Raw genomic sequence first — 54,887 nt, 5'->3', positions numbered from 1 at the left:
TTAGGCTCAGCTTGGTATTCCAATTGACCAAATGAGTCTTCTACGTGATCAACAAAATACGCTTTGACATAGTAACCACCGTTGGCAAAGACAGAGTATCCCTGAACCAGTTTTAGAGGGGAAAGACTGCCTGCTCCTAGAGCCACTGTTTCTGAGTCAGGAAGTTTATCGAGATCAAACCCAAAACGAGTAAGATAATGACGAGTATCTTCCAAACCTACCTCACGCAGTACGCGTACGGCCATAACGTTTTTAGATTGGGCTAAACCAATTTTCATCCGTGTAGGTCCGCCATAGGTCGGTGGTGAGTTTTGTGGACGCCACGCTGTTCCCTGGCTTTGATCCCACTTATTAATTGGTGCATCGTTGATCAGAGTCGCTAATGTCATACCTTTATCCAGAGCAGCAGAATAGATAAATGGCTTAATACCCGAACCGACCTGACGAATCGACTGTGTTGCACGGTTAAATTTACTGTGTACAAAGTTAAAGCCACCAACCAGAGCTTTAACAGCGCCATTTTCAGGATCCATTGCAACAAAAGCTGTATTAGCACTTGGTACTTGGCTTAAATGCCAAACGGGAGACTCGTCTTCCGAACTGATATTTCGAACCCAAATTTGCTCACCTGCTTTTAGAATATCCGCAGGTTTTTTGGGAGCATAACCTTGTCTTTTATCCGTAATGTATGGACGAGCCCATTTCATTTCATCCCATGAAATAGATTGTTGGCCAAATCGTTTCACGAAAACTTGCGCAGAGTCTTCGTTCACGTGAGTGACAACAGCGGGAATAAATTGCCCATAGCTTGGTTGGTCTGCCAGTTTTTCATCAATATCATCGTTGGAGAGGGTAGGCTCACCCTCTTTCCACAATGTTCTTACTGCGCCTCTGTAGCCGTGACGTTCATCGTAATTGATTAGGTTATCTATGGCTGCTTTATTGGCTGACGCTTGCATCGTTGAATCAACCGTCATATAAACTTGCATGCCTGATGTGTAAGCATCTTCACCATAACGATCCACCATCCATGCACGAGCTATTTCTGCAATATAGGGAGCATCAAGACCGATTTCAGCCCCATGATAACTCGCGACTATCGCCTCTGATTTCGCTTCTTCATATTCCTGTTTAGTTATGTAGTGCTCGTCTAGCATACGCGCTAAAACGACGTTTCGACGTTTGGTTGCACGTTGAAGGGAATAGATTGGGTTCATCGTTGATGGAGCTTTAGGCAGACCCGCAATCACCGCCATTTCACTCAAAGTAAGATCATTAACACTTTTTCCGAAGTAGACCTTAGCAGCTGCTCCAACACCGTAAGAACGATAACCCAGATAAATTTTATTTAGGTAAAGCTCTAAAATCTCGTCTTTTGTTAGTAATTGCTCAATATGAACGGCAATGAAAATCTCTTTAATCTTACGCATGATTTTCTTCTCGTTAGACAAGAAAAAGTTACGCGCAAGCTGCTGAGTAATCGTACTCGCCCCTTGGGTGGCATTACCTGAAATCATGACAGCGATAGCGGCACGCACAATACCAATAGGATCAAAACCGTAGTGTTCGTAAAAGCGAGAATCCTCTGTGGCAATAAATGCTTCCCGCAGTTCTGGTGGGATTTCAGACAGCTTTAGAGGAATTCGTCTTTTTTCTCCAAATTGTGCGATCAGCTTGCCGTCTTTACTGAACACTTGCATTGGTGTTTGCAGTTTAACGTCTTTTAAAGTCGCTACGTCGGGTAGCTCTGGCTTCACGTAATAATAGAAACCAATAATTGTTCCTGATCCTAAAACTATGCAAATCAATGCAAGTAAAAATAATCGCTTTATGAACTTCACCGGATAATCCCTGTTTAGTCGAAATGCTCAGATGCAAATCGGATTACTTTCCGCTACAAAACTAGCTCTGAAATGGTCGCATATTGTACTACCAATAACGCATTTTAACAGAGTCGATTTAAGGGAATAAAAAATGAGTAAACGAATAATAACGGGTATCGATATTCGCTGTGATTCAATTCTTGCTGTCACTGTCGCTAGAAAGTATGACACTTATCAACTGCAAATGATTCAAGATATTCCTACGAACCGAGATATTGTGTCTGAAAACATCCCCTTACATCATCAACTTCTTGTCAATATATTAGCTGAATTAAAGAAAAAACGATTGAGAAAGGGAAGAGAAATCACATTGTGTGTCCCTGAGTCTGCTGTCATTTGCAAAATAGTCGATGTACCCAGTTATATCCGCGGGCGTAAAGAGGAGGGCCCCGCAGTTCTTCGTGCTTTCGCTAAATCGGCGCCTTTACCAATAGAGGAATTAGCCATTGACTATGAGCAAGTAGGTTCACTATTTCAAGTGTTTGCGACACGTAAAGCCGAAGTCCTTAGTCGAAAACAGCTGGTTAAAAATGCTGGTTTAAAACTAGGCCTCATTGAGTCGGAAAAAAACGCCTTTCATCATGCTCACTTATGGGTTGATGTCTGCATGGAAACTCAACAATCATTGCTGATTGATTGGGGGAAGGAAAACGTCAGATTTGGCTTTAGTGATGGCGACCGCTATGTTTATCGGTGCAGTTCATTAGCCGATAGATCCACAACAAACTTGAGCCAGATGGCGGCACTTTTTTACCAAGAGTGTCAGCGCTTTCTCTCACTCAACCCATCGATTAAACCTCAAGCGACGCTTATTTATAGCTCAGTAGAACTACCACAGGAGATCGAATCGTGTGCAAAACAACTACTTGGTATCAAGATCTATCGTCTTGAATCCCTATTTAACCATCATGCCTTGCTTATAGAGCAAAATGTAAATGAGCCCTTTCTCGCACTAGGTTCAGCTTTGAGTGGATTCCATGCGATAGAGGAACATCGTTATGTCGCATAGTATCAATTTCATTAATTGGCGCCAGCATCAGACACTTTTTAGAAAGCGCAGTTTATTTTCAACTCTGGCCATAGTCGCCATATTGAGTTGTAGCATAGAGTTCATCAGTTATGGTTACTGGCAGAATGAACAGGTAAAACAGCAATATTATTATCAGCAATTGTCTTGGCTGCAACGTGAACAAAGTCAACTCGCCGCTGAGTTATCGGAGCAGTATGCGGTGTCCGCTCAATTTCAACAATCACTGGCAATTCATCGTGAGCTCAAGCGACAGCAGCAATTATTACCAGATTTATTAACTACGTTAAGCCACAGTGTCAGCTCGCAACTTGCCTTAAGACGATTTACGCAAACAGGTGAAAGAATTGTTGTGGATGGGGAATTTACCCAACCTGAAATATTTAGGCAGTTTATTGAAGCACTGACTCTGAAATCTCGTGGGAGAGAGATCACCATAGAGAATGTGCAGTCAAACAAGCATTCGCTAAATCAGAAATTTCGTCTTGTTATGAATTCAGAGTAGGAATTTATGATGATTGGTCATTTCTTTTATTCCTATGCAGTTATCCGATGGATATGCAATATCGGGTTGACTCTTTGTTTGTGTGTGACTGTTTTTTGGAGTGTCTGGCAACCGTTATTCGCCAATTTACATAGGCACGAAACGCAGACTAAAAATGAGATTGCTGTGTTGCTTGCCAAAAATTATCAAACTCAAAGGCAGATTGATGTTCTGGTTGATAACAATGCAACTCAGAAATTATCTCTAGATATCGTTGAGACCCATTTTGATATTCCACGGTCTTTTCGTCTTGCTCAAGAGTTAGAAATCATGGCGCGAAAGAGTGAATTATCTCGTCACAATTTTCAGTGGCAAAAAGAAGAGGTTCTTGATTATTACCAAAAGAAACAGTTTGAGATCAGTTTGTCTGGAACGTTTACTCAACTGAACACCTTCTTTTCATTAGCTAAACAGTCTAAGGGATATCTTGCGTTCACCTATTCTCACTGGCAAAGAGAGCGAAACAGTATATCCGTAATCGCCACTGGGTCCTTTTATCAGAGTAGAGAGAACAAGAATGAATAAATGGATTATATCACTAGGCTTTATTTTTATGAGCGGCACCGTCTTGGGGGAAACGGCCCATGCTCTCGATCCGTTTCACATCATTAATCCCGAGATTAAAGGGAATAATAAAAAGTCTGAACAGTTAACGGTTAATGCGGTAAAGCAGTCTGACAGTAATAAAGAAAGAAGAACGTTGATGGTGAGACTAAAGTACGCTGATGCAGAATCCATCGCTGATATGCTGGACTCAAGCGATCGTTTTTTGTCTTCTCAAGGTTCTGTGTCATTTGATAAAAGAACGAATGTACTCGTCCTGTTCGATAGCTCGGATGTGTTACAAAGGGTACGGCAAATTCTGGATGTTATTGATAGTCCTTCTGAGTTAATAGAAATCGAAGCAAGAATCGCGATGGTCAATGAAGGTGCGACCGACGAATTAGGTGTCCAGTGGGGATTAGATTCTCGCCATAATGATGGTTCAATCTCTGGAAACCTTAATGATTCTCTGAGTATTTCGCTGCCGGCAAGTTCTGCAAACGCTTCTTCTATCGCATTTCAGTTAGCGTCTCTTGGTACTGAGACACTCTTAGACTTGGAGCTGTCCGCATTGCAGAGCGAATCAAAAGCGGAAGTTATATCCAGTCCGAGATTACTTACGACAAATCATCAGTCAGCGTTTATTGAGCAAGGAACAGAAATTCCTTATTTACAGTCCAATAGTGATGGCGAACAAACCATCGCGTTTAAAAAAGCGGTATTGAGTCTGAAAGTCACCCCTCAGGTCAATGACAATGGAGTCATGACATTGGATTTAGTGGTGACTCAGGATAGACCCGGTCAAGTTGTCAAAACCGGAACGGGAGAAGCGGTCGCTATTATTACCCAAAGAATAGGAACCCAGGTTCTTGCTCAAAGTGGAGAGACCATAGTGCTTGGGGGAATCTATCAGAATAGTGTCACGCATAACGTGGACAAAGTTCCTGTTCTGGGTGATTTACCTCTGATGGGCGGGTTATTTCGCCGAACATACGATAGTAGCGGGAAAAGTGAATTATTAATTTTCATCACTCCTCGGCTTCTGATTCAATAAGTTAGCTATGTTTTTGTCGCAATTGGAAAAATAAAGTTGCAATAAGGGGCACAGATCTAGATAATTTCGGGTCTTATCACGAAATATCTGTGAGGAATTGGTGCCAAGAGAGCGATTCTGCATAAATTATGCTGCTACTCCCTTTTGGCGATGTCATTGAATTAACGCAAAAAATATACTGCTGAACATGGCTGAAAAACGTAATATTTTCCTTGTTGGCCCAATGGGCGCTGGCAAAAGTACAATTGGTAGATATCTCGCTCAACAACTTCATATGGACTTTGTTGACTCTGATACAGTTATTGAAGAACGTACCGGAGCTGATATCGCTTGGGTATTTGATGTGGAAGGGGAAGAAGGCTTCCGCAAACGCGAAGAATCGGTTATTAACGAATTAACCGAGCAACAGGGTATTGTTCTGGCTACTGGTGGCGGCTCTGTTAAAAGTAAAGAAAACCGCAACCGTTTATCTGCTCGAGGTGTTGTTGTTTATCTTGAAACAACTATCGAAAAGCAGTTAGCTCGTACAAACCGTGACAAAAAACGTCCTTTACTACAGACAGATTGTCCAAGAGACGTGCTTGAGTCTCTCGCTGGTGAGCGCAATCCACTTTATGAAGAAATCGCGGATATCGTCGTTAAAACTGACGATCAAAGTGCAAAAGTGGTCGCGAATCAGATCGTAAAAATGTTAGAAGAACAATAATACCTTTCTTTCTTATCGGAGCATTACCATGGAACGGATTACGGTCAGTCTTGGTGAACGTAGCTACCCTATCTCTATCGGCGCCGGATTATTTAATGATCCGGCTTTGCTTTCTTTTTTAAACCCTAAACGTAAAGTTGTTGTGGTTACTAACAATACGGTTGCTCCGCTGTATGCGGAGAAATTGGGGGCTCTTCTGAAGCAGGTTGGGGTGGATTATTCATTCCTTCAGCTTCCTGATGGCGAAAAGTATAAAAGTCTCGAAACATTCAATACGGTGATGACATACCTGATTGAGAACAATTACAGCCGTGACATGGTCTTAGTTGCTCTTGGTGGTGGTGTTATCGGTGATTTGGTTGGTTTTGCCGCAGCATGCTATCAACGAGGGGTCGACTTTATTCAGGTACCAACAACGTTGCTATCTCAAGTTGATTCTTCAGTAGGTGGTAAAACTGCGGTTAATCACCCAATGGGTAAAAATATGATCGGGGCTTTTTATCAGCCAAAATCGGTCATTATTGATACTGATTGTCTGGCAACTCTTCCCGAACGTGAATTTGCCGCTGGCATGGCCGAAGTTATTAAATACGGCATTATTTACGACTACGATTTCTTCATTTGGTTGGAAGAAAACCTAGAACGCCTTTATGCTCATGATGAAGCCGCATTGACCTATGCGATAGCCAGATGTTGTGAGATTAAAGCCGAAGTAGTTGCTCAGGATGAGAAAGAGTCGGGTATTCGAGCTCTGTTGAATTTGGGGCATACTTTTGGTCACGCTATTGAGGCTGAATTAGGCTATGGTAACTGGCTACATGGTGAAGCGGTTGCTGCTGGAACCGTCATGGCGGCAAAAACGGCTTGCATGCAAGGACTTATCTCTGCAGAGCAGGTTGAACGTATTGTCACTATACTCAAGAATGCTAAACTGCCTATTCATACACCAGAATCTATGTCGTTTCAGGACTTTATGAAGCATATGATGCGAGATAAAAAAGTGTTGGCTGGTGAACTTAGATTAGTTTTACCAACAGACATTGGTAAAGCTGATGTGGTCAAGGGTGTTCCAGAATCAGTACTCGAGGAGGCGATCGAGTCCTGTAGACAATAGTCACAGAGCCACGTTTTCTCGTGGCCTTTAACCGAGTAAGGACGTTATCATGAGCTCAGCAAATTCATTGAGAGTACTCGAATTAGAGTCTCAAGTTGAGGTATTGGAGCGCTTACAGTTACTTTCTAATTTTGGCTCAAGTTTAGTTACAGTAACGGGTGTTGAAGGTGCAGGTAAAACATGGATAGCTCAGCGCTTCCTTGAAGCTTGGGCTGAAGACAAAAATCAGGCGCTGCTGATGTGTTTCCCTAATCAGGATGATGAGCAGCGTCGAGCCACCATTCTCTCCCAACTATCATCTCAGTCATACTTTGATCCTACGCTATCTTTGTCTGATACGATTACAGAGTTTTACGGTTCTGACAGCTGCAATATTGTCATTGTTGTTGATGATGCTCAGTTGTTATCTGAAGCATTAATTTCAGAATTATGGATGTTGGTTCTTGAAAGCCAAAATAGGACGAATTGGTCTATTAATGTTGTTCTCTTTTCGCTACCAAATCTACTTGATCCTCTATTAACTCGCTTGAGTTATGGTCAGGAGCAAAAGCCTGTTGATGTTGAGATTGATTTGCTTTCTGATGATGATGCCGATCGTTTTTTTGAATTTCATGTAATGCGATATGTTGAACCAAATCTGGAGAAACGTGTACGAAACGCGTACAGTAAGGTTAGAAAAACGCCCGGGAATATCATGGCTTTAGGGGAGCAAAAAATGGAAAAACGTGTCGTTATTCGCTCGATTATTGGTTCACCCATCAACATTGCAATTATTATTTTACTCCTACTACTGCTCATTGGCGGTGGTTATTACTGGATGCTTCGCGATGGGATTGATCCTGCGGCAGTTCTTGGAAAAAGAGAACAAACCGCGATTCCTACGTTATCTGATGAAGCACAAGAGAACGATAAAGAAACAGACCCTCTGGATGGCAGTGGAAGCACCCTTGAAGACGGGGTAAATGACGACTCGAATGCATTACCGCCAGACGTCGCAGAGACAAAAGATCAGGTCGGTATAGAAGACAGTAATCAGAAGAGAGTCGTGATAAGCTCAGACGTTGTCGACGCGTTGATTGGTGGGGAGCAACCACCAGCCGTTGAGGATACTCAGGATCAGGCACCAGAAAGCAAGCCGATACACATGGATCAAAGTGCTGAGGCTGATGCGGTTCAAACACCGAGTGCCCCACAAGCTGATGTAAATCATTCGCAACCAACTGCTGAGCAAAAAACAGCACAGGATATTTCATTCTCGTTCGCTCGTGATGAGTTGATGGCAATGTCTGATCGAAGTTACACGTTGCAATTGGGTGCTTTTAATACTTTGCCTGAAGTTGAGAAGTTTATTGAACAATATAAGTTACAAGGTGAAGTGAATGTTTATCCAACCACTCGTAATGAGCAGCAATGGTTGATTGTAACGTACAAAAACTATCCTACTATTCAGTCAGCAAGGGATGCAGTGGCCTCTCTTTCTTCTGAAATTCAGAGACTGGGCCCATGGGCAAAATCGTTACGTCAGGTGCACCGTGAAATTGAACGGGCGAAATAAACTGAGCTTAGGCGGAAAATATGTTACATTCCGCAACCTTGTTGTGTTTGGTGAAGAAGAATTAGAGCGGTAAATGAAAAAGCAGCGTGCCTTTCTTAAATGGGCGGGTGGAAAATATAGCTTAGTTGAAGATATTAAGAGACACCTTCCGGCTGCTGAGGTTCTGGTTGAACCTTTCGTTGGCGCTGGTTCTATTTTTCTCAATACAGATTATGAGCGGTATATCTTGGCGGATATTAACCCTGACCTCATCAATCTGTATAACCTACTTAAGAATGATCCGACTTCTTATATCAAAGAAGCAAAACGTTGGTTTATCGCGGAGAACAACCGCAAAGAAGTCTATCTCGATGTTCGTAAGCAGTTTAACGCAACCGATGATGTGATGTATCGCTCATTGGCGTTTTTGTATATGAATCGTTTTGGATTTAATGGGTTATGCCGTTACAACAAAAAAGGGGGATTCAACGTCCCTTTTGGTTCGTATAAAAAGCCCTATTTCCCAGAGGCTGAGCTGGAGTTTTTCTCTGAAAAAGCACAGAAAGCGAATTTCATCTGCTCTGGATATCTGGATACTTTCGCTCAGGCAAAGCAGGGCGCAGTCATTTATTGTGATCCACCTTATGCTCCTCTCTCAACAACCGCAAACTTCACTTCATATGCTGGCGGTGGATTCTCACTGGATGATCAGGCTGGGCTAGCTAACGTGGCCGAAACAACAGCTTTAGAGCGTGGCGTTCCAGTTCTTATTTCTAATCATGATACCGTTTTAACCCGTCGCCTATATCATGGCGCTAAGTTAAATGTGGTCAAAGTCAAACGAACTATTAGTCGTAATGGTGCCGGTCGCAATAAAGTGGATGAGCTTTTAGCGCTGTTCGCTGCTGCGAATAACGCGAATCTTTGATCCTGACCAAGTTGCTTTGTTGCCATAGTACTAGGAACTCAACGAGTGCTTCTGTAGAATAAACGGCCTACGATCAAATCCTGTGACTTGTGAGAACCGATATGACTGATTTTCTGATCGCCCCTTCAATATTGTCTGCTGATATGGCTCGTCTTGGTGAAGACGTAGATAAAGTGTTGGCCGCTGGAGCGGATGTTGTTCATTTTGATGTAATGGACAATCACTACGTACCTAACCTGACGTTTGGTGCCCCGATATGTAAGGCGCTCAGAGACTACGGAATAACGGCTCCGATTGATGTGCATTTAATGGTAAAGCCTGTCGACAGAATTATTCCTGACTTTGCGAATGCTGGTGCTTCTATGATTACATTTCATGTTGAGGCATCTGAGCATGTGGATCGCACTCTTCAGTTAATTAAAAGCCATGGCTGTAAAGCTGGGGTGGTATTAAATCCAGCAACGCCTTTAAGCTATCTGGATTATATTATGGATAAAGTTGATATGATTCTGCTTATGTCTGTCAATCCAGGATTTGGTGGTCAATCGTTTATCCCTCACACTCTTGATAAACTTAGAGCTGTAAAACAAAGAATTATTGAATCTGGACGTGACATCAGACTCGAAATCGATGGTGGCGTTAAAGTCGATAATATCAGAGAGATCGCCGAGGCTGGCGCTGATATGTTTGTTGCTGGATCCGCTATTTTTGGTCAGCCAGATTATGAAATAGTCATTGCCGAGATGCGTGCCGAGTTAGCTAAGGTGAATAGCAACTAGGCATTAAATACAAAGTCTTTCATTCTTTCGGTAGACTTTTTTACTAAGGGCTTGATAGCATCAAAGGATGTATCAAGCCCTTTTTATTGGGCGATAGAAGTGAGATTAACTGATAATGCCTTTAACAAACTTAAAGCTAATTGCGTTCGATTTAGATGGAACAATCATTGATAGCGTGCCAGATTTGGCTATCGCGGCCGATAAAGCAGCAAAAGAGCTGGGCTTTCCGGGAGTGGAAGAAGAGCAAGCGCGCGATTATGTCGGGAATGGCGCGGATGTTTTGATTGCTCGTGTATTAAGTCAAAGTTTACATATTGATCCTTCACTTTCAGAAGAAGTGCGTAAAAAGGCTCGTGTCTTGTTTGATGACTATTATGAAGAAACGCAACATCAACGCAGTCGCCTTTACGCTGGCGTTAAAGAGACAATTCAGCAATTATTTGAAGCAGGCTACACACTTGCAGTTATCACAAACAAGCCATCTCGTTTTGTCCCAGAGATATTGAAACAGCACGATATTATTCAGTATTTTACGGATATTATCGGCGGTGACCGATTCGAAACTCGTAAGCCAGATCCGATTGCGCTGAACTGGGTACTGTCCAAGCATCAACTGACTGCAGAGCAAATGCTCATGGTTGGGGATTCGAAAAATGACATTCTAGCAGCGCAAAATGCGGGCTGTGAGTCGTTTGGTTTAACCTACGGTTATAACCACGGTGAGCCTATCTCATTATCCAAACCAACCTACACTGCAGACAACTTTGCTGATTTACTTAAAGTTGTACTTAAATAAGTCGAAAAAATCGTAATCGAACTAGTAATATACTCGTGAATGAGTACACTGCTAGTTCTCGATTTTAATCGTGGTAACGACCTTTATTATTTTATATATGTAACAAGGAAATCATACAAATGAGCAAGCCCATCGTATTGAGTGGTGTTCAACCTTCAGGTGAACTAAGTATTGGTAACTACTTGGGTGCTCTACGTCAATGGCATCAAATGCAAGACGATTATGATTGTCAGTACTGTGTAGTCGATCTACATGCGATTACCGTAAGGCAAGATCCAAAAGCGCTGCATGAAGCAACGCTGGATGCACTGGCAATTTGTCTGGCTGTTGGAGTAGATCCGCAGAAAAGTACGTTGTTTATCCAATCTCACGTACCGGAGCATGCTCAGCTTGGTTGGCTTCTTAACTGTTACACACAAATGGGCGAACTGAGCCGGATGACTCAGTTTAAAGATAAATCTCAGCGTTACGCGAACGATGTAAACGTTGGCCTGTTTGATTATCCAGTATTAATGGCGGCAGATATTCTGCTGTATGGAGCGAATCAGGTGCCAGTAGGTAGTGACCAGAAACAGCACCTGGAACTTGCTCGTGATGTTGCGACCCGATTTAACAATATCTACAGCCCAGATGCACCTATTTTTACTATCCCTGAGCCGTATATTCCACAGGTTAATGCGCGTGTAATGAGTCTTCAGGATGCGACTAAGAAAATGTCGAAATCGGACGATAACCGTAAAAACGTTATTACGTTATTGGAAGACCCTAAATCGATTATCAAGAAGATTAATAAAGCGCAGACAGACACTGAAACACCTCCGCGTATTGCTCATGATATTGAGTCAAAAGCAGGGATTTCTAATCTGATGGGACTCTATTCTGCAGCGACTGGTTTATCTTTTGCGGATATTGAAGCTAAATATCAGGGTGTAGAAATGTATGGTCCTTTCAAAAAGGATGTCGGTGAGGCGTTAGTTGCTATGTTAGAACCAATTCAAAGTGAATATCGCCGTATCCGTGAAGATCGTGCCTATTTGGATAGCGTCATGAAAACTGGTGCAGAGAAAGCGTCAGCACGAGCGGCTGAGACTCTTAAGAAAGCTTTCGCTGCCGTGGGTTTTGTCTCTCGAGTTTAATTCATTTCATTAACGTTATAGCATCAAGCCCCAAAAGGTCACTAGTACTTTTGGGGCTTAGTTATTTTATGGTGTTTTTTCTGATTTAACTCAGGCAAAATAGCCGTCCTGCGGTCAACAGCCTGATTTAAGTTATGTTATTAATTATCGATAATTACGATTCATTTACTTACAACCTTTACCAGTATTTCTGTGAATTAAATGCTGATGTGAAGGTTATTCGTAATGATGAGATCGATATCGCGGGAATCTCGGCGTTAAACCCTAGTCATTTGGTGATATCCCCTGGTCCTTGTACGCCAAATGAAGCGGGAATATCGTTAGAAGCCATTCGACACTTTGCGGGTCAACTCCCTATCTTAGGGGTATGTCTTGGTCATCAGTCAATTGCTCAGGCATTTGGAGCCAAAGTCGTGCGTGCCCGTAAAGTTATGCATGGTAAAACATCGCCAATTGTTCATACTAATCAAGGGCTGTTTAAAGGACTGAATAACCCACTCACTGTTACCCGTTATCATTCTCTTATTGTTCAGGCAGACTCTTTGCCGGACTGCTTCGATATTACCGCTTGGACGCAAACTCCTGATGGCAGCATCGACGAAATTATGGGCTTTCAACATAAATCCCTGCCGCTGGATGCAGTTCAGTTTCATCCTGAATCGATCAAGACGGAACAAGGTCATGAGCTACTAGCAAACTTTCTATCTAAATGACTTTTTATTCTTCACTCCATACTCGTTCTGATACGAATTAATCGGTTACCCCATAATTCTCAATTGCGAAGAAAATGAGAAAAATAAATCAATAATTTCCCATTTTTAGTGCATAAATAATCATATTGGTATATTTTTAAGTCTTCTGACTCGAATTGGATACAATTGTTCTGAGTTGGGCTTAATTTAAATATGTTATTTGTAAATTGACTTAATATCTGAACAAGTTTTCATCTATACTCGATAAGAAATAATAAGTTAAATGCAAATATCTCAATGAGAGGGAGAATGTAATGTCAGCGGGTACGTCGGTAGAGCGCAGTTTGTTTGATGAAGTGATGGTTCCATGCTACAGCCCGATGGAGATGATCCCAGTGAAAGGTCAGGGATCGAAACTGTGGGATCAGGATGGGAACGAATATATCGACTTTGCCGGAGGCATCGCTGTTAGCTGTCTTGGTCACTGTCATCCAGTTATGGTTGAGGCGTTAACAGCACAAGCGCATAAAGTTTGGCATTTGAGTAACGTCATGACCAACGAACCGGCATTACGTCTAGCAAAAAAATTAACCGAGCTGAGCTTTGCTGAGAAAGTCTTCTTTGCCAACTCAGGAGCAGAGGCGAACGAAGCGGCACTTAAATTAGCTCGCCGTTGGGCTGCTGATAACTACGGCGCAGAAAAGTCTGAGGTGATTGCCTTTTATCAAGGCTTTCACGGTCGTACATTCTTCACTGTCACCGTTGGTGGTCAGGCAAGTTACTCTGATGGTTTTGGTCCTAAGCCCGGTAACATTACTCATTTACCTTATAATGACGTTGAAGCTCTTAAAGCGCATATTTCTGATAAAACGTGTGCCGTTATGATGGAGCCTTTGCAGGGCGAAGGTGGGATCATTTCTCCAACGGATGAATTTGCAAAGGCTGTCAGAGAGTTATGCGATCAACACAATGCACTGTTGATTTTTGATGAAGTTCAGACTGGTAATGGTCGTACTGGTGATTTTTATGCTTATCAGGGACTGGGTGTTACTCCTGATATTTTGAGCACAGCAAAATCACTTGGTGGTGGGTTCCCTATTGGTGCAATGTTGACTACGGCGAAACTTGCTGAACACTTCAAAGTTGGTGTACATGGCTCTACTTATGGCGGTAACCCATTAGCATGTGCTGTAGCTGAAGCTGTAGTCAATGAAATCAGTCAGACATTGGTTCTGGATGGTGTTAAAGAGCGCGAAGCGATATTTCGTGAAGGACTAACCAATCTGGCTGAGAAGTACGGCATTTTCAGCGAAGTACGCGGCAAAGGATTATTGCTGGGTACTGTGATGAGTGAAAAATATGAAGGTAAAGCACGCGATATCCTCATTGCCGCAGGTAAGCAGGGACTCCTTGTTCTCGTTGCAGGCCCAAATGTGGTTCGCTTTACGCCGTCGTTAGTGATCAGTAAAGAAGATATTCAGGAAGGTTTAAACCGACTGGAGAAAGCTATCGCATCCATTGTTGCGTAAGCTTATTGTAGGTTGAGGTGTATTGCCTCAACCTTTTTAAGGGGGGATCTGTCTATGTTGGTTGTTCGTCCCATTACTATGTCAGACTTTCAGGCGCTACATCAATGTGCTATTGATTCTGGACATGGTTTCACATCATTACCGGTCAATGAAGATCTTTTGACCCGGCGTATTCAACATTCCGAATACAGCTTTGCCAAGCAAGATGTCACCAGCCCCACTGATGAGGGCTACCTTATGGTTGCTTTTGATTCTGAGACGAATAAGATTGTCGGAACAACAGGAATTGAAGCCGCTGTCGGGTGGGATCATCCGTTTTACTCTTACCACATCAGTACTCACGTACATTCATCGCGTAAACTAGGGGTCAATAAGGTCGTCAAGCTGCTGACTCTGGATAACAACTATACGGGGTGCAGTGAATTATGTACGTTGTTTCTTCAACCTGATTATCGGCAAGGACTGAATGGACGGTTTTTGTCTAAATGTCGTCTGCTCATGCTGGCTCAACATCCGCAGCGTTTTTCCTCTACCATCATTGCGGAAATGAGAGGCGTGTCTGATAGCGAAGGTAACTCACCATTCTGGATGTGGTTGCAGAAGCATTTTTTTGATATCGACTTTACGTTAGCAGACTATCTTACAGGGATAGGTAATAAAGGCTTCATTGCGGATTTGATGCCCAAAATGCCAATCTACGTTAATTTACTGAGTGATGAGGCACAGGCTGTTATTGGTGTTGTGCATGAGTATACTCGTCCAGCATTAAGGCTTCTTGAGAAAGAAGGGTTCACCTGTCGAAATTATGTCGACATATTTGATGCAGGTCCCACCGTTGAATGTGATTTGAAAAATATTGAGTCTGTTCGTCATTCCTGTGAATTAAAGGTCTATATTTCAGATAATCACACTGTTAAAAAATCGCCATTGTTCGTAGCAAATACGAAGTTTGAACAATTCAGGGCGGTACTTATCACTTCTGACTACGATCTTGAGGCTGGTTATCTGGTGGTGAATCAGGAAGCGGCTGATCTATTGTTAGTTGAAGATGGAGATAAAGTAAGGGTGTTGGTCCAACTAAGCTGAGGAGGCTCTATGTCACTTTACATAGCGGGGCATTGGCAACAGGGATTGGGAGACTCTTTTCACTCCTATGAACCTTACTCGTCTGTTTCTGTGTGGGATGGAAACGGAGCAAGTCAAGAGCAGGTAGAAGAGGCGATCGCCTCTGCACGAAATGCGTTATCGACTTGGAAAAAAAGACCATTTCAAGATAGAGAAAAGATCGTTTTACGCTTTGCGGAAGAAGTGAAAAATCACGCCGATGAGCTTGCGCAAATTATTTCGAGAGAGACCGGTAAACCATTTTGGGAAACCAAAACAGAAGTAGCGGCAGTGTCAGGCAAAATTGGATTATCGATAGACGCTTATCATCAGAGAACGGGGCACAGCACTCAGTCTAATAATGATGTCGAGATCACTGTTACACATCGTCCTATCGGTGTTCTTGCGGTATTTGGAGCTTATAATTTTCCCTGTCACTTACCCAATGGACATATCGTACCTGCGCTTTTAGCGGGGAATACTGTTGTCTTTAAACCATCTGAACTTACTCCGCTTAGTGGTGAAAAGATGGTCCGGTTATGGGAATCGGTTGGCCTACCAAAAGGAGTTTTAAATCTGGTTCAAGGAGCAAAAAATACGGGAATAGCTCTGGCGAACGCCAAAAACATCGATGGTTTATTATTTACAGGAAGCGCGGACACCGGACAAATCATTCATCGTGCATTCGGAGGTTATCCTGAAAAAATGTTGGCTCTGGAAATGGGAGGCAATAATCCTCTGGTTGTGACCGAAAAGGGCGGTGATTTTTCTTCAGTGGTGTATCAGATCATTCAATCTGCTTATTTGAGTTCCGGACAAAGATGCACTTGCGCAAGACGCTTACTGATTCCAGATAGTGAATATGGTGACCAACTGATAGAGCATCTTTGCCTGGCGATCCAGTCGATCAGAATGGATCAACCTTTTGCTCAACCACAACCGTTTATGGGGCCACTCATATCGGCAGAGGCAGCAAAAGCCTTGGAACGAGCTCAAAAGCACCTCTTGTCCATTGGCGGTAAGGCTCTGGTCCTCGGTAAACTAGGACCATACGGTTTCTTCTCACCAGCGTTAATCGATGTTACCGACATCAATCAGTTACCGGATGAAGAGTATTTTGGTCCTCTGCTTCAGGTTATCCGTTATGATCAATTTCCTCATGCTGTTTCTATAGCAAATGATACTCGATTTGGTTTATCAGCAGGTTTAATCTCGCTTTGTGATCAGGAATGGAATGACTTTCAGGAAACCATTAGGGCTGGAATTGTAAATCGAAATAGACCATTAACCGGGGCGAGTGGAAGTGCTCCATTTGGTGGTCCCGGAGCGTCAGGAAACTATCGTCCTGGAGCTTATTATGCGGCTGATTATTGTGCTTATCCTATGGCGTCTATGGCAAGTAAAACGCCCCAATTACCCGATGTTATGACGCCAGGTTTAGATCATTTTGCGAAGTAATCATGTTATCTGAGGAGCTATTTATGGAAGCGAAACAGTTGTTCGATCTGTTGTGGCAGGATTATGTTATGCGTCTATGTCCCTCCGCATTAAATGTTCATGATTTACTCCAGGAAGATACGCCGCTAATAAATGACCATATTGCACTACGTACATTTAACTTAGCGCCTGTAAGTCTGGATACCTTGGCTAAACCGTTTTTGGATTTAGGTTATCAGGTTGGAGGGAATTACGTATTTGAAGGTAAGAAGCTAAGGGCGCAGCATTTCGAACACAGGGATAACTTGTTACCTAAAGTGTTTATTAGTGAATTATTAGTAGAGCAGTGCAGTTTTGCCACACAACGAATTATTCATTCGTTTATTGCTCAAATTGACCGAGAAAAATTAAACAACCCTGGTTTCCTTGCGCAAGGGCGGATGTGGAATGTCAGTATTGATCAATATTTAGAATTGGCTAAAGAAACCGAATATGGGGCCTGGGTTGCAGCTCATGGTTATGGAGCGAACCACTTTACGGTCAGTGTTAATCAGTTAAAGAGATTTGCGGAAGTCGGTGACGTCAACGCGTTTTTAAAAAGTAAGGGATTTGCTATCAATACGTCTGGTGGCGAAGTAAAAGGTACACCGCAAGAGCAGCTCGAACAGTCATCGACTATGGCGGATAGAGTGGCGGTCTCCTTTTTGGAAGGTGAGTTATATGTTCCAGGGGGATTTTACGAATTTGCCAAGCGATATCCAATGAAGGATGGTCATCTTTATCCTGGATTCATCGCGGCCTCTGCAGATAAAATTTTTGAGAGCACACACCGCTAGATAGCAAAACGCCACCTAAGCGGTGGCGTTTTGATTTTGATAAGCTGTAAATCGAACGATTAGCGTGTTCCGTATACAACGATGGTTTTGCCGTGAGCTGAAATTAAGTTTTGCTCTTCAAGCATTTTCAGAATACGACCAACGGTTTCACGTGAACAGCCAACGATTTGACCGATTTCCTGACGAGTGATTTTAATCTGCATACCGTCTGGGTGAGTCATAGCGTCAGGTTGTTTTGCTAGATTCAATAATGTCTGTGCGATGCGTCCTGTTACGTCAAGGAATGCTAAGTCGCCCACTTTTTGGCTAGTAACCTGAAGACGGCTAGCCATTTGACCGGACAAGCGCATCAGGATATCTGGGTTCACCTGAATTAACTGGCGGAATTTCTTGAATGAAATTTCAGCTACTTCACAAGGGGATTTTGCACGGACCCAAGCAGTACGTTCCTGACCTTCTTCAAACAGGCCAAGTTCGCCAATAAAGTCGCCTTGGTTAAGGTAAGAAAGGATCATTTCTTTACCTTCTTCATCTTTGATTAGGACGGCAACCGAGCCTTTTACTATGTAGTAAAGAGTTTCTGCCTTCTCACCAGCATGAATCAGTGTGCTTTTAGAAGGGTATTTATGAATATGACAGTGTGAAAGAAACCACTCTAATGTTGGATCGGTTTGAGGTTTACCTAGAACCATAATATCTCTCTTCCTCTGCAGGGTATGCTTGCTGCTTTCCGTGTTGTAGCGAGCCAAATATTGAACACTTAGCATAAAAGCTAACAACGGAGCCTGCAAGCTAAGTTCTGTTTCGCTATAAGATAGTATCCTTTTTTGACTTGGATTTCTTGACTTTAATCGTGTGACATCGGCAATTTTTTAAGCAAAAGTGTGCACATCGTCACGCTATAGAAACTAAGTTATCAGGATGGCGTACTAATTAAAATATTTGTCGGTGTTATCAACTTTGTCAAATCAATGACTAACTGATTTTTCCTGTTTCAATAAGTTGTTGCAGAAGAGGTCGAACGATTAGCTCCATCGCGAAGCTCATCTTACCGCCAGGCACAACAATGGTATTGTGTCGCGACATAAACGATCCGTCTATCATGGCGAGTAAGTAGGGAAAGTCGACGTTTTTGATTCCACGAAAACGAATCACAACGAAGCTCTCATCAAGACTAGGAATACCTTTCGCATTCAGTGGGTTTGAGGTATCGACTGTCGGTACGCGTTGAAAGTTGATATGAGTTCGTGAAAACTGCGGTGTAATGTAGTTTAGATAGTCGTCCATTGAACGGACAATGGAATCCATGACCGCTTCTCTGGAATGCCCTCTATCCCGGGTATCGCGCACGTATTTTTGAATCCATTCAAGGTTAACAATCGGGACCATGCCGATTATAAAGTCAACATGCTGGGCCACATTGACATCACCATCAACTACCGCACCATGTAAACCTTCATAAAAGAGTACTTGCGTTTCTTCTGGCAAATCTTGCCAGGGAGTAAACGTTCCAGGCATCTGATTGTAGGGTACTGCTTCATCAAAACTATGTAGATAGCGGCGAACTTTGCCTGTTCCTGAGCGGCCGTACTCTCTAAAAAATTCAGCTAATGAAGTGAAGTCATTGGCCTGAGGACCAAAGTAACTGATGTGGCGTCCTTGTTCACGAGCTTTTCGAATTTCTACGTCCATTTCTGGGCGGGTAAATCGATGGAAGCTGTCGCCTTCAACCCATGCTGGTTTGATTCGCATCATATTGAACATTTTGCGAAACGCTTCGGAAGTTGTGGTTGTGCCTGCTCCCGATGAACCAGTAACCGCGATGATAGGGTGTTTTGCTGACATGACATTCCTTTGTCTGAACGAAGAAACTACCAATTGGACGCTACTATAACACGAATTATATGTGAGTCATTGTTTCGACTCTCATTTTAAGTTAAGTTCGTCGTTATCATCTGCATTGTTGAATATCGATAGACTCGTGTAGCTCTGAATATACAATCACGGCTTTACCTGACTTAAGTTGCTGTTTTACCTGAGCAACTTTGTCCTCTAAAGATATTTCGCTTTCACCGTAATCTGTTCCTTCACGAAGAACAAATTCTCTTACTAAATTGTCCAGTGTTTCCGGATCAATTTGTTCCCAAGGAATGTTCATAAAACAACATCTTCCTAACTAAAATGGACTCATGAAACCGTATGGTCTCTGAGTATATTATCAAAGTATAGCGGTAAGCTACGCTCAAGCCAAAAGTTGAGCCTTCCTTGATACTTTTCGATGAAGCCTACGTGACCGCCATGCTCTGTCAGATAATAAGAGATAGGATTGGGCAATGATTCTTTGAGGATCACATCGTGGTCCATAAATGGGTCATCATTCGCGTGGATAATCAGAGTGGGAATATCGATATTTTTGATACGAGGTCTTGCAGAACATTGCGAATAGTAGTCTTCTGCGTCTTTAAATTGGTGAAGAGGTGCGGTGAGAAGATCATCGAACTGGCGGAGCGTTTTTACTTGAGTGATTTGTTCCCGAGTAATGGGGAGAACTGCCGATATTAGATCTGATTTATTCAGTGCATTCTTTTTAAGTGAGCTCAGAAGATACGTTTGATATATTTTTGAGATCCCTTTATTTACTCGGTTCGAACACGAGGAAAGAGCAAATGGAGCAGAGACAATTGCAGCGCTGTTTAAGAGCGTATGCCCGGCATATTCATAAAGATAATTGGCCAGCATATTTCCGCCCAGCGAAATACCAACAGCGACTTTAGGATTGTTTGGAAAGCGCTTGTGAATATATTCCAAAAATACCCGCGGATCTGATGTCTGTCCGGAATGATAGGCGTGAGCGTAATTATTTGAGCGGCCACTACAACCGCGAAAATGCATCATAGTCGATAGCCAGCCTAGTTGAGAGAATGCATGCATTAAACCATTGGCATAAGGACTATAAAAGCTCCCTTCTAGGCCGTGGAAAAGGACAAAAATAGGCTTATCCGAGGCATATTTACCCGTTGGCGGTTCACTCCAGGCCAAATCAACAAAATCGTCATCAGGTAGAGTCAGTGTTTCCCAAAACGGAGAGAATAATGGCTGACGTCTAAGTAACCTGGGAACGATGGTTTGCAGGTGAGTATTTGAGAGATACGGAGCCGGATGAAAGGCTGGTATAAAGGGTAATGATTGGCTCATTGTTTTTGTTGATTATTTTGGACCGGTTTTGCAAATATATCAGCTAAGTTATCAGCCGTCAGCTGCATGCAGTATCTAGTCGTAAGTAACCCTTTGTCTTCATTGCGTAATCGATAAGTCAGATGGTTTGCACATTCGACTAAATCGGCTTGCTGTTGTTTTTCCAGCTCTAACTCAAATTCCAAAGATTGACGGTATATCGTATCTGGTACATGCGTTTTTAGCTGACGGCGCAGTTGGCGAAAATCATGTAACAGAACATCAGAACGATGTAGACATTCGAGCAATAAGTGCCAGTCATTATCGCCTATAGCGACATTATGCGTATCGAGGTACTTCAATAGCAAGATTAGATTTACGTTGCCATTAAAGCGGTTTTGAAGAGAAAGGCACGCTTCTTTTACTGCCCGAACACTGTAGTATTGCAGGCTGAACTGCCACAAATTTTCTAGTGTTAGTGATAAAGTTACGTGCCGTTCACTCATAGGCTGTTAAACTCCTGCTCCATCTCTTCGAGAGTCTCTTGTTTTTCCATCCAAGTGCCCTCGATGTCTTCTAACTCAGATTTAGCTTGAGCCTGAGTTGATAATACCTGAGTAAGTTTAGTCTTATTTTCTGCTTCATAAAGACAGCTATCTGACAATTCTTGTTCAGCATCACGTAATACTGCGTTTAATTTGTCCATTTGTTGTTCAAGCTTTTCAATATCTTTACGCAGTGGCGCTGTCTGCTTACGAAACTCAGCTTCTTTCCGCTTCTGTTCCTTTTTCGCAGCAGCACTATTCGTGGATGATTTTGCTTCTGGTTGTGCTTCACGTCGTTCGATTTTTTGCTGATCCGTGAGCCATTTGTAGTAGTCTTCCAGATCACCGTCGAATGTATCCGCTTTCTGATTATGTACCAGATAGAGATCATCTGTCGTCGCACGTAACAAGTAGCGATCGTGACTGACGATGACCATTGCCCCTTCAAATGTTTGCAGAGCCATTGTGAGAGCCTGGCGCATGTCGAGGTCTAAATGGTTGGTTGGTTCGTCGAGCAACAAAAGATTTGGTTTTTGCCATACGATGAGAGCAAGAACCAGTCGTGCTTTTTCTCCACCAGAAAAAGGGGCTACTTTCTCAAGTGCCTTATCACCCTGAAACCCAAAACTTCCCAAATAGTCACGCAATTGCTGCTCTGTCTGATCTGGAGCGATTTGCATCATATGTTGCAAAGGCGTTTCCTCTGGATGGAGTGTTTCGAGCTGGTGCTGAGCGAAATAACCAATATTGACACCTTGAGAGTAGGTAAGTGACCCATGAGTTGGTTTAAGCTCGCCAGACAGTAGTTTGATGAGTGTTGATTTCCCTGCCCCGTTACGACCTAATAAACCAATTCGGCTACCCGGAACCAGATTTAGTCTAATTTTCTCAAGGATAGTCGTATCTCCATAACCCGCGCTGACTTCATCCATCATAATGATAGGGTTTGGGAGAGCCGAAGGTTCACGGAATTCAAAGTTAAACGGGTTGTCAAATTGAGCTGGTAATACCTTCTCCATTTTTTCCAGAGCTTTGATTCGGCTTTGAGCCTGACGAGCTTTCGAAGCTTTGTAGCGGAAACGGTCAATATAGCTCTGCATATGAGCCATTTGTTTTTTCTGTTTCTGATACATTGCCTGTTGTAGCATCAACCTTTCAGCACGTTGATTCTCAAACGAAGAGTAGTTACCTGTGTACTCATTAAGTAACTCATTTTCAATGTGTAGGATACGATTTACTATTGGATCGAGAAAGTCACGGTCATGAGAGATGAGAACAAGCGTTCCCGGATAATTCTGTAACCATTTCTCCAGCCACATCACCGCATCTAAATCGAGGTGGTTGGTTGGCTCATCGAGTAAGAGTAGATCTGAACGGCACAGCAACGCCTGAGCCAGGTTGAGGCGCATTCGCCATCCCCCTGAAAAGGAGGTCAGGTTCCATGCCATTTGTTCTTGAGTGAATCCCAGACCATCAAGCAAACTTGCGGCTCTCGCTCTGATGCTATAGCCACCAATCGTTTCTATTTTACCGTGCAGCTCTGCAACTTTGGTTCCCTGATCTTTCTCTTCTGCGCTCTGTAACTGGCGCTCTAGTTCGCGATACTCTCGATCACCATCAATAACATATTCTATCGCTTGCCTTTCCAAGGCTGGGGTTTCCTGAGCCACCCAAGCCATTTCCCAGTTGGCGGGGCGGTTAAAACTGCCCATATCAACGGTTAATTCATCTTTTATTAAGGCAAATAACGTTGATTTACCACAGCCGTTTTTTCCCACTAAACCCACTTTATCGCCGGGATGTATGGTTGCTGAGGCATTGTTTAACAGTGGCTTACCGCCGCGTAATAACTGAATGTCTGAAAAGGTAATCATAAAATCTTACTGTCTGATAAGTGAGTCGAGAGAATATTAGGGGGATTTGGGATAAATGTCGATCATTCACCAATTTACGTTATGATTGCATAGTAGCATAGGTTAAGCCTCGAAAGGAGTCAGCAAAAGATGCAGGAAGCCCCGGTACCGATCCATCCCCGACCCAAAATTTTAGTTATCTATGCGCACCCAGAGCCTCATAATTCGGTTGCAAATCAATTGTTAATTAAGCAAGTTCAATCACTTGATCATGTTCTCGTGCATGATCTTTATGGCACATACCCCGATTTTTTTATTGATGTTGCGGCCGAACAAAAGTTACTGATGGCGCACGATATCATCGTTTTCCAACATCCTCTCTATATGTATTCATGTCCTGCGCTACTAAAAGAATGGCTTGATCGTGTCCTGAGTAAAGGGTTTGCATTTGGTTCCCAAACCGTTCTGCAAGGTAAAATTTGGCGCAGCGTCATCACTGCTGGGGGGAAAGAGGAAGCATTTGGTATTGGTGGTTATAACAAATATCCATTACGCGAAATCTTACAGCCCTTTGAATTAACAGCGGCATTGTGTTGTATGAATTGGGTTGAGCCTTTGGTGTTGTATTGGGCGAGAAACGTTAGTGATACAGAACGCCTTCAGCATGCTCAAATTTATCACAAATGGCTGTGTCATCCCTACGCAGAGCAGGGAGAAAGCTAATGGCCGGATTAACCACTGATTTTTTGCAAAGTGGCGCTATCTTTTTGACTGCAGCCGCTGTTGCTGTACCGATTGCTCAGCGTATGGGGCTAGGTTCAGTTTTAGGTTACTTATTAGCTGGAATCGTTATAGGTCCATGGGGATTGGGTTTAATTAGCGATGTTGACGCTATACTGCATTTTGCTGAGTTTGGTGTCGTCATGCTTTTGTTCTTAATTGGACTGGAGTTGAATATTAAAAAACTCTGGAAAATGAAAGGCCCTATTATTGGATTGGGCGGTGCTCAGGTTGTGGTGACATCAGCATTGTTATCGGTAATCATTTATCTTTTGGGCATGTCTTGGCAGAGCAGCTTAGTTGTCGGGATGGGGCTGGCATTATCGTCAACTGCGATAGCATTGAGGGTGATAGAGGAGCAAGAATTAGAACGCAGTGAAACAGGAAATTCAGGTTTTGCTGTTTTGCTTTTCCAAGATATCGCTGTGATTCCTATGTTGGCTATTTTACCTATGCTAGCGGGTAAATCTGGTGGTAGCTGGGTTGATGCTATCTGGATGTTATGTGGTATTGCAGGCATCTTACTTGGTGGGCGTTATCTTCTGAATCCACTCTTTCGTTATATCGTAATGAGTAAGGTTCGGGAATTGTTTACCGTATCGGCGTTATTGTTAGTGATTGGGATTGCTCTGCTGATGCAATCTCTCGGCTTATCAATGGCTCTTGGTACATTTCTCGCTGGTGTGCTTCTGGCTGAAAGTGAGTTTCGCCACGAGTTAGAAGTGTCCATTGAGCCATTTAAAGGCTTGTTACTTGGTCTGTTCTTTATTGCAGTCGGCATGTCGGTGGATTTGGGGCTGCTTCTTAAACAGCCAATACAGGTTTTATTGGCCGTGATCGCTTTGGTTTGCATTAAAGGTCTGGTTCTTTATTTGCTCGCGCTGTTTTTTGGGATTCGGACAAAAGCACGCAGTACGATGGCTGCGATATTGAGCCAGGGTGGCGAGTTTGCATTTGTATTGTTTACAGCTGCAGAAGGGCACGGATTGATTGAACATCAATCTTCGTCTTTTCTTCTTGTGGTGGTAAGTTTGTCGATGATGACAACACCACTTATCCTGTCATTGCAGCGGAAATGGTACGCATTGGGCCTCAATGCGATGGTGGATGATCTACCTATAGATGTTGAAAACCGTGAGCCTCGGGTAATTATTGCGGGTTTCGGGCGTTTCGGTCAGATCGTGGGACGTTTAATGTACGCAAATAAGATTAAAGTCACCGTCCTTGAAAGCGATGCAAGTCAAATTAAAATTCTGCGAAAATATGGGTATAACGTGTTTTACGGTGATGCTGCAAACTTAGAACTGTTGCGTGTCGCTGGTGCAGAAGATGCTGAGGCGATCATTGTCTGTACGGATTCCCCCGATGAAGTGATGAAAATAGTGAAGCTTTGTAAGGAACACTTTCCTAGACTTAAAGTTCTAGCGCGGGCTAGAAGCCGAGTAGAAGCGTATCAGCTTCTCAACGAAGGCGTCGATAAGTACTCAAGAGAAACGTTTCTTGGTGCGCTCGATTTAGGCAGGCAAACGTTGATTGAGTTAGGAATGCATCCATATGAGGCGAAAAGAGCCGAGTCACACTTTCGTCGGCTTGATAACGCTATGCTAAAAGAACTGCTACCGATGCATAACGAAGGTAAGCAGTTGTCTCTTCGCGCCAGAGAAGTAAGGAAAGAGTTGGAAGAAATATTTGCCAGAGAGATGGATAAAGACAAGCAATCGAATGACTTTTGGGACAGAACAGAGGATAAAAAAACAGGTGAAGACTAAAAAACGATTTATTGCCGGAGCAAAATGTCCTCAATGTGAAAGTGCTGATTCTCTACGTTGGTGGTCGATAAATAATATCGAATATGTAGAATGTGTAGAATGCGATTATCATGAACAGCGTGTTCCTAAGTCTTTAGAGATTTCTGAGCGTCAGTCAGAAGAGATGATCGGTTTTTTTAAGCCAGAGTAATTGAGTTTCTGCTACAGTTCTTCATAATACCGCTTTATTTTTTGCTCGCAGATGTGAGCTACTTTTAAACGTACCCAACGCCTTGGAGCTCGTATGAAAATTGAAAAGAACGTTGTTGTTAGTCTAGCCTATCAACTAAAACTGGATGATGGAGTTGTTGTTGACCAGTCAACAGTTGATGCGCCGTTAGACTACCTACATGGTCACAATAACCTAATCACTGGCCTTGAGTCTGAGCTGGAAGGTAAAGCTGTAGGTGATAAATTTACTGCTGTTATTGCTCCGGAAGATGCGTACGGTGAGCACAACGAAGCACTTGTTCAACGCGTACCTGCAAACGTATTCCAGGGTGTTGATCAGCTAGAAGTTGGCATGCGTTTTATTGCAGATACAGACCAAGGACAAATCCCAGTAGAAATCACTGAAGTTGATGGTGAAGAAGTCGTTGTTGATGGTAACCACATGCTGGCAGGTCAAACACTAACGTTTGATGTTGAAGTTGTTGCGCTTCGTGAAGCAACTGATGATGAGAAAGCACATGGTCACATCCATGGTGCACATGACCATGATCATGATGAAGAAGGCTGCTGCGGCGGTCACGATCACGATCATGAACACGGTGGTGAAGGCTGTTGTGGCGGCGGTCATTGTCACTAAGCATAGCTATTCATTTTTGTGAATAAACAATCAACACCTGCTTGTGAATTCAAGCGGGTGTTTTTATATAAACGTGGGGCAATATGGCGAACCTGAACAATATCTCAATTGCTATTCATGGCGGGGCAGACAGTCGAAGAGATCGTTCTGATAAGGAAATCGCAGTGATTGAAAAAACATTAGCTCAAGCTGTTAAGACTGGATATAGCATACTTAAGCAAGGTGGTAGTTCGACTGAGGCTGTTGTTGCTGCGATTAGTGTCCTTGAAGCAGCAGAACATTTTAATGCGGGTAAGGGGGCGGCACTGACTGCGCAGGAAATGGTTGAGTTAGATGCATCTGTTGTGGATGGTTCTAATGGTCATTTTGCTACCGTAAGCGGTGTTAGGCATATCAAGCATCCGATCCAGCTTGCTCAGATGGCGTTGCAAGCCTACCCCAATGCGATCTTAAACCGAGATGGGGCGGAGTCATTCGCTTTTTCCTCTGGGATTGATTTTACTGAGCAAGATTACTTTTTTACTGACGAAAGTTACGACAATCTCATGATGAAAAAGTCCAACCCCGATGCGGATCCTGCGTACATGGGTGGATCAGTTGGAGCCATTGCGCTTGATCAATTTGGTAATATGGCGGCTGCAACCAGCAGTGGTGGTGAGATAAACCGTTATCCTGGACAGCTACGTTATTCATCATTGGTAGGGAGTGCTATTTTTGCGCAAAATGAGATTGCAGCGATATCTGCATTTGATGTTGACGGGCGATCAATTGGTCCTTCTTTCGCCAGTGATATTGCAGGGAAAATTGCGCGAAAGGAAGATGATCTGGCCCATTCCTGTCGGGTGGCAACATCATCTAAGGCTTCCCAGATCGGTTTGATCGCAATTGATCAACGCGGTACTATCCTTGACGCATATCACGGAGTGGATATGTATAGGGCTAGCATTGATACACATGGTTCGTTGACGATAAAAATGAATCAGGATGATTAAGTATTGTTTAACTTATTGAATATTGTCTTTAGAACAAAAAGTTATTTTTTTATTACATATTTATGCTTAAAAAATGACTGCATGACAAGACATTCGGTGCTAGAATCCATTTTTAACTAGCAATCAGACTCGGAAAGATGGGAAATAACGTAGTTGTTTTAGGCACCCAGTGGGGTGACGAAGGAAAAGGAAAAATTGTTGATCTGCTAACTGAAGACGCAAAATACGTCGTTCGCTATCAAGGTGGACACAATGCAGGTCATACTCTAGTCATCGACGGCGAAAAAACCGTTCTTCATTTGGTTCCATCCGGAATCTTACGTAACAACGTTAAATGCATCATTGGTAACGGCGTTGTACTCTCTCCAGAAGCTTTAATTAACGAAATGGAACCGCTAGAAGCTCGTGGTGTTCCTGTTCGTGACCGCTTATTCATTTCTGAAGCATGTCCTTTGATACTGCCATATCATATTGCTTTAGATCAGGCTCGTGAAGCTGCACGCGGTAAAAAAGCGATTGGTACAACAGGTCGTGGTATCGGTCCTGCATACGAAGATAAAGTTGCTCGTCGTGGTCTTCGCGTTGGTGACTTGTTCGATAAAGCAGCGTTTGCTGAAAAACTAAAAGAAGTCATGGAATTCCATAACTTCCAGTTAGTTAACTTTTATAAAGCTGAGCCAGTTAGCTACGAAGCTGTACTGGAGCAGGCTCTGGGTTATGCTGATCTGCTAACCTCAATGGTTATTGATGTTACTGACGAGCTTGATGCTGCCCGTAAGCGTGGTGATAAAATCATGTTTGAAGGTGCTCAAGGTACTCTTCTTGATATTGACCACGGTACTTACCCTTATGTGACTTCATCAAATACAACGGCTGGCGGTGTGGCTGCTGGTTCTGGTTTTGGTCCTCGTCACATTGGTTACATCTTGGGTATTGTTAAAGCATACTGTACACGAGTCGGTGCGGGTCCATTCCCAACTGAACTAGACGATGAAATCGGTAATCACTTAGGTACCAAAGGTGCTGAGTTTGGTGCAACAACTGGTCGTAAGCGCCGTTGTGGTTGGTTTGATGTTGTTGCATTGCGCCGTGCTATCCAGCTTAACTCAGTAACAGGTTTCTGTTTAACTAAACTAGACGTTCTTGACGGACTAGAAGAAATTAAAATCTGTACTGGTTACCAGATGAAAGACGGCTCGATCGCTGAAGTTTCTCCTTTGGCTGCTGATGCCTATGAAGGTCTAACTCCAATTTACGAAACTATGCCTGGTTGGTCTGAAGTAACATTCGGTGCTAAATCACTCGATGCGCTTCCTCAGGCTGCTCTTGATTATGTTAAACGTATCGAAGAGTTAACAGGCGTTCCTGTAGACATCATTTCTACTGGCCCTGATCGTAACGAAACGATTATCAAAGTTCACCCATTTAGCGTGTAATTTGATTCAAGATTTTTGTGTTAAAGCCGATGATATATTCATCGGCTTTTTTTATGGTTGTCGTTAAATTTTGCTCGGTTGTTTGTTTTTTGTACGATGCGGAATTTGTGCTAAAGTCTCTTAAGACAAAGCCGATAAGGTATCTGAACCCAGAGTGCTGGGAGACGATTTAGTCAACGACTTAAACTGAAATGAGTACAGCCATGATGCTACGAAAAGTAGCAGCTTCGATAATACTGTTTATGAGTGCTTCAGCTTATGCTGCGAATGCAGATGATGTAGGGGCGCCAGTGCCTATCTACTCCGAAGCTGAACTGATTAAATTAATTAATCAGAATAAACATTTAGAACGAGTAAAAGCTGATCAGTGCCAGCTTGTTGAAGATATCGTTGCTCGTGCAACACGTATCGATTTGCCCGCGTATGAGTTTCTTTATGGAGATATGCTAGCGTGGGGTGTGTGTGTTGATCAGGATGTCGAGTTGGGACTTTACTACATGGAAAGTGCCGCTCATCAAGGTTTGCCTGCTGCTCTAGAACGTTTGGGCCGCTACTACTCTCAGGGTATTCTTGTACAGCAAGACAAAGAGCGCGCTATACCGTACCTTCGAGAGGCGTCGGCAATGGGAGATCTGAATGCTCGAATTCAGTTAGCCGAGCTTCTTCTACGTAATTATGGTAGCCCACTGGATTATGAAGATGCTTATCGCTGGTTATACCATTCAGTGACAGCAGATACCCGTCTACACAAACGAATTTCCTTGCTTCGGCAGGGGCTAGCTGAGCGTATGCCAGAGAACATTATTGCCCGAGCAAAAATGCGCGAAACCTTCTGGTAATTTGATTACTCTCTCACTTTCAAAGCTCGAATGTCACTTTTCTGTGAATCTTTTCTGAATAAGCTGCTGATTTTGAAGAAATCGCAGCGATCTATTACTATATTGATTGATATATCTTGATTAGCGTTTACAGTAGACGTTCAAGAACCGTCGTAATATCCATCAGAGACCTTCCTAGGACCTTATATGTCTGACACTATTCAAAACGACCCATTTGCCGATCGTGAAGCAAGCAATTATGAAAATCCGATTCCTAGCCGCGAATTCATCTTGGATTTTCTCGCGAACGCAAATATTCCGATGAACCGCAATGATCTGTTTGAAGCACTCGAATTATCAGGTGAAGATCAGTATGAGGGCTTGAGAAGACGTCTTCGTGCAATGGAGCGTGATGGACAGCTTGTGTTTACCCGGCGCCAGTGTTACGCCCTACCAGATAAGCTAGAAATGGTGAAAGGCTATGTGATTGGACATAAAGATGGTCATGGATGGGTAAGACCTGAAGGCAGTGTTGGTAAAGATAACGATATATTACTACCTCATCATCAGATGAAAACGATCATCCATGGTGACTTCGTTTTGGTACAACCGACTGGAACGGATAAAAGAGGACGCAAAGAAGGTCGCTTGGTGCGAATTTTAGAAGAGCGCACCGGGCAAATCGTAGGACGTTTTTTCTTTGAAGCCGGATACTCTTATGTTGTACCCGATGATTCTCGTATTAGTCACGATATTCTGATTCCGAATGAACATCGTTATGCAGCGCGAATGGGGAATGTCGTTGTCATCGAGATCACTGACAGGGGCGGGCGTGCTCGTGGCATTATGGGGAAAGTTGTCGAAGTTCTGGGTGAAAATATGGCACCTGGAATGGAAACTCAAATCGCCATTCGTACCCATCAAATTCCACATGAATGGCCTGAAGAGGTCGAGCTGCAGATCAAACAGTTTGGCGAAGATGTGCCGGAAGAGGCGAAAAAAGGGCGTATAGACTTACGTGAATTGCCTTTGGTTACTATTGATGGGGAAGACGCGCGCGATTTTGATGACGCTGTGTACTGTGAGGCAAAAAAAGGTGGTGGATGGCGTTTATGGGTGGCCATTGCGGATGTGAGTTATTACGTCAGACCTGATACTGCATTGGATAAAGAAGCGATTAATCGTGGTAACTCGGTTTATTTTCCATCTCAAGTTGTACCAATGCTACCAGAGGTACTTTCGAACGGTCTGTGTTCTTTGAATCCACAGGTTGATCGTCTTTGTATGGTGTGTGAAATGACCATATCTGAAAATGGTAAGTTATCGGGTTATAAGCACTACGAAGCAGTAATGAATTCCCACGCACGTTTAACTTACAACAAAGTTGCTGCCATATTAGATGGTGACGCAGAGTTAATTGAACGCTATCAATCCTTAGTGCCGCATTTACAACAGCTGTATAGCATGTATGGTGTTTTAAAAGACGCTCGAGAGCAGCGCGGAGCGATTGAATTTGAAACCGTGGAAACCAAATTCATTTTCAATGCCCAACGTAAAATCGATCGCATTGAGCCCCTAGAACGAAATGATGCACATAAGATTATTGAAGAATGTATGATTCTGGCAAACATTGCATCAGCCTCTTTAGTTGAAAAAGCAAAAGAAGCAGCGTTGTACAGAATTCATGAAACACCAGGAGAAGAAAGGCTCACTGGATTTCGCGATTTTCTTGGGGAGTTAGGGCTAAACTTAACGGGTGGTTTAGAACCATCGCCAACAGATTACGCTATGCTGATGAAGCAAGTTGGTGAACGTCCGGATAAAGAACTGATTCAAACGATGCTGCTGAGATCAATGAAGCAAGCTGTTTATAATGCCGATAACTGCGGTCACTTTGGCTTGGCTCTGAAGCGTTATGCTCACTTCACTTCACCTATTCGTCGCTATCCAGATTTGTTACTGCACCGTGCGATTAAATATCTAATTGCGAAAAATGAAGGCACGAATACTGACCGTTGGACACCAACTGGCGGCTATCATTATGGCTTTGATGACATGGATTACTACGGTGAGCAGTGTTCAATGACTGAGCGTCGAGCTGACGACGCGACTCGTGAAGTATCTGACTGGCTGAAATGTGAATACATGCAAGATCATGTTGGAGAAGAGCTGGACGGTGTTATTGCCAATGTCACTGGATTTGGATTCTTTGTTCGATTAACGGAACTGCATATTGACGGATTGGTTCATATCTCTACACTAGCGAACGATTATTATCAGTTCGATCCGATTGGTCAGAGATTGATTGGCGAAAGCTTCGGGCATATCTATCGTTTAGGTGATGCTGTAAAAGTGAAAGTCTTGGCGGTTAACCTAGATGAACGACATATCGATTTTGAAATGGTTGAAACGAGCAGAGAGCTTCGAGGTAAAGGAAAAACAGCCAAGAAAAGGGCAGCAGAAGCACGAGCGAAAGTACGTGGCAAAAAAGAAGCTGTGCAGGGGAAACGTGCAGTCCCGGCAATCGAGCCTACGGTAAGGCCTGATAACGACTCTGAAAATGGAAAAGGTCGTACTCGTAAGAAGACCAAAGCGCAAAAGGCACGTAAGAAAAAGGCGAGAACGACTTCCGCCAAAAGCCGTAAGAAAGGTAAAGAATGAGTAACGAATTTATATATGGCATCCATGCAATTAATGCGGTGTTAGAAAAAAGCCCTGATCGCTTAATTGAAGCTTTTGTTCTGAAAGGACGTCAAGACGATAGATTAATGCCGGTATTGAATCAACTGCAACAAATGGGGATTTCAATCCAGCAAATGGGTCGTAAAGCTCTCGATGATAAAGCGCAAGGGGCGAATCATCAGGGGATCATTGCAAAAGTAAAACCGGCTAAGGCCCTTAATGAACATGATTTGGATGACATTCTCGCTACAGCAGATAAGCCACTGATTCTGGTTCTTGATGGTGTGACGGACCCTCATAACTTGGGAGCGTGTCTACGTAATGCGGACGCGGCGGGGGTTGCTGCTGTTATCGTGCCTAAAGATAAGTCGGCTCCCATGACAGCAACGGTCAGTAAAGTGGCTTGTGGAGCGGCTGAAACAGTACCTTTGGTGAGAGTAACTAACTTGGCTAGAACCATGCGTGCGTTGCAAGAAAAAGGTATTTGGTTTGTTGGAACGGCTGGTGAAGCGACACAAGATATATATCAGTCCAAATTGACAGGTCCTATTGCCATCGTTATGGGTGCTGAGGGTGATGGTATGCGCCGTTTAACTCGCGAAACATGTGATGAGCTGATTAAAATCCCAATGGCGGGAAGTGTGTCTAGCTTAAATGTTTCCGTTGCAACCGGCATCTGTTTATTTGAAGCCGTTCGTCAGCGTCTTCAGTCATAACTCCCTTCTCTACACTGCCAGTCGTTTTCGATAAAATTCATCGGGAAAACTGGCAGTTAAATTTATATCGTATAATTTTCACACAGAGCTTGTAACTGAGTTCTAACTCTGTATAATACGCCCCCACTGACTTAAGTCAGTTGTGAACCAATGAGCAACGAGGAGTAGGCACTGTGCCTAGTAATGTATACTCGGCTTATGTTCGCAGTTAATTAAAATTTAGCTCTCTATCTCATTGATAGAACTGGTTAATCACCTATTAGCTGACAACGCGCCCGATTTGGGTGCTACGGTTTCACATAAATCAATCGGCATTCTCTCACGAAAGAAAGTGAGTCAGAGTGGCGATATTGTTTGTGTAATTTAATTAGAATTGGAGCTCTGTCTCATGCAGAACCAACGTATCCGTATCCGCCTTAAAGCTTTCGATTATAAACTAATCGACGCTTCTACAGCGGAAATCGTTGAAACAGCAAAACGTACCGGCGCACAGGTTCGTGGTCCTATCCCACTACCTACCCGTAAAGAACGTTTCACTGTTCTTATCTCTCCTCACGTCAACAAGAAAGCTCGTGACCAGTACGAAATCCGTACTCACAAGCGTCTAATCGACATCGTTGAACCAACAGATAAAACTGTTGATGCACTGATGCGTCTAGATCTAGCTGCTGGCGTAGATGTACAAATCAGCCTAGGTTAAGGGAGATTAGAAGAATGATTGGTCTAGTCGGACGTAAAGTGGGTATGACCCGCGTATTTACTGAAGAAGGCGTCTCAATCCCAGTAACTGTTGTTGAAGTGCAAAACAACCGCGTAACTCAAGTTAAATCTCTTGAGTCTGATGGTTATGCTGCAATCCAGGTTACTGCAGGCGCTAAAAAAGCAAACCGTGTAACTAAGCCTGAAGCTGGTCACTATGCGAAAGCTGGTGTTGAAGCAGGTAACGGTTTGTGGGAATTCCGTTTAGAAAACGGTGAAGAGTTTGAAGTTGGCGCTGAGCTAAATGTTGAACTTTTCAATGAAATCAAGAAAGTAGACGTTACTGGTACATCTAAGGGTAAAGGTTTCCAAGGCGCTGTTAAGCGTTGGAACTTCCGTACTCAAGATATGACTCACGGTAACTCATTGTCTCACCGCGCTCCTGGTTCTATCGGTCAATGTCAGACTCCAGGTCGTGTATTTAAAGGCAAGAAGATGGCAGGTCACATGGGTGCTGAGCGTGTAACGACTCAAAACCTAGAGATCGTACGAGTTGACGCTGATCGTAATCTGCTTCTTATTAAAGGTGCAGTCCCAGGTTCAACTGGTGCTAACGTGATCGTTAAACCAGCTGTTAAAGCATAACGTCTAGGAGTAAGTAATGGAATTGATGGTTAAAGGTGCTGATGCACTAACTGTTTCCGAAACTACTTTCGGACGTGAGTTTAACGAAGCCCTTGTACACCAGGTAGTTGTTGCATTTGCAGCAGGTGCTCGTCAAGGTACTCGTGCTCAAAAAACACGTTCAGAAGTTTCTGGCGGTGGCGCTAAACCATGGCGTCAAAAAGGTACTGGTCGCGCTCGTGCTGGTACAATTCGTAGCCCAATCTGGCGTACAGGTGGTGTTACTTTTGCTGCGAAACCACAAGATCACAGCCAAAAAGTAAACAAAAAAATGTACCGCGGTGCTATGAAAGCAATTCTATCTGAGCTTGTTCGCCAAGAACGCCTAGTTGTTGTAGACAACTTCTCAGTAGAAGCACCAAAAACTAAAGAGCTAGTAGCTAAGCTTAAAGAACTTGAGCTTAACGATGTTCTTATCGTTACTGGCGAAGTAGACGAAAATCTATTCTTAGCTGCGCGTAACCTTTATAAAGTTGATGTTCGTGATGTTGCTGCTATCGATCCAGTTAGCCTAATCGCGTTTGACAAGGTTCTTATGACTGCTGCTGCAGTTAAGCAAGTTGAGGAGATGCTGGCATGATCAGTGAAGAGCGTCTACTAAAAGTTCTACGTGCTCCGCACATCTCTGAAAAAGCAACTATGGCTGCAGAGAAAGCGAACACTATCGTTTTCAAAGTAGCAAAAGATGCGACTAAGAAAGAGATCAAAGCAGCTGTAGAAAAGCTATTTGAAGTTGAAGTTGAATCTGTAAATACTCTTATCACTAAGGGTAAGACTAAGCGTCAAGGTCTACGCCAAGGTCGCCGTAGCGACGTTAAAAAAGCGTACGTTACTTTGAAAGAAGGTCAAGATCTTGACTTCGTTGGCGGCGCGGAATAACAGGAGTAGTTGAAAAATGGCTATTGTTAAATGTAAGCCGACTTCGGCTGGTCGTCGTCACGTAGTTAAAGTTGTTAACGCTGACCTATATAAAGGTAAGCCTTACGCACCACTTCTAGAGAAAAACTCTAAGAATGGTGGTCGTAACAACAACGGTCGTATTACTGTTCGTCACATTGGTGGCGGTCATAAACAACACTACCGTGTGATCGACTTTAAACGTACTAAAGATGGTATCCCAGCGAAAGTTGAGCGTATTGAATACGATCCAAACCGTAGCGCGAATATCGCACTAGTACTATATGCAGATGGTGAACGTCGTTACATCATCGCACCTAAAGGCATTCAAGCTGGCGATTCAATCCAATCAGGTGTTGATGCGCCAATCAAAGCTGGTAACACTCTACCAATGCGCAACATTCCAGTAGGTTCTACTGTACACTGTGTTGAGCTAAAACCAGGTAAAGGTGCTCAGCTTGCTCGTTCTGCTGGTGCATATGCACAAATCGTTGCTCGTGATGGTTCTTATGTAACTATCCGTCTACGTTCTGGCGAAATGCGTAAAGTTCTTTCTGAAGGCCGTGCAACAATCGGTGAAGTTGGTAACCACGAACACATGCTACGTGAACTAGGTAAAGCTGGTGCTAAACGTTGGCGCGGTGTTCGTCCAACTGTACGTGGTGTTGTAATGAACCCTGTTGATCACCCACATGGTGGTGGTGAAGGTCGTACTTCTGGTGGTCGTCACCCAGTATCTCCTTGGGGTATGCCAACTAAAGGCTACAAGACTCGTAAGAACAAACGCACTGACAAGTACATCGTACGTCGTCGTAATAAGTAATCTATTAAAGAGGATAAGCCATGCCACGTTCTCTCAAGAAAGGTCCATTTATTGACCTACACTTGCTGAAGAAGGTAGAGAAAGCGGTGGAAAGCGGAGACAAAAAGCCTATTAAGACTTGGTCCCGTCGTTCAATGATCATTCCATCAATGATTGGATTGACCATCGCTGTCCATAATGGTCGTCAACACGTTCCAGTTTTCGTAACTGACGAGATGATCGGTCACAAGTTGGGCGAATTTGCACCTACTCGAACTTACCGCGGTCACGCTGCGGATAAGAAAGCTAAGAAGAAATAAGGAGTAAAAAATGGAAGCTTTAGCTAAACATAACTTTGCTCGCATTTCTCCTCAGAAAGCTCGCTTAGTTGCAGATTTAATCCGCGGTAAGAATGTTGACCAAGCGCTAGAAATTCTGACTTTCAGCAACAAAAAAGCTGCTGACCTAGTTAAGAAAGTTCTTGAGTCAGCTATCGCTAACGCGGAGCACAACGAAGGTGCAGATATTGACGACCTACGTGTCGCTAAGATCTTCGTAGATGAGGGCCCTGTCATGAAGCGTATTATGCCTCGTGCCAAAGGCCGTGCGGATCGTATCTTGAAGCGTTCAAGCCACATTACTGTGGTTGTCGCAGATCGCTAAGAGACTAGGAGAGTAAGCAATGGGTCAGAAAGTACATCCTAATGGTATTCGTCTAGGCATCGTTAAGCCTTGGAATGCTACATGGTTTGCTAACACCAACGAATTCGCTGACAACCTAGACGGCGACTTCAAGGTACGTCAATTCCTAACTAAGGAATTGGCAAAAGCGTCTCTATCACGCATCGTTATCGAGCGTCCTGCTAAGAGTATTCGTGTGACTATTCACACTGCTCGCCCAGGTGTTGTTATCGGTAAGAAAGGTGAAGACGTTGAGAAGCTACGCGCTGCTGTAGCTAAAATCGCAGGTGTACCAGCGCAAATCAACATCGCTGAAGTACGTAAGCCTGAGCTAGACGGCCAATTAGTGGCTGATAGCATCGCGTCTCAACTAGAGCGTCGTGTTATGTTCCGTCGTGCTATGAAGCGTGCGGTACAGAATGCTATGCGTCTAGGCGCTAAAGGTATCAAAGTAGAAGTAAGTGGCCGTCTAGGCGGTGCTGAAATTGCACGTACTGAGTGGTATCGTGAAGGCCGTGTGCCTCTACACACTCTTCGTGCTGACATTGATTACGCAACTTCTTCGGCTCACACTCAATACGGTGTGATCGGCGTTAAAGTTTGGATCTTCAAGGGCGAAATCCTTGGTGGTATGCCAGCAGCTAACGCAGTTGAGCCAAAGGCTGACAAGCCTAAGAAGCAGCGTAAAGGCCGTAAGTAAGGAGTCGACAGATGCTACAACCTAAACGCACAAAGTTCCGTAAGGTTCATACTGGTCGTAACCGTGGTCTAGCTAAAGGTACTGAAGTATCATTCGGTACTTTCGGTTTAAAAGCTGTTGGCCGTGGTCGTCTAACTGCTCGTCAAATCGAAGCGGCACGTCGTGCGATGACACGTCACGTTAAGCGTCAAGGTAAAATCTGGATCCGTGTGTTCCCAGACAAACCTATCACTGAAAAACCACTTGAAGTTCGTCAAGGTAAGGGTAAAGGTAACGTTGAGTACTGGGTAGCCCAAATCCAACCTGGCAAGGTTATGTACGAAATGGGTGGTGTACCTGAAGAATTGGCACGTGAAGCATTTGCTCTAGCAGCTGCTAAACTGCCATTCAAGACTACTTTCGTAATTAAGCAGGTGATGTGATGAAAGCACAAGATCTACGCGAGAAAAGCGTTGAAGAGCTTAACGCTGAGCTAATGGGTTTACTACGTGAACAGTTCAACTTGCGCATGCAAGCTGCAACTGGTCAACTACAGCAAACTCATACTCTGAAAGCTGTACGCCGTGATATCGCACGTGTGAAAACTGTTTTGACTGAGAAGGCAGGCGCATAATGAGTGACAATATTCGTACTCAACAAGGCCGTGTAGTTAGCGACAAGATGGACAAATCTATCGTTGTTGCGATCGAACGTTTCGTAAAACACCCGATTTACGGAAAATACGTGAAACGCACGACAAAAGTACACGCACATGACGAAAGCAACGAGTGTGGCCTAGGCGATACTGTTGAAATTTCAGAATGTCGTCCACTGTCTAAGACTAAGTCTTGGACTTTGGTGAAAGTCGTAGAAAAAGCAAAAATTTAATTTGAATTTTCTATGATAAAAGCGGCCCCAAAAATATTTTTGGGGCCGTTTGTTTTTTGACTACCTTTTCGTAAAAAAGGGTGGTACAATTCGCGTCCCTTTAAAGAGGCAGCCCGACCCGAGAGGGTCTAGTTTTTAATATTTAGCGGAGCACTAACATGATCCAAATGCAAAGTATGCTGGACGCAGCTGATAACTCAGGCGCCCGCAGCGTAATGTGTATTAAGGTTCTGGGTGGCTCTCACCGTCGTTATGCACACATCGGTGACATCATTAAAGTTACTGTTAAGGAAGCAATTCCTCGCGGTAAAGTTAAAAAAGGTGATGTACTGAAGGCGGTGGTAGTTCGCACCCGTAAAGGCGTACGTCGTCCTGACGGTTCTGTCATTCGCTTCGACCGTAATGCTTGCGTACTGTTAAATAACAATACCGAGCAACCAATCGGTACACGTATCTTTGGTCCAGTGACTCGCGAACTTCGTAATGCAAAATTTATGAAGATCGTATCTCTGGCTCCAGAAGTATTGTAAGGAGCGTTCAAAGATGGCAGCTAAAATCCGTCGTAATGACGAAATCATCGTTCTTGCTGGTAAAGATAAAGGCAAGAAAGGTAAAGTATCTCAGGTTCTGACAACTGGTAAAGTTATCGTTGAAGGTATCAACCTTGTTAAAAAACACCAAAAGCCTGTTCCGGCTCTAGGTCAACAAGGTGGCATCGTTGAAAAAGAAGCAGCAATTGACGCTTCTAATGTTGCAATTTTCAATGCGGCTACTGGTAAAGCAGACCGTGTAGGTTTCCGTTTTGAGGAAGGCAAAAAAGTGCGTTTCTTCAAATCGAATGGCGAAACAATTAAGTAATTTGGAGTTCTACTATGGCGAAACTGCATGATTACTACAAGTCGTCTGTAGTCACTGAATTGACCAAACAATTCGGTTACACAAGCGTCATGCAAGTCCCTAGGATTGATAAAATCACCCTAAACATGGGCGTTGGTGAAGCAATCAACGATAAGAAACTGCTAGAAAATGCAGCATCTGATATGGCAACGATCTCTGGTCAGAAGCCACTTATCACTAAAGCGCGCAAATCTGTTGCAGGTTTCAAAATTCGTGAAGGCTACCCAATTGGTTGTAAAGTAACCTTGCGTGGCGAACGTATGTGGGATTTCTTAGAGCGTTTAATCTCTATTGCACTTCCACGTGTACGTGACTTCCGTGGTGTTAGCGCTAAGTCTTTTGACGGTCGCGGTAACTACAGCATGGGCGTTCGCGAGCAAATCATCTTCCCGGAAATCGACTACGATAAAGTCGATCGTGTTCGCGGTCTTGATATCACTATCACGACTACTGCGAAATCCGATGAGGAAGGCCGTGCTCTGCTGGCTGCCTTTAACTTCCCATTCCGCAAGTAAGGTGAAGGGTTACTGTTATGGCTAAAGTATCAATGAAAGCACGTGAAGCAAAACGTGCAAAGCTACAAGCTCAGTACGCAGAAAAGCGTGCAGCGCTAAAAGCAACAATTAACGATGTAAACGCATCTGAAGAAGAACGTTGGGATGCAGTGCTAAAACTACAAGCACTTCCACGTGATTCAAGTGCATCGCGTCAGCGCAACCGTTGTAACCAGACTGGTCGTCCACACGGTTACCTACGTAAGTTCGGTCTAAGCCGTATTAAAGTTCGTGAAGCTTGCATGAAAGGCGAGATTCCTGGACTTCGTAAGGCTAGCTGGTAATTGCCACTTAATCATTTGGAGTAAAGTTTATGAGCATGCAAGATCCGATTTCGGATATGCTGACCCGTATTCGTAACGGTCAGGCAGCAAACAAAGTTGCTGTTAAAATGCCTTCTTCAAAGCTAAAAGTTGCAATTGCTGCACTTCTAAAAGCTGAAGGTTATATCGAAGATTTCGCTGTTGAAGGCGAATCAAAAGTTGAGCTTGAAGTTACTTTAAAGTATTTCCAAGCAAAACCAGTAATCGAGCAAATCCAACGTGTTTCACGTCCTGGTCTGCGCGTTTATAAGAAAAAAGACGAGCTTCCATCAGTGATGGGTGGTCTCGGTGTTGCTGTTGTTTCTACTTCCAAGGGTCTTATGTCAGACCGTGCAGCTCGCAAAGCGGGTCTTGGTGGTGAAATCCTTTGCTACGTAGCTTAATATAAGGAGTAGATATGTCTCGTGTTGCTAAAGCACCTGTCGCTATTCCAGCTGGCGTAGAGGTGAAATTAAACGGCCAAGAGATCACTGTAAAAGGTCCTAAGGGTGAACTTACTCGCGTATTTAACGACGCTGTAGTAATCGCTCAAGAAGACAACAAATTTACATTTGGTCCTCGCGAAGGCGTTGTTAACGCTTGGGCACAAGCAGGTACTGCTCGCGCTCTAGTTAACAACATGGTTAAAGGTGTTGCAGAAGGCTTTTCTAAAAAGCTTGAGCTTAAAGGTGTTGGTTACCGTGCTGCTATCAAAGGCAACGCTGTAGCTCTAACTTTAGGTTTCTCACATCCTGTTGAGCATGAATTACCAGCAGGCATCAAAGCTGAGTGTCCAACTCAAACTGAAATCGTAATTTCAGGTTGTTCTAAAGAGTTGGTTGGTCAAGTTGCTGCGGATATTCGTTCTTACCGTCAACCTGAGCCTTATAAAGGTAAAGGTGTACGTTACGCAGATGAATATGTGCGTATTAAAGAAGCTAAGAAGAAGTAAGGTAACGCTATGGATAAGAAAGCATCTCGCATCCGTCGTGCTACACGCGCACGTCGTAAGATTGCAGAACTGGGTGCAACTCGCCTAGTCGTGCACCGTACTCCTCGTCACGTGTACGCACAAGTGATTGCAGCTAACGGCTCTGAGGTTATCGCAGCAGCTTCTACTGTAGAAAAAGCGATCCGTGAGCAAGTTAAGAATACTGGTAACGTTGATGCAGCTAAAGCAGTAGGTCAAGCTATTGCTGAGCGCGCTCTTGAAAAAGGCGTATCTGAAGTTGCATTTGATCGTTCTGGTTTCCAATACCACGGTCGAGTAGCGGCGCTAGCAGATTCTGCTCGCGAAGCTGGTCTGAAATTCTAAGGTAGGGTTGGAAGATGGCTAAAGAACAACAACAAGCTAATGATTTGCAAGAAAAGCTGATTGCTGTTAACCGTGTATCTAAGACGGTTAAAGGTGGTCGAATCATGAGCTTCACTGCACTAACAGTAGTTGGTGACGGTAATGGTCGTGTAGGTTTCGGTTACGGCAAAGCTCGTGAAGTACCTGCAGCGATTCAAAAAGCAATGGAAAAAGCGCGTCGTAACATGACTACTATCGCGCTTAACGAAGGCACTCTACACCACGCGGTGAAAGGTCGCCATTCGGGCTCTAAAGTTTACATGCAGCCAGCATCAGAAGGTACAGGTGTTATCGCAGGTGGTGCGATGCGTGCAGTACTTGAAGTTGCAGGTGTACACAACGTACTGTCTAAAGCATACGGTTCTACGAACCCTATCAACATCGTTCGTGCAACGATCGATGCTCTAGGTAGTGTGAAGTCACCAGAAATGGTTGCTGCTAAACGTGGTCTGACTGTTGAATCTATTTCGGAGTAAGAACACTATGGCAACTATTAAAGTAACTCAAACTAAAAGCTCAATTGGTCGCCTACCAAAGCATAAAGCTACTTTGCGTGGACTAGGCCTTCGTAAAATCAACCATACTGTAGAACTTGAAGATACTCCGTGTGTACGCGGCATGATCAACAAAGTTATCTACATGGTTAAAGTTGAGGAGTAATCAGAATGCGTTTGAATACTCTATCACCGGCTGCGGGTTCTAAGCCTTCTAAGAAGCGTTTAGGTCGTGGTATCGGTTCTGGCCTTGGCAAAACAGGTGGCCGCGGTCACAAAGGTCAAAAGTCACGTTCTGGCGGTAAAGTTCGTCCAGGTTTTGAAGGCGGTCAAATGCCTCTAAAACAACGTCTACCTAAGTTCGGTTTCAAATCTCGTAAGAGCTTTGTTTCTGCTGAAGTTCGTCTAAGCGAACTAGCTAAAGTAACAGGTGATGTTGTTGATCTAAACAGCCTTAAAGCTGCTAACGTTATCACTAAGAACATTGAGAACGCTAAAATCGTTCTTTCTGGTGAAATCGCTAAAGCTGTGACTGTTAAAGGTCTTCGCGTGACTAAAGGCGCTAAAGCTGCAATCGAAGCTGCAGGCGGTAAAATCGAGGAATAATCTCGAGGAACGAGGTACAGATGGCTAAGAAACCAGGACAAGATTTTCGTAGTGCTCAGAGCGGCTCAAGTGAACTAAAGTCGCGCTTATTATTCGTAATTGGTGCACTTTTAGTATTCCGAGCGGGCTCTTTTGTGCCGATTCCTGGTATTGACGCGGCTGTACTTGCCGAATTGTTCGAACAGCAAAAAGGGACCATCGTAGAAATGTTTAACATGTTCTCCGGTGGTGCTCTTTCGCGTGCATCTATATTAGCATTGGGCATCATGCCGTATATTTCGGCTTCTATTGTTGTCCAATTGCTAACGGTAGTTCATCCAGCGTTAGCTGAGCTCAAAAAAGAGGGCGAAGCAGGGCGTCGTAAGATTAGCCAATATACGCGTTATGGCACGCTTGTGCTTGCAATATTCCAAGCGTTAGGTATTGCAACTGGTTTACCAAACATGGTCTCTAATCTGGTCGTTATCGATCAAACCATGTTTACAATCATTGCTACCGTGAGTTTAGTAACCGGCACCATGTTTTTGATGTGGTTAGGTGAACAAATCACAGAACGCGGTATCGGTAACGGTATTTCGTTACTGATTTTTACTGGTATTGTTGCAGGATTGCCTAAGGCAATCGGACAAACTATCGAGCAAGCGCGTCAAGGTGAATTGCATGTACTTCTGCTACTATTAATTGCTGTTATCTCTTTAGCTGTAATTTACTTCGTAGTTTTCATGGAACGTGGTCAACGCCGAATCGTCGTTAACTATGCGAAACGTCAACAAGGTCGTAAAGTGTTTGCAGCTCAGAGTACTCACTTGCCATTGAAAATTAATATGGCCGGTGTTATTCCAGCAATTTTTGCATCAAGTATTATTTTGTTCCCAGGCACACTGGCACAGTGGTTTGGTAACGTAGGTGGTGAAGGTTCTGCCTTCAGTTGGCTAACTCAGATCTCTTTAGCTCTAAGTCCTGGTCAACCGCTTTATATGATTCTTTATGCAGTAGCGATTATTTTCTTCTGTTTCTTCTATACTGCGTTGGTATTTAACCCTCGTGAAACAGCAGATAATCTGAAGAAGTCTGGTGCGTTCGTACCCGGTATCCGCCCAGGTGAGCAGACAGCGAGATACATTGATAAAGTGATGACACGTTTAACTCTAGCGGGTGCGTTGTATATTACTTTTATCTGTCTGATTCCACAGTTCATGATGTCCGCATGGAACGTTAGGTTCTATTTTGGTGGAACATCACTACTGATTGTAGTTGTTGTGATCATGGACTTTATGGCACAGGTACAGACTCATCTGATGTCAAATCAGTATGATTCTGTGTTGAAAAAAGCGAATCTGAAAGGCTATGGTCGTTAATAACGACTCAGCAGCTAAGATTCTATTTACGGAGTTTAGCAATGAAAGTTCGTGCTTCCGTTAAAAAAATCTGCCGTAACTGTAAAATTATCAAGCGCAACGGTGTTGTTCGCGTAATTTGCAGTGAGCCAAAGCATAAACAGCGCCAAGGCTAATTAGCAGAAATTTTTACTTGAAAAATAAAGGTCGGTCGAGTATATTCCTCGGCCTACCTTTTGCGTGCAAAAGAAGTAGTCTTCCGCAACGTATCCTCAGCGGGCTTTGTTGCGGATAAATTTCTTATTAGAGTACTAGGAGTGAATAGTGGCCCGTATAGCAGGCATTAACATTCCTGATCAAAAGCATGCTGTAATCGCTTTAACATCGATTTACGGCATCGGTAAAACTCGCTCTCAGGCTATCCTAGCTGAAGTGGGTATTGCTGAAAATGTTAAGATCAGTGAACTAACTGAAGATCAGATCAATCAACTGCGTGATGGTGTAGCTAAGTACACTGTAGAGGGTGATCTACGTCGTGAAGTTTCCATGAACATCAAGCGTCTTATGGACCTTGGCTGTTACCGTGGTCTTCGTCATCGTCGCAGTCTACCACTACGTGGACAGCGTACTAAAACCAACGCTCGCACCCGTAAGGGTCCGCGTAAGCCGATCAAAAAATAATCGGGAAGGTACAGTACAATGGCTAAACAACCAACTCGCGCACGTAAGCGCGTACGTAAGCAAGTCGCTGATGGCGTTGCGCACATTCATGCATCTTTTAACAACACAATCGTAACCATTACTGACCGTCAAGGTAATGCTCTAGCTTGGGCTACTGCAGGCGGTTCTGGTTTCCGCGGTTCTCGTAAGTCTACTCCGTTCGCTGCACAGGTTGCTGCAGAGCGTTGTGCTGAAATGGCTAAAGAATATGGCCTCAAGAACTTGGAAGTTATGGTTAAGGGTCCTGGTCCAGGTCGTGAATCTACTGTTCGCGCACTGAACGCTGCTGGTTTCCGTATCACAAACATCGTTGATGCGACTCCTATCCCTCATAACGGTTGTCGTCCACCGAAGAAACGTCGCGTATAACGTTTCTAGGAAGATTGGAGAAAGATCATGGCAAGATATTTGGGTCCTAAGCTTAAGCTTAGCCGTCGTGAAGGCACTGACTTATTCCTTAAGTCTGGTGTTCGCGCGATCGATACCAAGTGTAAAATTGATAATGCACCAGGTGTACACGGCGCTCGTCGTGGCCGTCTATCAGACTATGGTGTACAGCTTCGTGAGAAGCAAAAAGTTCGTCGTATTTATGGCGTGCTAGAAAAGCAATTCCGTAACTACTACAAAGAGGCTGCTCGCCTTAAAGGCAACACAGGTGAAAACCTACTTCAGCTTCTTGAAGGTCGTCTAGATAACGTTGTTTATCGCATGGGCTTCGGTGCAACTCGCGCAGAAGCACGTCAGCTAGTTAGTCACAAAGCTATCCTAGTTAACGGCCAAGTGGTAAACATTCCTTCTTTCAATGTTGCGGCTAACGACGTTGTTTCAATTCGCGAGAAAGCTAAAAAGCAATCTCGTATTAAAGCGGCTCTAGAAGTCTCTGAACAACGTGAAAAACCAACTTGGATTGAAGTAGATGCAGGTAAGATGGAAGGTACGTTCAAGCGTTTGCCAGAGCGTTCAGATCTGTCAGCTGACATCAACGAACAATTGATCGTCGAGCTTTACTCTAAGTAAGGTTTAAATTAAAGAGAGGACACAATGCAGGGTTCTGTAACAGAATTTCTTAAGCCACGTCTTGTTGATATCGAACAAGTCAGCACGACACACGCAAAAGTAACTCTTGAGCCATTAGAGCGTGGTTTTGGCCACACTCTTGGTAATGCACTTCGCCGAATTCTTCTATCTTCAATGCCTGGTTGTGCAGTCACTGAAGTAGAGATTGAAGGCGTACTACACGAGTACAGCACCAAAGAAGGTGTTCAAGAGGATATCCTTGAGATTCTTCTTAACCTGAAAGGGCTAGCTGTTCGCGTTGCCGAAGGCAAAGATGAAGTGTTCATTACACTAAACAAATCAGGCTCGGGCCCTGTTGTTGCAGGTGACATCACTCATGATGGTGATGTCGAGATCGTAAACCCTGAGCACGTGATTTGTCATCTTACTGATGACAACGCTGAGATCGCTATGCGTATCAAAGTTGAACGTGGTCGTGGTTATGTTCCGGCTTCTGCTCGTATCCATACAGAAGAAGATGAGCGTCCAATTGGTCGTTTACTTGTTGATGCTACTTACAGCCCAGTCGATAAAATCGCCTATGCTGTAGAAGCGGCACGTGTAGAACAACGTACCGACTTAGACAAGCTTGTCATCGACATGGAAACAAATGGAACGATCGAACCTGAGGAAGCTATCCGTCGTGCAGCTACAATTCTAGCTGAGCAATTGGATGCATTCGTAGATCTTCGTGATGTACGAGTTCCTGAGGAGAAAGAAGAGAAGCCAGAATTCGATCCGATCCTATTGCGTCCTGTAGACGATCTTGAACTAACAGTTCGCTCTGCTAACTGTTTGAAAGCAGAAGCGATTCACTACATCGGTGATCTTGTACAGCGTACTGAGGTTGAGCTACTTAAAACGCCTAACCTTGGCAAGAAATCTCTTACTGAGATTAAAGATGTACTTGCATCTCGTGGTTTGTCTCTGGGTATGCGCCTGGAAAACTGGCCACCTGCATCAATCGCTGAAGATTAATCGATACTAGTTAGAAGGATTTGGTCATGCGCCATCGTAAGAGTGGTCGTCAACTCAACCGCAACAGCAGTCATCGCAAAGCGATGTTTAGCAACATGGCTAGCTCTTTAGTACGTCATGAAGTTATTAAGACTACTTTGCCTAAAGCAAAAGAGCTTCGCCGCGTAGTTGAGCCTTTGATTACACTAGCTAAGACTGACAGCGTTGCTAACCGTCGTCTAGCGTTTGCACGTACTCGTGACAACGAAGTAGTTGCAAAACTATTTAACGAATTAGGTCCACGTTTTGCTGCCCGTCAAGGCGGTTACACTCGTATCCTAAAAGCTGGCTTCCGTGCTGGTGATAAAGCTCCAATGGCATACATTGAGCTTGTTGACCGCCCAGAAGTTGAAGCTGCTGCTGAATAAGTAGTTTCGTGATTAAAGAAGCCGAGCCATAGTGCTCGGCTTTTTTATTGTCTATTTGTTACTTAGAGCCTGATTCAGATCGGCAATTATATCGTCTATATGTTCAATACCTATCGATAGACGAATCATTTCAGGTAGGACTCCCGCTTGTTTAAGTTCAGTGTCCTCCAGTTGTCTGTGCGTTGTTGATGCTGGATGGCATGCCAATGTTCGAGTGTCCCCTATATTGACCAGCCTTTTGACCATGTTCAATGCATCATAAAATTTGACACCAGCTTCGTAACCCCCTTTTAGACCAAAAGATAAAATAGCGGATGGTTTACCTTGCATGTACTTCAGAGCAAGGGAATGGTACGGAGAATGCTCTAAACCTGCATAGCTTACCCAACTTACAGCAGGGTGCTCCTCTAAGAAATGTGCAATATCTAATGCATTCTGACAGTGCCTTTCCATCCTTAAAGGAAGTGTTTCAACACCTTGTAAGATAAGAAATGCATTCATAGGTGAAAGTGTTGAGCCTGTATTCCGCATTGGTACTGTGCGAGCACGACCGATAAACGCAGCTTTTCCAAACGCATCTGTGTAGACGACACCATGATAGGACGGCTCAGGGTTATTCATTGCAGGGAAACGCTCTTTGTATTTGGTCCAAGGAAATTTGCCTGAATCGATAATGACCCCACCTAAAGAGTTACCATGTCCACCGATATATTTGGTAATAGAGTGCACAACGATGTCGGCTCCGTGTTCTATCGGTTTACATAAAATTGGACTCGCGACTGTATTGTCGACTATGACTGGCACTCCTTGAGCGTGGGCAAGTTCTGCTATTCTACCGATATCGGAGATATTACCAGCGGGATTACCTATGGATTCAAAGTAGACCGCTTTGGTTTTTTCGTCGATTAGAGCCGCTAATGTTTCTGGCTTATCATCCTTGGCAAACTTAACTTTAATTCCCTGTTTAGGAAGCATATGAGCGAATAAAGTATAAGTACCACCGTAGAGTTGTGGGGTAGATACAATGTTGTCTCCGGCTTCAGCTAGTGTTTGAATCGAATAGTTTATTGCAGCACTACCCGAGCTTGTCACCAATGCGCCAATCCCACCTTCGAGAGCCGCTAATCGTTTTTCCAACACATCGTTAGTTGGGTTCATTAGACGTGTATAAATATTCCCCGGCACTTCTAGGTTAAACAAATCGGCGCCATGCTGAGCACTGTCAAACTCATACGACACGGTTTGGTAGATAGGGACTACAACGGATTTTGTTGTAGGATCGGTCTCGTAACCGAAATGAACGGAAAGTGTCTCGTCTCTCATTGTCACTCTAATCCTTGATGAGAAAAAACTAAGAATGACATGAGTTGGTGGTTGAAACTGAGAGCATCTAAGGGGTTTCTAATGTAGATAATTGCTCTCAGTCAAATAACATTAACTTATTGTTGCCATAGTGAAGTTAATGAAGAAATTAAACCAGATGATGCTCCCTGACCTGTTAAATATTTGAGGATGACTGGAGCAAATTGAGTGACTGTAGAGGAATCCATTCCAAGTTGGTTAAATATGTTACTCACGCCATTCATACTGCTTGAAGCGTTACTTAAGCCTGAAAGAGAGTTGGTCAGACTGCTCATTCCTGGAACCAATGAACTTAACTCAGAAGACTGTTCACTGGATAGGGCACTTTTTGCATACGAAAGCATGGAGCCAGCACCTGCAGTGGCTTGAGCTGAAGAGACATCGAGAGAACTGGTTAACGCACTAACAATTGGAGAACTGCTTTGAGTGCTCACTTTACCTGAGAGGCCAGATGCTAGCGATGATAGCGAGTTAGTATCAAGTTTTGAGGCTGCATTTGTTGCGCTATTGAGATCAAAAGCAGCATAAGCTGACGTTGATGAAATTGCGGCTGCAATGATTATAGTAGCTAGAGTTTTTTTCATTGTTTGCTCCAAAGGAAGATATTCCGTCTGTGCATACAGTAAACACAAAAAAAGCGACGTTAACAACGTCGCTTCGTAATTCTTTCATGTAATTCACAAAGAATTAAACAATATCCAGAAGCTCTACTTCAAAGACTAGTGCTGCGAATGGAGGAATCGCTGCACCTGCGCCGCGCTCACCATAAGCTAGATCTTGAGGAATATACAGTTTCCATTTAGAGCCAACAGGCATAAGTTGAAGAGCTTCAACCCAACCTTTAATCACGCCGGTTACTGGGAACTCAACCGGTTCGCCACGACTTACTGAGCTATCGAATACTGTACCGTCGATCAACTGACCATGGTAATGAACACGAACAGTATTTTCAGATGTTGGTACAGTACCAGTACCTTCACTGATTACTTCATACTGAAGACCTGAATCAAGTACAGTCACTTCGCTACGAAGAGCGTTATCTTTAAGGAATGCATCACCTTCTGCTGACGCTGCTTTAGCTGCTTCTTCACGAACTTGCTGAGCACGAGTATGAATTTCCTGAAGTGCTTTGTTGATTTCATCAACTTCGATTGCTGGCATATCACCTTTAAGTGCAGTTGCGATACCTTCAGCGATTGATGCTACTTCAAGACCTTCCAGTCCACTTCCAGCAAGTTGTTGACCCATTTGTAGGCCGATACCGTAGCTTGCTTTCTGTTCTACTGTTTCAAATTTAACTTCAGACATTGGTCTGTCTCTCTTGTCAATGTATAAAGTGGTCTAGGATAACAGTTAACGAGATATGATTAAACGGTGAATTGAGATTAGCTGCCTTTAATGCTAAACATGTATCGTTGTGCAAGCATTTTGCAAAACAGCTTCAAATTTGTGTCAACGTTTTTGATCTATGATGAATTACTCTATACTCGATAGGCGGTAATTCTTATACTTATCGTAGATAGTTAGGAGTTGGACAGCGATGAATCATCGGCGTAATAAACAGAATAATATAGATAACTACATGACACTTTTTCAGCAGAAGTGGTCTGAAATCGACTTTCGTTCGATGTGTTCTGGCGCTCTTGAGCAAACGCAGACTCTCTGGAGCGATTTCCCTGTTATGCACAAGCGTGTGCTTATGGGATTAGTTCCTTTCGTCATCATTATTTCTTTCATACCACTTCCTTCATCTTCTAATACAGAGCAAACGCCGGCTGATTCTTCCTCTAAAAGGATTCCGCTTACTTTGAGTTCTGATACTTCACAGTCAAATAACGTAACGGCAACAGAAAATCAGGCAATACGGTCTTCGGCGTGGGTAACGTATACGATTCAAGATGGCGATACGTTATCAAAAATTTTCCGTAGTAATGATTTACCCATTTCTGACTTAAACTCTCTGATTCAAGTTGAAGGACCAGATAAACCACTCAGTAACGTTCGCCCTGGCCAGTTGATTCGTTTTAAGCTAGCCAAAACAGGGCAGTTAGATATTCTTCAACTGGAAAAAAGCGATCAATCCGTGATGTTTTTCCGATTATCTGATGGTGGATTTGGTCGTAGTAATTAACGCTTTACTTGCTTTTAGCTCGCCGTTCTTATCATTTTTAGATGCGGAATACTATCTTCAAGATAAGGCTCGCCTATCACTTTAAACCCATGTTGGCTATAAAAACTCTGTAGGTGTTGTTGAGCACTGATCGTGATGTCTTGTTCTGGCCATGTCTTTTCGCATTCACTCACGGACTTAGCTATTAATTGATGGCCCATACCACCTGTTCTATAAGTATTCTTTACGATGACTCTGCCGATGCTTGGGCTGGCATAGCTCACTCCGGGAGGAAGCAGTCGCGCATACGCCATAACTTCACCACTTTTCGTCGTACCAATCAGATGTTTTACGCCCTCGTTGAGATCTTTTCCATCCAGTTCAGAATATGGGCAGTTTTGCTCAACGACAAAAACATTGATGCGCAATTGAATTAATTCGTATAGTTGAGTGGCACTAAGATTTGATAGCTTAGATACTTTCCAATTGACCATCGACATATCCTATTTCTGTGTGAATTGAAGTCAAAAATTATCTATGAATTTTCTATAGACTACAAAGTGTTTCATCTTTATACCTATGAATGACTATATCCAACCCACACCAGTCTTATATTAGTTTTTGACATAAAAAATGAAATTATAGAATTTCATGTAATAAGCTTGCCTCGTCATAATGCTTGTAATAAATGGTTATGAGTTGAGCAAAATGACGGAACGAAAAACAGTCACACCAATACACGGTAAAGCATTGTCACAGAATGTGGAGTCCACTTCACGTCGTGAAGTCACTTTGGCTCAGTGCTCAAAAGCAAAGCTTAAAGCTGGTGAAGTTGCTTTAGTTGGAGCGGGTCCTGGTGATCCAGAGCTTTTAACCATTAAGGCTCTTAGCTATCTCCAGCAAGCTGATGTTGTTCTTTATGACTATTTAGTTTCAGATGAAATCATGGCCCTAGTGCCCAGTGATGTCATTTTGGTATGCGTTGGCAAAAAAGCTGGCCATCACAGTGTACCTCAAGAGAAAACCAATCAACTACTTGTCGATTTCGCACTTCAGGGACATAGAGTCGTCCGTATTAAGGGAGGCGATCCGTTTATTTTTGGTCGTGGTGGTGAAGAATTAGAAGTACTGGTTGACGCTGGTATCGAGTTTCAGGTCATTCCTGGTATTACTGCGGCTGCAGGTGCGACAGCGTATGCTGGCATCCCCTTAACCCATCGAGATTATGCTCAGTCAGCGATATTTGTCACTGGTCATGTTAAAGCTGATAGTGATGACATGGATTGGTCAACGTTAGCCCGTGGCAATCAGACTCTGGTTATTTATATGGGGCTAATGAAGTCGAATTATATTCAGGAACAACTCATTTCTCATGGCCGCTCTTCCGAAACACCCATAGCCATCATTGAACGAGGTACTCAAGTATCTCAAAAGATCTTCAAAGGCCAGCTGAGAGAGCTTGCCACTTTGTCCGTAGACGCAAAATCGCCTTCGTTAATTGTAGTGGGTGAGGTCGTTGCGCTTTCTGAAAAGCTTAATTGGTTCTCAAAGAGTGAGTCGGATAAGGCCCCAGTCGAACAACTGGCATAAAACTACAATTCCAATTGCACAATGCTCGTTACACGAGTCAAAAGGAAGCAAGAAATGGATCAACAACGCTTAACACATTTAAAACAGCTAGAAGCTGAGAGCATTCATATTATCCGTGAAGTTGCAGCTGAATTTGGTAATCCAGTGATGATGTATTCGATTGGGAAAGACTCCTCTGTGATGTTACATCTGGCTCGTAAAGCATTTTATCCAGGAAAAATCCCATTCCCTCTACTGCACGTAGATACGAATTGGAAATTTAAAGAGATGATCAAGTTTCGTGATGAAACAGCCAAAAAGTACGGGTTTGATTTAATTGTTCATAAGAACCCTGAAGGCCTAGCAATGAATATCAATCCCTTTGTGCATGGTTCATCTAAGCATACCGATATTATGAAAACTCAGGGTCTAAAACAGGCTCTAAATAAGTATGGCTTCGATGCTGCATTTGGCGGTGCCCGTCGTGATGAAGAGAAATCTCGTGCAAAAGAGCGTGTCTATTCATTCCGTGATAAGAATCATACATGGGATCCGAAAAATCAGCGTCCAGAGCTTTGGCGTACCTATAATAGCCAAGTCAATAAAGGCGAAAGTATCCGAGTATTCCCGCTATCAAACTGGACTGAATTAGATATTTGGCAATATATCTATCTGGAAAATATTGATTTGGTGCCGCTGTACTTTGCTGAAGAGCGTCCAGTTGTTGAACGCGATGGGATGTTGATCATGGTTGACGATGATCGAATGAAGCTTGAACCAGGTGAAAAAATTGAACATAAGAGTGTGCGTTTCCGTACCTTGGGGTGTTACCCGCTGACCGGTGCGATTGAGTCTAAAGCGAATACGTTAACCGAAATTATCGAAGAGATGCTTGTGGCAACATCGAGTGAGCGTCAGGGCCGTGCGATCGACCATGATCAATCAGGATCGATGGAAATGAAAAAACGTCAGGGTTACTTCTAAGGATCTAAGGAAAGTATTATGAATAATGCAGTTCAAGCTCAATTAGCTGAATTAGGCATTGAGGCATACCTCAATCAACACCAACACAAGTCGCTGCTTAGATTCTTAACATGCGGCTCAGTAGATGACGGAAAAAGTACGTTGATCGGGCGCTTGCTTCACGATTCAAAACAGATTTATGAAGATCAACTTGCTGCTGTTAAGTCAGATAGTCAACGAGTAGGCACGACCGGTGAGCGCCCTGATTTAGCGTTATTGGTTGATGGTCTTCAGGCCGAGCGTGAGCAGGGAATTACCATTGATGTAGCGTACCGTTATTTCTCGACTCAAAAACGTAAGTTCATTATTGCTGATACTCCAGGACACGAGCAGTACACGCGGAATATGGCGACAGGTGCATCGACGTGTGATCTCGCTGTTATTCTTATTGATGCGCGTAAAGGTGTGTTGGATCAGACTCGTCGACATTCATTTATTTCGAACCTGCTGGGTTTGAAGCATTTCGTTGTGGCGGTAAACAAGATGGATCTTGTCGATTATTCGCAAGATGTATTTGAGAAGATTAAACAGGATTATTTGGATTTTGCGGAAAATCTACGTGGTGATATTGATATACGTATTCTGCCAATTTCAGCTTTAGAAGGCGATAACGTTGTTGATAAAAGCGTAAATCTAAGCTGGTTTGATGGGCCATCACTTCTAGACGTTCTGGAAACAGTCGATATTGATGATGTGAAAGGCAAAGGTGATTTCCGTTTTCCGGTTCAATACGTTAACCGACCTAATCTCGATTTTCGCGGTTTCTCCGGAACGATTTCTGATGGTCGCGTTTCTGTCGGTGATAAAATTAAAGCTCTACCTTCTGGTAAAACATCCACAATATCGCGCATCGTAACATTCGATGGCGATTTAGAGTCAGCATTTGCTGGGCAAGCGGTTACCTTGACACTGTCTGATGAGATTGATATCAGCCGAGGCGATTTAATTATTCTTGATAGTGATACGACTTCTGTCAGCAATCATCTTACTGCCGATGTAGTTTGGATGACGGAAAAGGCGTTGGAGCCAGGTCGCGAATACGATATCAAAATTGCAGGTAAGAAGACTGTCGGTAAAGTGGAAGCCATTCAATATCAGTACAACATCAATCACCTTGAGACATTTGAGACAAGCTCATTGCCATTAAATGGTATCGGTCTGTGTGAATGGACTTTTAATGAAGCCATCGCTCTAGATAAGTATCTTGATTGTGCTGATACTGGCGGCTTTATTATTATAGATCGTTTGACGAACGTGACTGTTGGTGCTGGCCTTGTTCGAGAAAGCTTACATGCAGTAGAAAAATCTTTAGGCGATATCTCTGCATTTGAAGTGGAACTTAATGCGCTAATTCGTAAGCACTTTCCTCATTGGGAAGCGAAAGATCTTAGTCAGATCTTAAAATAATTGGCTAGGAATAGGGGGAGCAGATGAAGGCTACTGCTTTTTAGCTGCCCCTTCCCCTTATTTTTCTTTTTGATTGAGTAGTGTGAGAGCGGGGACTCATTATGAGTACAACCAAATGTGACGATAT

The 54,887-nt window shown here is 43.5% G+C and carries 69 protein-coding genes (2 of these 69 cut by a window edge); 58 read left to right on the top strand and 11 right to left on the bottom strand.

The annotated features are described in order from the left end of the window. Nucleotides 1-1,841 carry the 5' portion of a penicillin-binding protein 1A gene (locus EES38_RS18755; protein WP_124938753.1) on the bottom strand. 628 nt of this gene lie to the left of the window's left edge, so the window shows 1,841 of its 2,469 coding nt (coding positions 1-1,841); its start codon is at nt 1,839-1,841; its stop codon lies off the left edge, out of view. A gap of 133 nt (nt 1,842-1,974) precedes the next feature. Between EES38_RS18755 and pilM the strand changes: the two genes are divergently transcribed. The 16 genes from pilM (at nt 1,975) to EES38_RS18675 (ending at nt 17,642) form a co-directional block, all read left to right on the top strand. Then, entirely contained in the window at nt 1,975-2,892 is a 918-nt protein-coding gene (pilM, locus tag EES38_RS18750; RefSeq protein WP_124938752.1) for a type IV pilus biogenesis protein PilM, read from the top strand. Continuing rightward, nucleotides 2,882-3,415: a PilN family protein gene (locus EES38_RS18745; RefSeq protein ID WP_124938751.1), complete on the top strand. Its 534-nt coding sequence runs from the start codon at nt 2,882-2,884 to the stop codon at nt 3,413-3,415. The genes pilM and EES38_RS18745 overlap by 11 nt, the downstream gene beginning before the upstream one ends. Before the next feature lie 6 nt (nt 3,416-3,421). Then, nucleotides 3,422-3,979, top strand: a complete 558-nt coding sequence (locus EES38_RS18740) for a hypothetical protein (RefSeq protein ID WP_124938750.1) — start codon at nt 3,422-3,424, stop codon at nt 3,977-3,979. Next, on the top strand, nt 3,972-5,051 hold the full coding sequence (pilQ, locus tag EES38_RS18735; RefSeq protein WP_124938749.1) for a type IV pilus secretin PilQ: 1,080 nt from the start codon (nt 3,972-3,974) through the stop codon (nt 5,049-5,051). The genes EES38_RS18740 and pilQ overlap by 8 nt, the downstream gene beginning before the upstream one ends. A gap of 187 nt (nt 5,052-5,238) precedes the next feature. Continuing rightward, complete coding sequence (aroK, locus tag EES38_RS18730; protein WP_124938748.1) at nt 5,239-5,757, top strand: shikimate kinase AroK; 519 nt, start codon at nt 5,239-5,241, stop codon at nt 5,755-5,757. A gap of 28 nt (nt 5,758-5,785) precedes the next feature. Then, nucleotides 5,786-6,871 carry a 3-dehydroquinate synthase gene (aroB, locus tag EES38_RS18725; protein WP_124938747.1) on the top strand — a complete coding sequence of 362 codons (1,086 nt, stop codon included), beginning with the start codon at nt 5,786-5,788 and terminating at the stop codon, nt 6,869-6,871. A gap of 49 nt (nt 6,872-6,920) precedes the next feature. Then, on the top strand, nt 6,921-8,426 hold the full coding sequence (locus EES38_RS18720) for an AAA family ATPase (protein WP_124938746.1): 1,506 nt from the start codon (nt 6,921-6,923) through the stop codon (nt 8,424-8,426). A 73-nt stretch (nt 8,427-8,499) separates the two neighbouring features. Next, a complete protein-coding gene (locus EES38_RS18715) occupies nt 8,500-9,333 on the top strand; it encodes a Dam family site-specific DNA-(adenine-N6)-methyltransferase (RefSeq protein ID WP_124938745.1) in 834 nt (277 codons plus the stop codon). 101 nt (nt 9,334-9,434) lie between these two features. After that, a complete protein-coding gene (rpe, locus tag EES38_RS18710) occupies nt 9,435-10,112 on the top strand; it encodes a ribulose-phosphate 3-epimerase (RefSeq protein ID WP_124938744.1) in 678 nt (225 codons plus the stop codon). Between the two features lie 115 nt (nt 10,113-10,227). After that, nucleotides 10,228-10,908: a phosphoglycolate phosphatase gene (locus EES38_RS18705; protein ID WP_124938743.1), complete on the top strand. Its 681-nt coding sequence runs from the start codon at nt 10,228-10,230 to the stop codon at nt 10,906-10,908. 119 nt (nt 10,909-11,027) lie between these two features. Continuing rightward, nucleotides 11,028-12,044, top strand: coding sequence for a tryptophan--tRNA ligase (gene trpS / locus EES38_RS18700; protein WP_124938742.1), 1,017 nt, complete (start codon nt 11,028-11,030; stop codon nt 12,042-12,044). A 134-nt stretch (nt 12,045-12,178) separates the two neighbouring features. Further along, nucleotides 12,179-12,757: an aminodeoxychorismate/anthranilate synthase component II gene (locus EES38_RS18695; protein ID WP_124938741.1), complete on the top strand. Its 579-nt coding sequence runs from the start codon at nt 12,179-12,181 to the stop codon at nt 12,755-12,757. 293 nt (nt 12,758-13,050) lie between these two features. Next, entirely contained in the window at nt 13,051-14,265 is a 1,215-nt protein-coding gene (locus tag EES38_RS18690; protein ID WP_124938740.1) for an aspartate aminotransferase family protein, read from the top strand. Nucleotides 14,266-14,319: 54 nt separating this feature from the next. Beyond that, the gene (gene astA, locus EES38_RS18685) at nt 14,320-15,351 is read left to right on the top strand and encodes an arginine N-succinyltransferase (RefSeq protein ID WP_124938739.1); all 1,032 of its coding nucleotides are present in this window, start codon (nt 14,320-14,322) and stop codon (nt 15,349-15,351) included. 9 nt (nt 15,352-15,360) lie between these two features. Continuing rightward, entirely contained in the window at nt 15,361-16,827 is a 1,467-nt protein-coding gene (gene astD, locus EES38_RS18680) for a succinylglutamate-semialdehyde dehydrogenase (RefSeq protein ID WP_124938738.1), read from the top strand. Between the two features lie 23 nt (nt 16,828-16,850). Continuing rightward, entirely contained in the window at nt 16,851-17,642 is a 792-nt protein-coding gene (locus EES38_RS18675) for a DUF1338 domain-containing protein (RefSeq protein ID WP_124938737.1), read from the top strand. Nucleotides 17,643-17,701: 59 nt separating this feature from the next. Here EES38_RS18675 and crp read toward each other — a convergent pair whose 3' ends face one another. The 6 genes from crp to EES38_RS18645 all read right to left on the bottom strand — a co-directional run bounded on the left by crp (nt 17,702) and on the right by EES38_RS18645 (nt 23,235). Next, nucleotides 17,702-18,334, bottom strand: coding sequence for a cAMP-activated global transcriptional regulator CRP (gene crp, locus EES38_RS18670; protein ID WP_077314098.1), 633 nt, complete (start codon nt 18,332-18,334; stop codon nt 17,702-17,704). A 283-nt stretch (nt 18,335-18,617) separates the two neighbouring features. Beyond that, nucleotides 18,618-19,487, bottom strand: a complete 870-nt coding sequence (locus EES38_RS18665) for a phosphoribulokinase (RefSeq protein WP_124938736.1) — start codon at nt 19,485-19,487, stop codon at nt 18,618-18,620. Nucleotides 19,488-19,593: 106 nt separating this feature from the next. Continuing rightward, a complete protein-coding gene (locus EES38_RS18660) occupies nt 19,594-19,800 on the bottom strand; it encodes a YheU family protein (RefSeq protein WP_124938735.1) in 207 nt (68 codons plus the stop codon). Nucleotides 19,801-19,829: 29 nt separating this feature from the next. Next, nucleotides 19,830-20,816 (bottom strand): hydrolase, encoded by a 987-nt coding sequence (locus EES38_RS18655; RefSeq protein ID WP_439333277.1) that lies wholly within the window; start codon nt 20,814-20,816, stop codon nt 19,830-19,832. A 17-nt stretch (nt 20,817-20,833) separates the two neighbouring features. After that, entirely contained in the window at nt 20,834-21,322 is a 489-nt protein-coding gene (locus EES38_RS18650) for a TIGR02444 family protein (RefSeq protein WP_124938733.1), read from the bottom strand. Next, on the bottom strand, nt 21,319-23,235 hold the full coding sequence (locus EES38_RS18645) for an ABC transporter ATP-binding protein (protein WP_124938732.1): 1,917 nt from the start codon (nt 23,233-23,235) through the stop codon (nt 21,319-21,321). The genes EES38_RS18650 and EES38_RS18645 overlap by 4 nt, the downstream gene beginning before the upstream one ends. A gap of 129 nt (nt 23,236-23,364) precedes the next feature. On the opposite strand from EES38_RS18645, the gene kefG reads away from it, so the two are divergent. From kefG to rplQ, 37 genes are all read left to right on the top strand, one after another. Next, nucleotides 23,365-23,937, top strand: coding sequence for a glutathione-regulated potassium-efflux system ancillary protein KefG (gene kefG / locus EES38_RS18640; protein ID WP_124938731.1), 573 nt, complete (start codon nt 23,365-23,367; stop codon nt 23,935-23,937). Then, on the top strand, nt 23,937-25,763 hold the full coding sequence (gene kefB, locus EES38_RS18635) for a glutathione-regulated potassium-efflux system protein KefB (protein WP_124938730.1): 1,827 nt from the start codon (nt 23,937-23,939) through the stop codon (nt 25,761-25,763). Before kefG ends, kefB begins: the two co-directional genes overlap by 1 nt. Next, nucleotides 25,753-25,953 carry a YheV family putative zinc ribbon protein gene (locus EES38_RS18630; RefSeq protein ID WP_208020485.1) on the top strand — a complete coding sequence of 67 codons (201 nt, stop codon included), beginning with the start codon at nt 25,753-25,755 and terminating at the stop codon, nt 25,951-25,953. Before kefB ends, EES38_RS18630 begins: the two co-directional genes overlap by 11 nt. A 93-nt stretch (nt 25,954-26,046) precedes the next feature. After that, the gene (gene slyD, locus EES38_RS18625) at nt 26,047-26,610 is read left to right on the top strand and encodes a peptidylprolyl isomerase (RefSeq protein ID WP_124938728.1); all 564 of its coding nucleotides are present in this window, start codon (nt 26,047-26,049) and stop codon (nt 26,608-26,610) included. An 83-nt stretch (nt 26,611-26,693) separates the two neighbouring features. After that, entirely contained in the window at nt 26,694-27,602 is a 909-nt protein-coding gene (locus EES38_RS18620; RefSeq protein ID WP_124938727.1) for an isoaspartyl peptidase/L-asparaginase, read from the top strand. 137 nt (nt 27,603-27,739) lie between these two features. After that, entirely contained in the window at nt 27,740-29,038 is a 1,299-nt protein-coding gene (locus tag EES38_RS18615; RefSeq protein WP_124938726.1) for an adenylosuccinate synthase, read from the top strand. Nucleotides 29,039-29,241: 203 nt separating this feature from the next. Then, nucleotides 29,242-29,877, top strand: coding sequence for a flagellar protein MotX (gene motX, locus EES38_RS18610; protein ID WP_124938725.1), 636 nt, complete (start codon nt 29,242-29,244; stop codon nt 29,875-29,877). 186 nt (nt 29,878-30,063) lie between these two features. Beyond that, complete coding sequence (gene rnr, locus EES38_RS18605) at nt 30,064-32,517, top strand: ribonuclease R (protein ID WP_124938724.1); 2,454 nt, start codon at nt 30,064-30,066, stop codon at nt 32,515-32,517. Beyond that, nucleotides 32,514-33,254 carry a 23S rRNA (guanosine(2251)-2'-O)-methyltransferase RlmB gene (gene rlmB / locus EES38_RS18600; protein WP_124938723.1) on the top strand — a complete coding sequence of 247 codons (741 nt, stop codon included), beginning with the start codon at nt 32,514-32,516 and terminating at the stop codon, nt 33,252-33,254. Before rnr ends, rlmB begins: the two co-directional genes overlap by 4 nt. A gap of 388 nt (nt 33,255-33,642) precedes the next feature. Continuing rightward, nucleotides 33,643-33,954, top strand: a complete 312-nt coding sequence (gene rpsJ, locus EES38_RS18595) for a 30S ribosomal protein S10 (RefSeq protein ID WP_004410492.1) — start codon at nt 33,643-33,645, stop codon at nt 33,952-33,954. Between the two features lie 14 nt (nt 33,955-33,968). After that, nucleotides 33,969-34,598, top strand: coding sequence for a 50S ribosomal protein L3 (gene rplC / locus EES38_RS18590; RefSeq protein ID WP_124938722.1), 630 nt, complete (start codon nt 33,969-33,971; stop codon nt 34,596-34,598). Between the two features lie 16 nt (nt 34,599-34,614). Next, complete coding sequence (gene rplD, locus EES38_RS18585; protein ID WP_124938721.1) at nt 34,615-35,217, top strand: 50S ribosomal protein L4; 603 nt, start codon at nt 34,615-34,617, stop codon at nt 35,215-35,217. Then, nucleotides 35,214-35,516, top strand: coding sequence for a 50S ribosomal protein L23 (gene rplW / locus EES38_RS18580; RefSeq protein WP_124938720.1), 303 nt, complete (start codon nt 35,214-35,216; stop codon nt 35,514-35,516). The genes rplD and rplW overlap by 4 nt, the downstream gene beginning before the upstream one ends. A 16-nt stretch (nt 35,517-35,532) precedes the next feature. Continuing rightward, on the top strand, nt 35,533-36,357 hold the full coding sequence (gene rplB, locus EES38_RS18575) for a 50S ribosomal protein L2 (protein WP_124938719.1): 825 nt from the start codon (nt 35,533-35,535) through the stop codon (nt 36,355-36,357). A gap of 20 nt (nt 36,358-36,377) precedes the next feature. After that, nucleotides 36,378-36,656: a 30S ribosomal protein S19 gene (gene rpsS / locus EES38_RS18570; protein ID WP_004398469.1), complete on the top strand. Its 279-nt coding sequence runs from the start codon at nt 36,378-36,380 to the stop codon at nt 36,654-36,656. A 10-nt stretch (nt 36,657-36,666) separates the two neighbouring features. Then, nucleotides 36,667-36,999, top strand: coding sequence for a 50S ribosomal protein L22 (rplV, locus tag EES38_RS18565; protein ID WP_124938718.1), 333 nt, complete (start codon nt 36,667-36,669; stop codon nt 36,997-36,999). A gap of 19 nt (nt 37,000-37,018) precedes the next feature. Continuing rightward, nucleotides 37,019-37,717, top strand: a complete 699-nt coding sequence (rpsC, locus tag EES38_RS18560) for a 30S ribosomal protein S3 (protein WP_124938717.1) — start codon at nt 37,019-37,021, stop codon at nt 37,715-37,717. Nucleotides 37,718-37,728: 11 nt separating this feature from the next. After that, the gene (rplP, locus tag EES38_RS18555; protein WP_124938716.1) at nt 37,729-38,139 is read left to right on the top strand and encodes a 50S ribosomal protein L16; all 411 of its coding nucleotides are present in this window, start codon (nt 37,729-37,731) and stop codon (nt 38,137-38,139) included. Further along, nucleotides 38,139-38,330, top strand: coding sequence for a 50S ribosomal protein L29 (gene rpmC, locus EES38_RS18550; RefSeq protein ID WP_124938715.1), 192 nt, complete (start codon nt 38,139-38,141; stop codon nt 38,328-38,330). Before rplP ends, rpmC begins: the two co-directional genes overlap by 1 nt. Beyond that, nucleotides 38,330-38,584 (top strand): 30S ribosomal protein S17, encoded by a 255-nt coding sequence (rpsQ, locus tag EES38_RS18545; RefSeq protein ID WP_124938714.1) that lies wholly within the window; start codon nt 38,330-38,332, stop codon nt 38,582-38,584. Before rpmC ends, rpsQ begins: the two co-directional genes overlap by 1 nt. Nucleotides 38,585-38,742: 158 nt before the next feature. Further along, nucleotides 38,743-39,114: a 50S ribosomal protein L14 gene (gene rplN / locus EES38_RS18540; RefSeq protein WP_124938713.1), complete on the top strand. Its 372-nt coding sequence runs from the start codon at nt 38,743-38,745 to the stop codon at nt 39,112-39,114. 13 nt (nt 39,115-39,127) lie between these two features. After that, entirely contained in the window at nt 39,128-39,442 is a 315-nt protein-coding gene (gene rplX, locus EES38_RS18535) for a 50S ribosomal protein L24 (RefSeq protein ID WP_124938712.1), read from the top strand. A 14-nt stretch (nt 39,443-39,456) separates the two neighbouring features. Continuing rightward, a complete protein-coding gene (gene rplE, locus EES38_RS18530; protein ID WP_124938711.1) occupies nt 39,457-39,996 on the top strand; it encodes a 50S ribosomal protein L5 in 540 nt (179 codons plus the stop codon). Nucleotides 39,997-40,013: 17 nt separating this feature from the next. Next, on the top strand, nt 40,014-40,319 hold the full coding sequence (rpsN, locus tag EES38_RS18525) for a 30S ribosomal protein S14 (protein ID WP_124938710.1): 306 nt from the start codon (nt 40,014-40,016) through the stop codon (nt 40,317-40,319). Nucleotides 40,320-40,348: 29 nt separating this feature from the next. Continuing rightward, nucleotides 40,349-40,741, top strand: a complete 393-nt coding sequence (gene rpsH / locus EES38_RS18520; RefSeq protein WP_124938709.1) for a 30S ribosomal protein S8 — start codon at nt 40,349-40,351, stop codon at nt 40,739-40,741. 14 nt (nt 40,742-40,755) lie between these two features. Continuing rightward, a complete protein-coding gene (rplF, locus tag EES38_RS18515; RefSeq protein ID WP_124938708.1) occupies nt 40,756-41,289 on the top strand; it encodes a 50S ribosomal protein L6 in 534 nt (177 codons plus the stop codon). 9 nt (nt 41,290-41,298) lie between these two features. Continuing rightward, entirely contained in the window at nt 41,299-41,652 is a 354-nt protein-coding gene (rplR, locus tag EES38_RS18510) for a 50S ribosomal protein L18 (RefSeq protein WP_124938707.1), read from the top strand. A 14-nt stretch (nt 41,653-41,666) separates the two neighbouring features. Beyond that, entirely contained in the window at nt 41,667-42,167 is a 501-nt protein-coding gene (gene rpsE, locus EES38_RS18505) for a 30S ribosomal protein S5 (protein ID WP_124938706.1), read from the top strand. 7 nt (nt 42,168-42,174) lie between these two features. Continuing rightward, nucleotides 42,175-42,351, top strand: a complete 177-nt coding sequence (gene rpmD, locus EES38_RS18500; RefSeq protein WP_124938705.1) for a 50S ribosomal protein L30 — start codon at nt 42,175-42,177, stop codon at nt 42,349-42,351. A 5-nt stretch (nt 42,352-42,356) separates the two neighbouring features. Next, a complete protein-coding gene (gene rplO / locus EES38_RS18495) occupies nt 42,357-42,791 on the top strand; it encodes a 50S ribosomal protein L15 (RefSeq protein ID WP_124938704.1) in 435 nt (144 codons plus the stop codon). Nucleotides 42,792-42,811: 20 nt separating this feature from the next. Continuing rightward, the gene (gene secY / locus EES38_RS18490; protein ID WP_124938703.1) at nt 42,812-44,149 is read left to right on the top strand and encodes a preprotein translocase subunit SecY; all 1,338 of its coding nucleotides are present in this window, start codon (nt 42,812-42,814) and stop codon (nt 44,147-44,149) included. Nucleotides 44,150-44,190: 41 nt separating this feature from the next. Then, complete coding sequence (rpmJ, locus tag EES38_RS18485; RefSeq protein ID WP_039969906.1) at nt 44,191-44,304, top strand: 50S ribosomal protein L36; 114 nt, start codon at nt 44,191-44,193, stop codon at nt 44,302-44,304. A 148-nt stretch (nt 44,305-44,452) separates the two neighbouring features. Continuing rightward, nucleotides 44,453-44,809, top strand: coding sequence for a 30S ribosomal protein S13 (gene rpsM / locus EES38_RS18480; protein ID WP_124938702.1), 357 nt, complete (start codon nt 44,453-44,455; stop codon nt 44,807-44,809). An 18-nt stretch (nt 44,810-44,827) separates the two neighbouring features. Continuing rightward, nucleotides 44,828-45,217 carry a 30S ribosomal protein S11 gene (gene rpsK, locus EES38_RS18475; protein WP_001118870.1) on the top strand — a complete coding sequence of 130 codons (390 nt, stop codon included), beginning with the start codon at nt 44,828-44,830 and terminating at the stop codon, nt 45,215-45,217. A gap of 27 nt (nt 45,218-45,244) precedes the next feature. Then, the gene (rpsD, locus tag EES38_RS18470) at nt 45,245-45,865 is read left to right on the top strand and encodes a 30S ribosomal protein S4 (protein WP_124938701.1); all 621 of its coding nucleotides are present in this window, start codon (nt 45,245-45,247) and stop codon (nt 45,863-45,865) included. Nucleotides 45,866-45,889: 24 nt separating this feature from the next. Further along, nucleotides 45,890-46,882 (top strand): DNA-directed RNA polymerase subunit alpha, encoded by a 993-nt coding sequence (locus EES38_RS18465; protein ID WP_124938700.1) that lies wholly within the window; start codon nt 45,890-45,892, stop codon nt 46,880-46,882. Between the two features lie 26 nt (nt 46,883-46,908). Further along, nucleotides 46,909-47,289 (top strand): 50S ribosomal protein L17, encoded by a 381-nt coding sequence (gene rplQ / locus EES38_RS18460; protein WP_124938699.1) that lies wholly within the window; start codon nt 46,909-46,911, stop codon nt 47,287-47,289. A 51-nt stretch (nt 47,290-47,340) separates the two neighbouring features. On the opposite strand, the gene EES38_RS18455 is transcribed toward rplQ, so the two are convergent. The 3 genes from EES38_RS18455 to bamJ all read right to left on the bottom strand — a co-directional run bounded on the left by EES38_RS18455 (nt 47,341) and on the right by bamJ (nt 49,959). Beyond that, nucleotides 47,341-48,612, bottom strand: coding sequence for an O-acetylhomoserine aminocarboxypropyltransferase/cysteine synthase family protein (locus EES38_RS18455; RefSeq protein ID WP_124938698.1), 1,272 nt, complete (start codon nt 48,610-48,612; stop codon nt 47,341-47,343). Between the two features lie 116 nt (nt 48,613-48,728). Further along, nucleotides 48,729-49,235, bottom strand: a complete 507-nt coding sequence (locus EES38_RS18450; protein WP_124938697.1) for a DUF2780 domain-containing protein — start codon at nt 49,233-49,235, stop codon at nt 48,729-48,731. Nucleotides 49,236-49,338: 103 nt separating this feature from the next. Further along, complete coding sequence (gene bamJ, locus EES38_RS18445; RefSeq protein WP_124938696.1) at nt 49,339-49,959, bottom strand: BamJ family beta-barrel-assembly machinery protein; 621 nt, start codon at nt 49,957-49,959, stop codon at nt 49,339-49,341. 232 nt (nt 49,960-50,191) lie between these two features. Between bamJ and EES38_RS18440 the strand changes: the two genes are divergently transcribed. Further along, nucleotides 50,192-50,782 carry a LysM-like peptidoglycan-binding domain-containing protein gene (locus EES38_RS18440; RefSeq protein ID WP_124938695.1) on the top strand — a complete coding sequence of 197 codons (591 nt, stop codon included), beginning with the start codon at nt 50,192-50,194 and terminating at the stop codon, nt 50,780-50,782. A 14-nt stretch (nt 50,783-50,796) separates the two neighbouring features. Here EES38_RS18440 and EES38_RS18435 read toward each other — a convergent pair whose 3' ends face one another. Beyond that, nucleotides 50,797-51,255 (bottom strand): GNAT family N-acetyltransferase, encoded by a 459-nt coding sequence (locus EES38_RS18435; protein ID WP_124938694.1) that lies wholly within the window; start codon nt 51,253-51,255, stop codon nt 50,797-50,799. 214 nt (nt 51,256-51,469) lie between these two features. Here EES38_RS18435 and cobA point away from each other — a divergent pair, with 214 nt between their 5' ends. The 4 genes from cobA to cysC form a co-directional block, all read left to right on the top strand. Further along, complete coding sequence (cobA, locus tag EES38_RS18430) at nt 51,470-52,351, top strand: uroporphyrinogen-III C-methyltransferase (protein ID WP_124938693.1); 882 nt, start codon at nt 51,470-51,472, stop codon at nt 52,349-52,351. A 54-nt stretch (nt 52,352-52,405) separates the two neighbouring features. After that, the gene (gene cysD, locus EES38_RS18425) at nt 52,406-53,314 is read left to right on the top strand and encodes a sulfate adenylyltransferase subunit CysD (RefSeq protein ID WP_243694226.1); all 909 of its coding nucleotides are present in this window, start codon (nt 52,406-52,408) and stop codon (nt 53,312-53,314) included. Between the two features lie 18 nt (nt 53,315-53,332). After that, nucleotides 53,333-54,760, top strand: a complete 1,428-nt coding sequence (cysN, locus tag EES38_RS18420) for a sulfate adenylyltransferase subunit CysN (RefSeq protein ID WP_124938691.1) — start codon at nt 53,333-53,335, stop codon at nt 54,758-54,760. A 101-nt stretch (nt 54,761-54,861) separates the two neighbouring features. Further along, nucleotides 54,862-54,887: the 5' end (the start) of an adenylyl-sulfate kinase gene (gene cysC, locus EES38_RS18415; RefSeq protein ID WP_124938690.1), read on the top strand. 586 nt of this gene lie beyond the right edge of the window; 26 of the gene's 612 nt are visible here — the first part of the coding sequence; it begins with the start codon at nt 54,862-54,864; its stop codon lies off the right edge, out of view.

Origin of the sequence: Vibrio viridaestus (genome assembly GCF_003856525.1) — a bacterium.
Taxonomy (GTDB): Bacteria; Pseudomonadota; Gammaproteobacteria; order Enterobacterales; family Vibrionaceae; genus Vibrio; species Vibrio viridaestus.
This window is presented reverse-complemented; position numbering and strand designations above follow the sequence as displayed.

What these genes read in the sequence shown, in the direction of transcription:
- pilM (WP_124938752.1), top strand. Translation starts at nt 1,975, where the DNA reads ATGAGTAAACGAATAATAACGGGTATCGATATTCGCTGTGATTCAATT.
- EES38_RS18745 (WP_124938751.1), top strand. Translation starts at nt 2,882, where the DNA reads ATGTCGCATAGTATCAATTTCATTAATTGGCGCCAGCATCAGACACTT.
- EES38_RS18740 (WP_124938750.1), top strand. Translation starts at nt 3,422, where the DNA reads ATGATGATTGGTCATTTCTTTTATTCCTATGCAGTTATCCGATGGATA.
- pilQ (WP_124938749.1), top strand. Translation starts at nt 3,972, where the DNA reads ATGAATAAATGGATTATATCACTAGGCTTTATTTTTATGAGCGGCACC.
- aroK (WP_124938748.1), top strand. Translation starts at nt 5,239, where the DNA reads ATGGCTGAAAAACGTAATATTTTCCTTGTTGGCCCAATGGGCGCTGGC.
- aroB (WP_124938747.1), top strand. Translation starts at nt 5,786, where the DNA reads ATGGAACGGATTACGGTCAGTCTTGGTGAACGTAGCTACCCTATCTCT.
- EES38_RS18720 (WP_124938746.1), top strand. Translation starts at nt 6,921, where the DNA reads ATGAGCTCAGCAAATTCATTGAGAGTACTCGAATTAGAGTCTCAAGTT.
- EES38_RS18715 (WP_124938745.1), top strand. Translation starts at nt 8,500, where the DNA reads ATGAAAAAGCAGCGTGCCTTTCTTAAATGGGCGGGTGGAAAATATAGC.
- rpe (WP_124938744.1), top strand. Translation starts at nt 9,435, where the DNA reads ATGACTGATTTTCTGATCGCCCCTTCAATATTGTCTGCTGATATGGCT.
- EES38_RS18705 (WP_124938743.1), top strand. Translation starts at nt 10,228, where the DNA reads ATGCCTTTAACAAACTTAAAGCTAATTGCGTTCGATTTAGATGGAACA.
- trpS (WP_124938742.1), top strand. Translation starts at nt 11,028, where the DNA reads ATGAGCAAGCCCATCGTATTGAGTGGTGTTCAACCTTCAGGTGAACTA.
- EES38_RS18695 (WP_124938741.1), top strand. Translation starts at nt 12,179, where the DNA reads ATGTTATTAATTATCGATAATTACGATTCATTTACTTACAACCTTTAC.
- EES38_RS18690 (WP_124938740.1), top strand. Translation starts at nt 13,051, where the DNA reads ATGTCAGCGGGTACGTCGGTAGAGCGCAGTTTGTTTGATGAAGTGATG.
- astA (WP_124938739.1), top strand. Translation starts at nt 14,320, where the DNA reads ATGTTGGTTGTTCGTCCCATTACTATGTCAGACTTTCAGGCGCTACAT.
- astD (WP_124938738.1), top strand. Translation starts at nt 15,361, where the DNA reads ATGTCACTTTACATAGCGGGGCATTGGCAACAGGGATTGGGAGACTCT.
- EES38_RS18675 (WP_124938737.1), top strand. Translation starts at nt 16,851, where the DNA reads ATGGAAGCGAAACAGTTGTTCGATCTGTTGTGGCAGGATTATGTTATG.
- crp (WP_077314098.1), bottom strand. Translation starts at nt 18,334, where the DNA reads ATGGTTCTAGGTAAACCTCAAACCGATCCAACATTAGAGTGGTTTCTT.
- EES38_RS18665 (WP_124938736.1), bottom strand. Translation starts at nt 19,487, where the DNA reads ATGTCAGCAAAACACCCTATCATCGCGGTTACTGGTTCATCGGGAGCA.
- EES38_RS18660 (WP_124938735.1), bottom strand. Translation starts at nt 19,800, where the DNA reads ATGAACATTCCTTGGGAACAAATTGATCCGGAAACACTGGACAATTTA.
- EES38_RS18650 (WP_124938733.1), bottom strand. Translation starts at nt 21,322, where the DNA reads ATGAGTGAACGGCACGTAACTTTATCACTAACACTAGAAAATTTGTGG.
- EES38_RS18645 (WP_124938732.1), bottom strand. Translation starts at nt 23,235, where the DNA reads ATGATTACCTTTTCAGACATTCAGTTATTACGCGGCGGTAAGCCACTG.
- kefG (WP_124938731.1), top strand. Translation starts at nt 23,365, where the DNA reads ATGCAGGAAGCCCCGGTACCGATCCATCCCCGACCCAAAATTTTAGTT.
- kefB (WP_124938730.1), top strand. Translation starts at nt 23,937, where the DNA reads ATGGCCGGATTAACCACTGATTTTTTGCAAAGTGGCGCTATCTTTTTG.
- slyD (WP_124938728.1), top strand. Translation starts at nt 26,047, where the DNA reads ATGAAAATTGAAAAGAACGTTGTTGTTAGTCTAGCCTATCAACTAAAA.
- EES38_RS18620 (WP_124938727.1), top strand. Translation starts at nt 26,694, where the DNA reads ATGGCGAACCTGAACAATATCTCAATTGCTATTCATGGCGGGGCAGAC.
- EES38_RS18615 (WP_124938726.1), top strand. Translation starts at nt 27,740, where the DNA reads ATGGGAAATAACGTAGTTGTTTTAGGCACCCAGTGGGGTGACGAAGGA.
- motX (WP_124938725.1), top strand. Translation starts at nt 29,242, where the DNA reads ATGATGCTACGAAAAGTAGCAGCTTCGATAATACTGTTTATGAGTGCT.
- rnr (WP_124938724.1), top strand. Translation starts at nt 30,064, where the DNA reads ATGTCTGACACTATTCAAAACGACCCATTTGCCGATCGTGAAGCAAGC.
- rlmB (WP_124938723.1), top strand. Translation starts at nt 32,514, where the DNA reads ATGAGTAACGAATTTATATATGGCATCCATGCAATTAATGCGGTGTTA.
- rpsJ (WP_004410492.1), top strand. Translation starts at nt 33,643, where the DNA reads ATGCAGAACCAACGTATCCGTATCCGCCTTAAAGCTTTCGATTATAAA.
- rplC (WP_124938722.1), top strand. Translation starts at nt 33,969, where the DNA reads ATGATTGGTCTAGTCGGACGTAAAGTGGGTATGACCCGCGTATTTACT.
- rplD (WP_124938721.1), top strand. Translation starts at nt 34,615, where the DNA reads ATGGAATTGATGGTTAAAGGTGCTGATGCACTAACTGTTTCCGAAACT.
- rplW (WP_124938720.1), top strand. Translation starts at nt 35,214, where the DNA reads ATGATCAGTGAAGAGCGTCTACTAAAAGTTCTACGTGCTCCGCACATC.
- rplB (WP_124938719.1), top strand. Translation starts at nt 35,533, where the DNA reads ATGGCTATTGTTAAATGTAAGCCGACTTCGGCTGGTCGTCGTCACGTA.
- rpsS (WP_004398469.1), top strand. Translation starts at nt 36,378, where the DNA reads ATGCCACGTTCTCTCAAGAAAGGTCCATTTATTGACCTACACTTGCTG.
- rplV (WP_124938718.1), top strand. Translation starts at nt 36,667, where the DNA reads ATGGAAGCTTTAGCTAAACATAACTTTGCTCGCATTTCTCCTCAGAAA.
- rpsC (WP_124938717.1), top strand. Translation starts at nt 37,019, where the DNA reads ATGGGTCAGAAAGTACATCCTAATGGTATTCGTCTAGGCATCGTTAAG.
- rplP (WP_124938716.1), top strand. Translation starts at nt 37,729, where the DNA reads ATGCTACAACCTAAACGCACAAAGTTCCGTAAGGTTCATACTGGTCGT.
- rpmC (WP_124938715.1), top strand. Translation starts at nt 38,139, where the DNA reads ATGAAAGCACAAGATCTACGCGAGAAAAGCGTTGAAGAGCTTAACGCT.
- rpsQ (WP_124938714.1), top strand. Translation starts at nt 38,330, where the DNA reads ATGAGTGACAATATTCGTACTCAACAAGGCCGTGTAGTTAGCGACAAG.
- rplN (WP_124938713.1), top strand. Translation starts at nt 38,743, where the DNA reads ATGATCCAAATGCAAAGTATGCTGGACGCAGCTGATAACTCAGGCGCC.
- rplX (WP_124938712.1), top strand. Translation starts at nt 39,128, where the DNA reads ATGGCAGCTAAAATCCGTCGTAATGACGAAATCATCGTTCTTGCTGGT.
- rplE (WP_124938711.1), top strand. Translation starts at nt 39,457, where the DNA reads ATGGCGAAACTGCATGATTACTACAAGTCGTCTGTAGTCACTGAATTG.
- rpsN (WP_124938710.1), top strand. Translation starts at nt 40,014, where the DNA reads ATGGCTAAAGTATCAATGAAAGCACGTGAAGCAAAACGTGCAAAGCTA.
- rpsH (WP_124938709.1), top strand. Translation starts at nt 40,349, where the DNA reads ATGAGCATGCAAGATCCGATTTCGGATATGCTGACCCGTATTCGTAAC.
- rplF (WP_124938708.1), top strand. Translation starts at nt 40,756, where the DNA reads ATGTCTCGTGTTGCTAAAGCACCTGTCGCTATTCCAGCTGGCGTAGAG.
- rplR (WP_124938707.1), top strand. Translation starts at nt 41,299, where the DNA reads ATGGATAAGAAAGCATCTCGCATCCGTCGTGCTACACGCGCACGTCGT.
- rpsE (WP_124938706.1), top strand. Translation starts at nt 41,667, where the DNA reads ATGGCTAAAGAACAACAACAAGCTAATGATTTGCAAGAAAAGCTGATT.
- rpmD (WP_124938705.1), top strand. Translation starts at nt 42,175, where the DNA reads ATGGCAACTATTAAAGTAACTCAAACTAAAAGCTCAATTGGTCGCCTA.
- rplO (WP_124938704.1), top strand. Translation starts at nt 42,357, where the DNA reads ATGCGTTTGAATACTCTATCACCGGCTGCGGGTTCTAAGCCTTCTAAG.
- secY (WP_124938703.1), top strand. Translation starts at nt 42,812, where the DNA reads ATGGCTAAGAAACCAGGACAAGATTTTCGTAGTGCTCAGAGCGGCTCA.
- rpmJ (WP_039969906.1), top strand. Translation starts at nt 44,191, where the DNA reads ATGAAAGTTCGTGCTTCCGTTAAAAAAATCTGCCGTAACTGTAAAATT.
- rpsK (WP_001118870.1), top strand. Translation starts at nt 44,828, where the DNA reads ATGGCTAAACAACCAACTCGCGCACGTAAGCGCGTACGTAAGCAAGTC.
- rpsD (WP_124938701.1), top strand. Translation starts at nt 45,245, where the DNA reads ATGGCAAGATATTTGGGTCCTAAGCTTAAGCTTAGCCGTCGTGAAGGC.
- EES38_RS18465 (WP_124938700.1), top strand. Translation starts at nt 45,890, where the DNA reads ATGCAGGGTTCTGTAACAGAATTTCTTAAGCCACGTCTTGTTGATATC.
- rplQ (WP_124938699.1), top strand. Translation starts at nt 46,909, where the DNA reads ATGCGCCATCGTAAGAGTGGTCGTCAACTCAACCGCAACAGCAGTCAT.
- EES38_RS18455 (WP_124938698.1), bottom strand. Translation starts at nt 48,612, where the DNA reads ATGAGAGACGAGACACTTTCCGTTCATTTCGGTTACGAGACCGATCCT.
- EES38_RS18450 (WP_124938697.1), bottom strand. Translation starts at nt 49,235, where the DNA reads ATGAAAAAAACTCTAGCTACTATAATCATTGCAGCCGCAATTTCATCA.
- bamJ (WP_124938696.1), bottom strand. Translation starts at nt 49,959, where the DNA reads ATGTCTGAAGTTAAATTTGAAACAGTAGAACAGAAAGCAAGCTACGGT.
- EES38_RS18440 (WP_124938695.1), top strand. Translation starts at nt 50,192, where the DNA reads ATGAATCATCGGCGTAATAAACAGAATAATATAGATAACTACATGACA.
- EES38_RS18435 (WP_124938694.1), bottom strand. Translation starts at nt 51,255, where the DNA reads ATGGTCAATTGGAAAGTATCTAAGCTATCAAATCTTAGTGCCACTCAA.
- cobA (WP_124938693.1), top strand. Translation starts at nt 51,470, where the DNA reads ATGACGGAACGAAAAACAGTCACACCAATACACGGTAAAGCATTGTCA.
- cysD (WP_243694226.1), top strand. Translation starts at nt 52,406, where the DNA reads ATGGATCAACAACGCTTAACACATTTAAAACAGCTAGAAGCTGAGAGC.
- cysN (WP_124938691.1), top strand. Translation starts at nt 53,333, where the DNA reads ATGAATAATGCAGTTCAAGCTCAATTAGCTGAATTAGGCATTGAGGCA.